Annotated in this window: 59 protein-coding genes, 1 tRNA gene and 1 other RNA gene (1 of these 61 running past the window's edge); 26 read left to right on the top strand and 35 right to left on the bottom strand. The window is 72.1% G+C overall.

Annotated features, from left to right (window positions below):
- A protein-coding gene (locus tag ACIBQZ_RS35215; RefSeq protein WP_396093178.1) for a type I glyceraldehyde-3-phosphate dehydrogenase crosses the window boundary here: on the bottom strand, positions 1–440 show its start. It extends 658 nt beyond the left edge of the window; 440 of the gene's 1,098 nt are visible here — the first part of the coding sequence; it begins with the start codon at positions 438–440; its stop codon lies off the left edge, out of view.
- Between the two features lie 630 nt (positions 441–1,070).
- Here ACIBQZ_RS35215 and ACIBQZ_RS35210 point away from each other — a divergent pair.
- Positions 1,071–1,439: a hypothetical protein gene (locus ACIBQZ_RS35210; RefSeq protein ID WP_396093177.1), complete on the top strand. Its 369-nt coding sequence runs from the start codon at positions 1,071–1,073 to the stop codon at positions 1,437–1,439.
- Positions 1,436–1,786: a hypothetical protein gene (locus ACIBQZ_RS35205; protein WP_396093176.1), complete on the top strand. Its 351-nt coding sequence runs from the start codon at positions 1,436–1,438 to the stop codon at positions 1,784–1,786. Before ACIBQZ_RS35210 ends, ACIBQZ_RS35205 begins: the two co-directional genes overlap by 4 nt.
- A gap of 1 nt (position 1,787) precedes the next feature.
- Here the strand turns inward: ACIBQZ_RS35205 and ACIBQZ_RS35200 are convergent, their stop codons facing one another.
- The 6 genes from ACIBQZ_RS35200 to rnpB all read right to left on the bottom strand — a co-directional run bounded on the left by ACIBQZ_RS35200 (position 1,788) and on the right by rnpB (position 4,624).
- Entirely contained in the window at positions 1,788–1,988 is a 201-nt protein-coding gene (locus tag ACIBQZ_RS35200) for a hypothetical protein (protein ID WP_396093175.1), read from the bottom strand.
- A gap of 90 nt (positions 1,989–2,078) precedes the next feature.
- A complete protein-coding gene (locus tag ACIBQZ_RS35195) occupies positions 2,079–2,339 on the bottom strand; it encodes a hypothetical protein (protein ID WP_396093174.1) in 261 nt (86 codons plus the stop codon).
- Positions 2,336–2,797, bottom strand: a complete 462-nt coding sequence (locus ACIBQZ_RS35190; protein WP_396093173.1) for a MerR family transcriptional regulator — start codon at positions 2,795–2,797, stop codon at positions 2,336–2,338. Before ACIBQZ_RS35190 ends, ACIBQZ_RS35195 begins: the two co-directional genes overlap by 4 nt.
- Entirely contained in the window at positions 2,787–3,173 is a 387-nt protein-coding gene (locus ACIBQZ_RS35185; protein ID WP_396093172.1) for a hypothetical protein, read from the bottom strand. The genes ACIBQZ_RS35190 and ACIBQZ_RS35185 overlap by 11 nt, the downstream gene beginning before the upstream one ends.
- A gap of 91 nt (positions 3,174–3,264) precedes the next feature.
- On the bottom strand, positions 3,265–4,026 hold the full coding sequence (locus ACIBQZ_RS35180; protein WP_396093171.1) for a hypothetical protein: 762 nt from the start codon (positions 4,024–4,026) through the stop codon (positions 3,265–3,267).
- A gap of 196 nt (positions 4,027–4,222) precedes the next feature.
- Positions 4,223–4,624, bottom strand: an RNA gene (gene rnpB / locus ACIBQZ_RS35175) — RNase P RNA component class A.
- A 68-nt stretch (positions 4,625–4,692) separates the two neighbouring features.
- On the opposite strand from rnpB, the gene ACIBQZ_RS35170 reads away from it, so the two are divergent.
- Positions 4,693–5,445 (top strand): sulfite exporter TauE/SafE family protein, encoded by a 753-nt coding sequence (locus tag ACIBQZ_RS35170; protein WP_396093170.1) that lies wholly within the window; start codon positions 4,693–4,695, stop codon positions 5,443–5,445.
- 97 nt (positions 5,446–5,542) lie between these two features.
- Positions 5,543–6,004 (top strand): MarR family winged helix-turn-helix transcriptional regulator, encoded by a 462-nt coding sequence (locus ACIBQZ_RS35165; RefSeq protein WP_396093169.1) that lies wholly within the window; start codon positions 5,543–5,545, stop codon positions 6,002–6,004.
- 33 nt (positions 6,005–6,037) lie between these two features.
- Here ACIBQZ_RS35165 and mctP read toward each other — a convergent pair whose 3' ends face one another.
- From mctP to ACIBQZ_RS35125, 8 genes are all read right to left on the bottom strand, one after another.
- Positions 6,038–7,684 carry a monocarboxylate uptake permease MctP gene (gene mctP, locus ACIBQZ_RS35160; protein WP_396093168.1) on the bottom strand — a complete coding sequence of 549 codons (1,647 nt, stop codon included), beginning with the start codon at positions 7,682–7,684 and terminating at the stop codon, positions 6,038–6,040.
- Positions 7,677–7,913, bottom strand: coding sequence for a DUF3311 domain-containing protein (locus ACIBQZ_RS35155; RefSeq protein WP_396093235.1), 237 nt, complete (start codon positions 7,911–7,913; stop codon positions 7,677–7,679). Before ACIBQZ_RS35155 ends, mctP begins: the two co-directional genes overlap by 8 nt.
- A gap of 161 nt (positions 7,914–8,074) precedes the next feature.
- Complete coding sequence (locus ACIBQZ_RS35150) at positions 8,075–9,361, bottom strand: glycoside hydrolase family 18 protein (RefSeq protein ID WP_396093167.1); 1,287 nt, start codon at positions 9,359–9,361, stop codon at positions 8,075–8,077.
- A 90-nt stretch (positions 9,362–9,451) separates the two neighbouring features.
- Positions 9,452–10,555: a bifunctional RNase H/acid phosphatase gene (locus tag ACIBQZ_RS35145; protein ID WP_396093166.1), complete on the bottom strand. Its 1,104-nt coding sequence runs from the start codon at positions 10,553–10,555 to the stop codon at positions 9,452–9,454.
- A complete protein-coding gene (locus tag ACIBQZ_RS35140) occupies positions 10,552–11,286 on the bottom strand; it encodes a zinc ribbon domain-containing protein (RefSeq protein WP_396093165.1) in 735 nt (244 codons plus the stop codon). Before ACIBQZ_RS35140 ends, ACIBQZ_RS35145 begins: the two co-directional genes overlap by 4 nt.
- A 12-nt stretch (positions 11,287–11,298) precedes the next feature.
- On the bottom strand, positions 11,299–12,129 hold the full coding sequence (locus ACIBQZ_RS35135; protein ID WP_396093163.1) for a Nif3-like dinuclear metal center hexameric protein: 831 nt from the start codon (positions 12,127–12,129) through the stop codon (positions 11,299–11,301).
- A 21-nt stretch (positions 12,130–12,150) separates the two neighbouring features.
- Positions 12,151–12,735 (bottom strand): flavoprotein, encoded by a 585-nt coding sequence (locus tag ACIBQZ_RS35130; protein ID WP_396093162.1) that lies wholly within the window; start codon positions 12,733–12,735, stop codon positions 12,151–12,153.
- Positions 12,736–12,751: 16 nt separating this feature from the next.
- On the bottom strand, positions 12,752–13,981 hold the full coding sequence (locus ACIBQZ_RS35125; RefSeq protein ID WP_396093161.1) for a helix-turn-helix domain-containing protein: 1,230 nt from the start codon (positions 13,979–13,981) through the stop codon (positions 12,752–12,754).
- 245 nt (positions 13,982–14,226) lie between these two features.
- Between ACIBQZ_RS35125 and ACIBQZ_RS35120 the strand changes: the two genes are divergently transcribed.
- From ACIBQZ_RS35120 to ACIBQZ_RS35110, 3 genes are all read left to right on the top strand, one after another.
- Positions 14,227–14,922 (top strand): bifunctional DNA primase/polymerase, encoded by a 696-nt coding sequence (locus ACIBQZ_RS35120; protein ID WP_396093160.1) that lies wholly within the window; start codon positions 14,227–14,229, stop codon positions 14,920–14,922.
- Positions 14,923–15,278: 356 nt separating this feature from the next.
- Complete coding sequence (locus tag ACIBQZ_RS35115; RefSeq protein WP_396093158.1) at positions 15,279–16,331, top strand: GNAT family N-acetyltransferase; 1,053 nt, start codon at positions 15,279–15,281, stop codon at positions 16,329–16,331.
- Positions 16,332–16,399: 68 nt separating this feature from the next.
- Entirely contained in the window at positions 16,400–17,482 is a 1,083-nt protein-coding gene (locus tag ACIBQZ_RS35110; protein ID WP_396093157.1) for an SGNH/GDSL hydrolase family protein, read from the top strand.
- A 61-nt stretch (positions 17,483–17,543) separates the two neighbouring features.
- Here the strand turns inward: ACIBQZ_RS35110 and ACIBQZ_RS35105 are convergent, their stop codons facing one another.
- On the bottom strand, positions 17,544–18,125 hold the full coding sequence (locus tag ACIBQZ_RS35105) for a helix-turn-helix domain-containing protein (RefSeq protein WP_396093156.1): 582 nt from the start codon (positions 18,123–18,125) through the stop codon (positions 17,544–17,546).
- Between the two features lie 47 nt (positions 18,126–18,172).
- Here ACIBQZ_RS35105 and ACIBQZ_RS35100 point away from each other — a divergent pair, with 47 nt between their 5' ends.
- Complete coding sequence (locus ACIBQZ_RS35100; RefSeq protein WP_396093155.1) at positions 18,173–19,099, top strand: NAD(P)/FAD-dependent oxidoreductase; 927 nt, start codon at positions 18,173–18,175, stop codon at positions 19,097–19,099.
- Between the two features lie 28 nt (positions 19,100–19,127).
- Here ACIBQZ_RS35100 and ACIBQZ_RS35095 read toward each other — a convergent pair whose 3' ends face one another.
- The 3 genes from ACIBQZ_RS35095 to ACIBQZ_RS35085 form a co-directional block, all read right to left on the bottom strand.
- On the bottom strand, positions 19,128–19,991 hold the full coding sequence (locus tag ACIBQZ_RS35095; RefSeq protein WP_396093154.1) for a hypothetical protein: 864 nt from the start codon (positions 19,989–19,991) through the stop codon (positions 19,128–19,130).
- 474 nt (positions 19,992–20,465) lie between these two features.
- Positions 20,466–21,050 carry a hypothetical protein gene (locus ACIBQZ_RS35090; protein WP_396093153.1) on the bottom strand — a complete coding sequence of 195 codons (585 nt, stop codon included), beginning with the start codon at positions 21,048–21,050 and terminating at the stop codon, positions 20,466–20,468.
- Between the two features lie 343 nt (positions 21,051–21,393).
- Positions 21,394–22,023 (bottom strand): maleylpyruvate isomerase family mycothiol-dependent enzyme, encoded by a 630-nt coding sequence (locus ACIBQZ_RS35085; RefSeq protein ID WP_396093152.1) that lies wholly within the window; start codon positions 22,021–22,023, stop codon positions 21,394–21,396.
- A 52-nt stretch (positions 22,024–22,075) separates the two neighbouring features.
- On the opposite strand from ACIBQZ_RS35085, the gene ACIBQZ_RS35080 reads away from it, so the two are divergent.
- From ACIBQZ_RS35080 to ACIBQZ_RS35070, 3 genes are all read left to right on the top strand, one after another.
- The gene (locus ACIBQZ_RS35080) at positions 22,076–22,564 is read left to right on the top strand and encodes an NUDIX domain-containing protein (RefSeq protein ID WP_396093151.1); all 489 of its coding nucleotides are present in this window, start codon (positions 22,076–22,078) and stop codon (positions 22,562–22,564) included.
- Between the two features lie 33 nt (positions 22,565–22,597).
- Positions 22,598–23,818, top strand: coding sequence for an MFS transporter (locus tag ACIBQZ_RS35075; protein WP_396093150.1), 1,221 nt, complete (start codon positions 22,598–22,600; stop codon positions 23,816–23,818).
- Positions 23,819–23,916: 98 nt separating this feature from the next.
- The gene (locus ACIBQZ_RS35070) at positions 23,917–24,114 is read left to right on the top strand and encodes a hypothetical protein (protein WP_396093149.1); all 198 of its coding nucleotides are present in this window, start codon (positions 23,917–23,919) and stop codon (positions 24,112–24,114) included.
- Here ACIBQZ_RS35070 and ACIBQZ_RS35065 read toward each other — a convergent pair.
- The 3 genes from ACIBQZ_RS35065 to ACIBQZ_RS35055 form a co-directional block, all read right to left on the bottom strand.
- Positions 24,087–24,587: a DUF402 domain-containing protein gene (locus ACIBQZ_RS35065; RefSeq protein WP_396093148.1), complete on the bottom strand. Its 501-nt coding sequence runs from the start codon at positions 24,585–24,587 to the stop codon at positions 24,087–24,089. The genes ACIBQZ_RS35070 and ACIBQZ_RS35065 overlap by 28 nt on opposite strands.
- A gap of 76 nt (positions 24,588–24,663) precedes the next feature.
- The gene (locus ACIBQZ_RS35060) at positions 24,664–25,065 is read right to left on the bottom strand and encodes a cupin domain-containing protein (protein WP_396093147.1); all 402 of its coding nucleotides are present in this window, start codon (positions 25,063–25,065) and stop codon (positions 24,664–24,666) included.
- A gap of 9 nt (positions 25,066–25,074) precedes the next feature.
- Complete coding sequence (locus ACIBQZ_RS35055; RefSeq protein ID WP_396093146.1) at positions 25,075–26,118, bottom strand: NAD(P)-dependent alcohol dehydrogenase; 1,044 nt, start codon at positions 26,116–26,118, stop codon at positions 25,075–25,077.
- 130 nt (positions 26,119–26,248) lie between these two features.
- On the opposite strand from ACIBQZ_RS35055, the gene ACIBQZ_RS35050 reads away from it, so the two are divergent.
- Complete coding sequence (locus tag ACIBQZ_RS35050) at positions 26,249–27,118, top strand: helix-turn-helix transcriptional regulator (protein WP_396093145.1); 870 nt, start codon at positions 26,249–26,251, stop codon at positions 27,116–27,118.
- Here ACIBQZ_RS35050 and ACIBQZ_RS35045 read toward each other — a convergent pair.
- Positions 27,102–27,662, bottom strand: coding sequence for an isochorismatase family protein (locus ACIBQZ_RS35045; RefSeq protein WP_396093144.1), 561 nt, complete (start codon positions 27,660–27,662; stop codon positions 27,102–27,104). The genes ACIBQZ_RS35050 and ACIBQZ_RS35045 overlap by 17 nt on opposite strands.
- An 83-nt stretch (positions 27,663–27,745) precedes the next feature.
- Here ACIBQZ_RS35045 and ACIBQZ_RS35040 point away from each other — a divergent pair, with 83 nt between their 5' ends.
- Positions 27,746–28,132 carry a VOC family protein gene (locus ACIBQZ_RS35040; RefSeq protein ID WP_396093143.1) on the top strand — a complete coding sequence of 129 codons (387 nt, stop codon included), beginning with the start codon at positions 27,746–27,748 and terminating at the stop codon, positions 28,130–28,132.
- Positions 28,133–28,268: 136 nt separating this feature from the next.
- Here the strand turns inward: ACIBQZ_RS35040 and ACIBQZ_RS35035 are convergent, their stop codons facing one another.
- Positions 28,269–28,646: a nuclear transport factor 2 family protein gene (locus tag ACIBQZ_RS35035; protein ID WP_396093142.1), complete on the bottom strand. Its 378-nt coding sequence runs from the start codon at positions 28,644–28,646 to the stop codon at positions 28,269–28,271.
- Between ACIBQZ_RS35035 and ACIBQZ_RS35030 the strand changes: the two genes are divergently transcribed.
- Positions 28,606–29,073, top strand: a complete 468-nt coding sequence (locus ACIBQZ_RS35030) for a DUF6232 family protein (protein WP_396093141.1) — start codon at positions 28,606–28,608, stop codon at positions 29,071–29,073. The genes ACIBQZ_RS35035 and ACIBQZ_RS35030 overlap by 41 nt on opposite strands.
- Before the next feature lie 69 nt (positions 29,074–29,142).
- Here ACIBQZ_RS35030 and ACIBQZ_RS35025 read toward each other — a convergent pair.
- From ACIBQZ_RS35025 to ACIBQZ_RS35010, 4 genes are all read right to left on the bottom strand, one after another.
- Positions 29,143–29,217, bottom strand: a tRNA-Val gene (locus ACIBQZ_RS35025).
- Between the two features lie 27 nt (positions 29,218–29,244).
- Entirely contained in the window at positions 29,245–29,718 is a 474-nt protein-coding gene (locus ACIBQZ_RS35020) for a peroxiredoxin (protein ID WP_396093140.1), read from the bottom strand.
- Positions 29,719–29,793: 75 nt separating this feature from the next.
- Complete coding sequence (locus tag ACIBQZ_RS35015) at positions 29,794–30,225, bottom strand: DUF3052 domain-containing protein (protein ID WP_212991859.1); 432 nt, start codon at positions 30,223–30,225, stop codon at positions 29,794–29,796.
- Between the two features lie 107 nt (positions 30,226–30,332).
- The gene (locus tag ACIBQZ_RS35010; RefSeq protein WP_396093139.1) at positions 30,333–32,615 is read right to left on the bottom strand and encodes a thiamine pyrophosphate-dependent enzyme; all 2,283 of its coding nucleotides are present in this window, start codon (positions 32,613–32,615) and stop codon (positions 30,333–30,335) included.
- A gap of 255 nt (positions 32,616–32,870) precedes the next feature.
- Here ACIBQZ_RS35010 and ACIBQZ_RS35005 point away from each other — a divergent pair, with 255 nt between their 5' ends.
- The 3 genes from ACIBQZ_RS35005 (at position 32,871) to ACIBQZ_RS34995 (ending at position 38,379) form a co-directional block, all read left to right on the top strand.
- Positions 32,871–33,275 (top strand): YjbQ family protein, encoded by a 405-nt coding sequence (locus ACIBQZ_RS35005; RefSeq protein ID WP_396093138.1) that lies wholly within the window; start codon positions 32,871–32,873, stop codon positions 33,273–33,275.
- 149 nt (positions 33,276–33,424) lie between these two features.
- A complete protein-coding gene (gene aceE, locus ACIBQZ_RS35000; protein WP_396093137.1) occupies positions 33,425–36,163 on the top strand; it encodes a pyruvate dehydrogenase (acetyl-transferring), homodimeric type in 2,739 nt (912 codons plus the stop codon).
- Between the two features lie 95 nt (positions 36,164–36,258).
- Positions 36,259–38,379 (top strand): methyl-accepting chemotaxis protein, encoded by a 2,121-nt coding sequence (locus tag ACIBQZ_RS34995; protein ID WP_396093136.1) that lies wholly within the window; start codon positions 36,259–36,261, stop codon positions 38,377–38,379.
- Here ACIBQZ_RS34995 and ACIBQZ_RS34990 read toward each other — a convergent pair.
- Positions 38,369–38,683 carry an ArsR/SmtB family transcription factor gene (locus ACIBQZ_RS34990; protein WP_396093135.1) on the bottom strand — a complete coding sequence of 105 codons (315 nt, stop codon included), beginning with the start codon at positions 38,681–38,683 and terminating at the stop codon, positions 38,369–38,371. The genes ACIBQZ_RS34995 and ACIBQZ_RS34990 overlap by 11 nt on opposite strands.
- An 8-nt stretch (positions 38,684–38,691) precedes the next feature.
- Positions 38,692–39,225, bottom strand: a complete 534-nt coding sequence (locus tag ACIBQZ_RS34985) for a dihydrofolate reductase family protein (RefSeq protein WP_396093134.1) — start codon at positions 39,223–39,225, stop codon at positions 38,692–38,694.
- Between the two features lie 110 nt (positions 39,226–39,335).
- On the opposite strand from ACIBQZ_RS34985, the gene ACIBQZ_RS34980 reads away from it, so the two are divergent.
- Positions 39,336–39,932: a CGNR zinc finger domain-containing protein gene (locus tag ACIBQZ_RS34980; RefSeq protein ID WP_396093133.1), complete on the top strand. Its 597-nt coding sequence runs from the start codon at positions 39,336–39,338 to the stop codon at positions 39,930–39,932.
- 43 nt (positions 39,933–39,975) lie between these two features.
- On the opposite strand, the gene ACIBQZ_RS34975 is transcribed toward ACIBQZ_RS34980, so the two are convergent.
- Positions 39,976–41,343, bottom strand: a complete 1,368-nt coding sequence (locus ACIBQZ_RS34975; protein ID WP_396093132.1) for a glycosyl hydrolase family 18 protein — start codon at positions 41,341–41,343, stop codon at positions 39,976–39,978.
- Between the two features lie 123 nt (positions 41,344–41,466).
- Here ACIBQZ_RS34975 and gltX point away from each other — a divergent pair, with 123 nt between their 5' ends.
- Positions 41,467–42,876: a glutamate--tRNA ligase gene (gene gltX / locus ACIBQZ_RS34970; protein WP_396093131.1), complete on the top strand. Its 1,410-nt coding sequence runs from the start codon at positions 41,467–41,469 to the stop codon at positions 42,874–42,876.
- Positions 42,877–43,285: 409 nt separating this feature from the next.
- Positions 43,286–43,903 carry a hypothetical protein gene (locus tag ACIBQZ_RS34965; RefSeq protein WP_396093130.1) on the top strand — a complete coding sequence of 206 codons (618 nt, stop codon included), beginning with the start codon at positions 43,286–43,288 and terminating at the stop codon, positions 43,901–43,903.
- 28 nt (positions 43,904–43,931) lie between these two features.
- On the opposite strand, the gene ACIBQZ_RS34960 is transcribed toward ACIBQZ_RS34965, so the two are convergent.
- The 4 genes from ACIBQZ_RS34960 to ACIBQZ_RS34945 all read right to left on the bottom strand — a co-directional run bounded on the left by ACIBQZ_RS34960 (position 43,932) and on the right by ACIBQZ_RS34945 (position 46,142).
- Positions 43,932–44,696, bottom strand: coding sequence for a hypothetical protein (locus ACIBQZ_RS34960; protein WP_396093128.1), 765 nt, complete (start codon positions 44,694–44,696; stop codon positions 43,932–43,934).
- Complete coding sequence (locus tag ACIBQZ_RS34955) at positions 44,693–45,220, bottom strand: sigma factor-like helix-turn-helix DNA-binding protein (RefSeq protein WP_396093127.1); 528 nt, start codon at positions 45,218–45,220, stop codon at positions 44,693–44,695. Before ACIBQZ_RS34955 ends, ACIBQZ_RS34960 begins: the two co-directional genes overlap by 4 nt.
- Before the next feature lie 47 nt (positions 45,221–45,267).
- On the bottom strand, positions 45,268–45,831 hold the full coding sequence (locus ACIBQZ_RS34950; RefSeq protein ID WP_396093126.1) for a TetR/AcrR family transcriptional regulator: 564 nt from the start codon (positions 45,829–45,831) through the stop codon (positions 45,268–45,270).
- 92 nt (positions 45,832–45,923) lie between these two features.
- The gene (locus ACIBQZ_RS34945; protein WP_396093125.1) at positions 45,924–46,142 is read right to left on the bottom strand and encodes a hypothetical protein; all 219 of its coding nucleotides are present in this window, start codon (positions 46,140–46,142) and stop codon (positions 45,924–45,926) included.
- Positions 46,143–46,539: 397 nt separating this feature from the next.
- Here ACIBQZ_RS34945 and ACIBQZ_RS34940 point away from each other — a divergent pair, with 397 nt between their 5' ends.
- From ACIBQZ_RS34940 to ACIBQZ_RS34915, 6 genes are all read left to right on the top strand, one after another.
- The gene (locus tag ACIBQZ_RS34940; RefSeq protein ID WP_396093234.1) at positions 46,540–47,625 is read left to right on the top strand and encodes a PucR family transcriptional regulator; all 1,086 of its coding nucleotides are present in this window, start codon (positions 46,540–46,542) and stop codon (positions 47,623–47,625) included.
- A 175-nt stretch (positions 47,626–47,800) separates the two neighbouring features.
- Positions 47,801–48,973 (top strand): acyltransferase domain-containing protein, encoded by a 1,173-nt coding sequence (locus ACIBQZ_RS34935; RefSeq protein ID WP_396093124.1) that lies wholly within the window; start codon positions 47,801–47,803, stop codon positions 48,971–48,973.
- A 31-nt stretch (positions 48,974–49,004) separates the two neighbouring features.
- On the top strand, positions 49,005–49,955 hold the full coding sequence (locus ACIBQZ_RS34930) for a beta-ketoacyl-ACP synthase III (protein ID WP_396093123.1): 951 nt from the start codon (positions 49,005–49,007) through the stop codon (positions 49,953–49,955).
- A gap of 55 nt (positions 49,956–50,010) precedes the next feature.
- A complete protein-coding gene (locus ACIBQZ_RS34925; protein WP_203771246.1) occupies positions 50,011–50,253 on the top strand; it encodes an acyl carrier protein in 243 nt (80 codons plus the stop codon).
- A gap of 1 nt (position 50,254) precedes the next feature.
- Positions 50,255–51,481 (top strand): beta-ketoacyl-ACP synthase II, encoded by a 1,227-nt coding sequence (gene fabF / locus ACIBQZ_RS34920; RefSeq protein ID WP_396093122.1) that lies wholly within the window; start codon positions 50,255–50,257, stop codon positions 51,479–51,481.
- A gap of 23 nt (positions 51,482–51,504) precedes the next feature.
- Positions 51,505–52,917 carry an acyl-CoA carboxylase subunit beta gene (locus ACIBQZ_RS34915; protein WP_396093121.1) on the top strand — a complete coding sequence of 471 codons (1,413 nt, stop codon included), beginning with the start codon at positions 51,505–51,507 and terminating at the stop codon, positions 52,915–52,917.
- Positions 52,918–53,870 lie beyond the last annotated feature (953 nt).

The following is a 53,870-nucleotide window of genomic DNA, read 5'->3' as shown; positions in this document are numbered from 1 at the left end:
TAGACCAGCACCGCGTCGGGGTTGTCGGCCGAGGCGCTGATGACGACCTTGCGGGCGCCGCCGCCGATGATGTGCTCCCGGGCGCTCGCGCCGGTGCGGAACTGGCCGGTCGCCTCGATGACCACGTCGACGCCGGCCTCGGCCCAGGGTATGCGGCCCGGCTGCGGCTGCTGGAACGCCCAGATCGGCCGATTGTTGACGATGAGCTGACCCGGGGCGGCGGCCACCGTTCCGGGGAATCGGCCGCGCAGACTATCGCGCTTGAGTCCGTATGCCAATCGCTCGACCGGGGCTATGTCGTTAATGGCGGCGACGGTGATTCCCGTGTCCGCGGAGGCACCGACAATGCGCATCACGCTCCGGCCGATCCGACCGAAACCGTTGATGCCGATCGCGATACTCACCAAGAACTCCCTACGGCCGGTTTGGTCAACGGACATGCCGTGGCGCGACCGCGCTGGAAGCAGACCCAGCAAACACCCGCCGTCACACTCCAGACACTATGAGTGTGCAACTTGCACGTCAACCGGAGTGCGCCGAGGAGAAACTCACAAGTCGGACACCCCGTACGGTGCCCCGGGCGAGCAGTCTACTCACCGGCGAATCCCCTCTGGACAGTGGCGGTCACCAGCGATTACCCCGATATCGGACGGCACCCGGACTGCGCCGCCGAGCGGACCTGAGTAGTCCGGACCGACCGGAGCGGCCGTCGGCCGGCAGGGCAGCCACGGTCACCGGGCGCACACCTCACCTGGACGGTACAACCACGTCCGCGCTGGTGAGGGCATTGAATCGTTACGATGGCCGGGGCAAACCGGGCGCCGTATAACCGCGCATTCCCGGCCCGATTTCGATCATCGGCCCTTTCGATGGTCGACGGGCGCATCGACCATTCAAACACGGCCTCGGCGCGGGTTCCGGCAAACGATCCCGAGTACTCACATTCCACCCACGCCGGCACCGACCGCGGCCACTCCGGAAACGATTTCCCCCGATCCGGGGGGTGCCGCCCGGCCGCGTGCCATCGTCAGGTTGGCACGTTTCTTGCCCCGGTCGGACAGGATGGCATCGTGCTCAGCATCAACGACCTCAGCCCGGCCGAGCAGTACGTGCTCAAGGAGCTCGATCCGGAGGCGATGCTGGTGGAGCTGCCCGCGGGCTGGACCGGCAACGGCACCGAGGACGAGCGCAGGCGCGCGGTCCCGGAGCTGCGGGCGGCGGTCGCCGCGCTGGCCGGCCGCGGGCTGATCGACCTCTTCGACTTCCCGTACTGGCCGGCGCCCTGGCACGAGGCCGTTCCGATCCCGGCCGCGCAGGTGCTGTCCGCCACCGCCGACGACGAGGCGTGGCTGCGCCGCGGCGACCGGATGAGCCTGCTGACCCTGGCCGTGACCGACGCGGGACTGACGTTGTGGCTGATGCCCGGAGCAGCGCCATGACCTGGCCCATGGACAAGCTGAACACGCTGCGGCTGGGTCGGCCCTTGGTGGCCGAGGTGCCGACCGGCCCGGGCCGGCGGGCGTTCGTGACGATCCTGCCCGGCGGCACTCCGGCGGACGCCCGGGCAAGGCGGGAGGGCTGGACCCGACCGGACCCGGACCGCTCCTTCACCCTGCAGCACTGGGACTACGACGCCGAATGGCTCGACGGCTTCGACTACGACATCGGCGCGGTGCGGGGACGCGAGCAGACCGTGCACGGGGAGTCCGAGCTGGTCACGGCGATCGAGGAGTGGGGCCTGCGCACCGCGGACTTCCGCTGTCCCTGGGAGACCGACGCGCCCTGAGTCACAGGGCGTCGGCGCGTTTGTCGATCGCGAGGGCCTGCCTGGTCACCTCGTCGCCGAGCCGGTGCAGGCGCCGCCGGGTCTCCTCGTCCGGTGACTTCTCGGCGCTCTCGTGCAGGATCGCCTCGCTCCGCTCCAACGCCTCGGCGGTCTGGTGCATCGTCTCCGCGGTGCCCCGGCGCTCGTCCTGGTTCGTAGTCACGCAACGGTCATACCCGCCCCGCCGGTTCGGCAAGCCTGCCGCCGGACGGCGCCCGCAAGTCCGAGATCCGGTTGCGGCAGCGCCGGACGTTCAGCAGCCACCACAACCGCAGGCCGCGGCGGCGCGGCGGCGGTGCAGCCACCACATGCCCAGCGCGAGCACGGCCAGACCCGCGGCGACCACGAGCAGGGTCCGTTCCAGGACCGCGGCACCGGCCCCGGTGAGCACGCCGGCGGCGATCAGCAGCGGAATCGCACAGCACGCGGCGCAGGCCAGGGCGGCGAGACCACCGGCGACCTTGCTCCGGGCCGGCGGCGAGCCCGGGGTGACCGGACGGATGGGCAGGCTCATGCGGGATCTCCCCCGGGACGGTCGGCGGTGCCGATGGTGAGGAACGGGATGGGGCAGTCGGCACAGGTGCAATGGGTGAGGCTGTCGCAGCGTGCGTCGACGACCTCGGCCAGCGTGTTCCGGATGGCGGTGAGGTCGGCGATCTTCGCATCGACCTCCACGATCTTGTCGATCGCGCGCTGCCGGAGATCGGCGCCGGGGTGCCGCCGCCGGCCGGCGTCGAGCAGCTCGGCGACCTCGTCGAGGGTGAACCCGAGCCGCTGCGCCGCCTTGATCACGGAGAGCAGCGCGACCGTGTCGGGCGGATAGAGCCGGTGCCCGCCGTTCGACCGGACGGGCTCGCTGAGCAGCCCCCGGCGTTCGTAGTACCGCAGGGTCTGGATGTTCACGCCGGCCCGCTCGGCGACCTCACCGGTCCGCAGCCCGGCCCGATCGGCGGAGACCAGGTCACCGGGCATGCGCCGCACCGTGAACCTCCCGCACCTCGGTGGCCGGCGGGCCGGGCAGGCCGAGCACGGCGGCCCGCTGGGCGAGGGAGGCGAGCACGTCGGCGTGCCGGGCGGGCACCTCGACGTCGAGGATCAGGGACTCGTCGTCGGCCGGCTCGGGCGTGATCGTGAACGTGAAGAACGAGCAGCACTCGGTCTCCCGGGCGGTCAGGTCCCGTACCGTCGTGGTGAGCCCGGCCGGACCGCTCAGCCGCAGCCGGAGCCGGGTCGGCCCGGTCGTCTCGACCGAGCGAACCGCGGCGGCGAACAAGGCGTCGAACTCGGCGAGCCGCGGCGACCGCTCGGCGGTCGGCAACGTGCAGGCATCAGGGATGACGACGGACATCACGGGCTCCTCAGAACGGTGTGTCTCGACGGTAAGCCTGTACCTGGGTACCGGATGCAAGTCCGCGCACGCCGGCGACCCTCGACCACGGTCAGTCAGGATCCCGGAAGCCCGGCTGGAAACGCGGGTGCGGGTCGCCCGGCTCCGCCCAGACGCGGGCGTCCTCCGCGGTGACGCCGGGAATCCCGTCGAGCAGGCGGTCGGGCTCGACCAGGCCGGCCAGCGAGTTGAGCAGGTCGGCCCGCAGCTCCCCGGCCGCCGTCTCGAGATCGTCCTCCTCCGCCGACCAGTCGATGTCGGCGTCACGCAGCTGCCGGACGGCAAGATCGGTGACGGCCTCGGGGCGGTGCACGGTGACGGTGAGGCGGCAGTAGATCTGCACGGTCAGTGGCTGCGACGGCCTCAGCAGCTGCGCCAGCCGATCAAGGCCATCCTTGATCAGCTGGCCGTAGGCGTCGTCACCGAGCGCACCGATCCCGGCCTCCGCCAGCCTCAGGTGTTCCCGGGCGCGGTCGAGATCATCAAGCTTGCGGTAACAATCGGCCAGGTTGAGGTGCAACGACGGATACAACCCGGCCACGGACAACGGCACCCCGGCCGCCGCCACCCGGTCCTCGGTGAGCAGGGCGGCCGCGGCCAGGGCCCGCCGGTCCCAGAGCAGTTCCTGGTGGACGTCGTCCTGCACATCGGCCATGGAGTGCGCCAGCACGCAGACGTGCAGCGGGTCGCCTCGCTCGCCGCCGATCTCGTCCCAGAGCTGCGCGAACAGCTGGCGGGCGGCGGCAGGTCGGCCTTGGCTGTGGTGCAGCGCGACAGCATGGCCGATCCGCGCGAGCGTGGAATCAGTAGTCATCGACGGTTCCTCCACCGGCTCGATTGCCACGGTGGCATCAGATCACGAACCGCGCGGCCCACACGACACCCTCCGGGCCGTCAGCGAGCTGTGCGGGGCCGTGTTCGGGTCGTCGAACGCCCACCGGCGTTGACCGGCAGCGACCGGAGAAACGCCTGGCCAGAGCCCATCAGCAGGGCTCCGGCCAGGAAGGCGACGGACGAGCCGACCTGTACGCCGGATTTTGTCCGCGGCGGCCCTTGCGGGTGCCGGGGGCGGTCATCCATCTAGGCGTGCCGTTGCCGACATGCTCTTGCGGCCTACCCGCAGACTCGGGCGAGCAGCCCTCGAATGCCTGCGCCGGCCCCCACCTCGCGGTGGTGGCCTTGCTTGGCCTTGCTCCGGGTGGGGTTTACCGAGCCACCCCGGTCACCCGGGGTGCTGGTGGGCTCTTACCCCACCGTTTCACCCTTACCGGCACGAAGCCGGCGGTCTGTTTTCTGTGGCACTTTCCCGCGGGTCGCCCCGGGTTGCCGTTAGCAACCACCCTGCTCTGTGGAGTCCGGACGTTCCTCGGCGGTGTCCGTGAGGACACCGACGCGACCGCCCGGTCGACTCGTCCGTCGCGGTTCCATCCTACGGGCGGCGGCCCCGGTGGCCGCGGGGCCCCGTAGATTCGTCGGCATCATGGATCTTTCCCACGTGCTGTTGCTGGTCGCCGCCGGGTTGGCCGCCGGCGTGGTCAATGCGATCGCCGGGGGCGGTTCGCTGATCACGTTCCCGAGCCTGATCGCCGTCGGGTTGCCGTCGGTGGACGCCAACGTGACCAACTCCGTCGCGGTCTTTCCGGGTTATGTCTCCAGCGTCGCCGCGAGCCGGGCCGATCTGGCCGGGCAGGGGCGGCGGTTGCGGACCATCGTGCCGACCAGCCTGGCCGGGGCCGTGCTCGGGTGCCTGCTGCTGCTGGGCACGCCGGCCCGGGCGTTCGAGCTGGTCGTGCCGTTCCTGGTGCTCGGCGCCGCCGCGATTCTGTTCTTCCAGGACCGGTTGCGGGCGCTGGTCGGCCGGTCGCACGGGGAGAAGAAGGTCACGCTGCAGGTGGTGGTCTTCGTCGGGGCGATCTACGGCGGCTACTTCGGCGCCGCGCTCGGTGTCATGTACGTCGCCGCGCTCGCGCTGGTGCTGGACGAGACGCTGAACCGGATCAACGCGCTCAAGAACGTGCTCTCCGCCTGCGTCGGGCTGGTGACCGTGGTGGTCTTCGCCGTGCTCGCCCCGGTGCACTGGGGTGCGGTGCTCGTGGTCGCGCCGGCCACGATCGTCGGCGGCTACCTGGGCGCGCACCTCGCCCGGCGGCTCCCCGCCCGGGTGTTGAAGGTCCTGATCGTCAGCTTCGGAACTGTTGTCGGGCTCATCCTGCTATGGCGGGCGTTTCGCTGAGGCGTACCGGGCCGGAAGCTGCTGAGATGTGCTGTCAGGAAACCTTCAGCCACCGGCGGCAAGATGCAGCCGAACCACAGCGGACCGGGAAGGACAGATGGCGGACGACGACTCGGCACTCAGGGTCATCGAGACCCAGGTGGCCATGCTGATGCGGCTGGGTGAGGCGACCCGCCGTTCCTCGCCGCGCCCGCACCGCGCGCTCGACCGCGCCGCGTACCTGATCCTGCGTTTCCTGCAGGAGGCCGGCCCGCAGAACGTCTCCGCCGTCGCCGCCCGGCTCAACCTGGACGGCTCGACGGTGACCCGGCAGATCAGCGCCCTGCACCGCGACGGCCTGGTCGAGCGCAACCCCGACCCGCAGGACGGCCGGGGCAGCGTCGTGGCCGCCAGCGACCTCGGGCTGGCCCAGGTCGACGCCGTGAGCAAGGCCCGCCGCGACGTCTACGACGAGGTGCTGCGGGGCTGGAGCGCCGAGGAGCGGGTGCGGCTCGCCGGCGTGCTGGAGCGGCTGACCCGCGACATGGACACGTACCTCAAAGGCCGCGACCCCGGATAAGGACATCCGGGGTCGCGACACCATGGGGGCGGGTCAGGTTGAGGAGGCGAGGGTCTCCGGGGTGTGACGGGCCTTCTCCAGCCGCGGGTCGCCCTCGTCGGCGAAGTAGTCGTCCCGCTCGGTGCCGTCCGTGCCGTCGGGCGTCTTCGTCGCCCGCAGGATCAGCGTCACGAGCACCGCGACCAGCAGGTTGACCGCGACCGCCACGAAGCCGACGTAGATCGTCCTCGGGGTGTCGAAGCCGAACTTCTCCAGCGGGAACGCCGAGCCGCCGAAGTGCGCCCGCTTGGTCGCGACGTTCGGGATGCTGTAGAGCATCCACATGCCCAGGCCCATGCCGGCCGCCCAGCCGGCGATCAGCCCGCCTCGGTGCAGCCAGCGGGTGTAGAGGCCGAGCGCCACCGCGGGTGCGGTCTGCAGGATGATGACGCCGCCGATGAGCTGCAGGTCGATGGAGAACTGCGGGTCCAGGAAGATGATGAACGCGACCGCGCCGACCTTCACCACCAGCGAGGCGATCTTGGCGACGCCGGCCTCCTGCGCGTGGGTGGCGTCCTTGCGCAGGTACTCCTTGTAGATGTTGCGGGTGAACAGGTTCGCCGCCGCGATCGACATGATCGCCGCCGGGACCAGCGCGCCGATGCCGATCGCGGCGAACGCGATGCCCGCGAACCAGGACGGGAACTGCTGGTCGAACAGCAGCGGCACGACCGTGTTGTTGTCCAGGCTGCCCTCGCGGGCGCCCGGCAGGGGCTTCACCCCGGCCGAGATCGCCATGTAGCCGAGCAGGGCGATCAGGCCGAGCAGCAGACTGTACGCCGGCAGCGCCGACATGTTCCGCTTGATCACGTTGCGGTTCCGGCTGGCCAGCACGCCGGTGATGCTGTGCGGGTACAGGAAGAGCGCGAGCGCCGAGCCCAGCGCCAGCGTGACGTACTGCAGCTGGTTGTTGGCGTTGAGCGTGATCCCGTCGCCGGGTGACGGCGAGGCCGCGAACTTGGCGGCGGCGTCGTCGAAGATCGAACCCCACCCGCCCAGCTTGTACGGCAGGTACAGCACCGCCACGATGATCACGATGTAGATCAGCGTGTCCTTGACGAACGCGATCAGCGCCGGTGCCCGCAGCCCGGACTGGTACGTGTACGCGGCCAGGATCGCGAACGCCACGATGATCGGCGCGTGCCGGGCGAGCGCGCTCTCGCCGGTCACGCCCATCGTCTTGAGCACCGCCTCGATGCCGACCAGCTGCAGCGCGATGTACGGCATGGTCGCCACGATCCCGGTGATCGCGACCAGCAGCGCCAGCAGCGGCGAGTCGAACCGGGTCCGGACGAAGTCGGCGGGCGTCACGAAGCCGTGCCGGTGCGACACCGACCAGAGCCGGATCAGGATCAGGAAGAACAGCGGGTAGATGACCACTGTGTACGGCACGGCGAAGAACCCGGCCGCGCCGGCGCCGAAGATCAGCGCGGGCACCGCGACGAACGTGTACGCGGTGTAGAGGTCGCCGCCGACCAGGAACCAGGTGATCCAGGCGCCGAAGCTGCGCCCGCCGAGTCCCCACTCGTCCAGGTGCGCCATGTCGGTGGGCCGGCGCCACTTGGCCGCCACGAAGCCCATGACGCTGACCAGCAGGAACAGGAACGTGAAGACGACAATCTCGGTGATGTGCTCACTCATCGGTGGCCTCCTGCGACGCGGAGGGCACCGGCGGCTTGCGGGTCATCTGGTAGACGATCGAGGTGGTGACGACGCCGACGAGGATGAACGCGAGCTGCACCCAGTAGAAGGCCGGGAAGCCGAGCAGCCGCGGCGAGTCGAAGTTGTACAGCGGGGTGATCAGCGGGAGCACGATCGGGACGACCAGCAGCCAGTTCCACGGGCTGCGGTCGCTGCGCGGTGCGGACATGCAGGCCTCCTCATCGGAGCTCAACGAGGCGGTGACCGTGGTCACGGCCATCGCCGCAGGTTACCGAGAGGTTTCGGCGACAGCGCGACAGGCCGTGATCACGCTGCGCCGAACGGCCGGGGTGATGCGCCGAACGGCACCCCACCCCGGCCCGGGACCTGCTATCGCCAGGGGGTCCAGAGACCCGCCGAGATGGTACGGGTGAGCGAGGCCTGCTCGTCGTCGCCGTCGAGCGACCACATCATCGCCCCGCCGAGCCCCTCGGCCCGGATGTACGCCGTCTTCTGCAGGATCTGCGCGGGGTCGTCGTACGTCCAGAAGGTGGTGCCGTCGAAGAGCCACGAGTGGCCGGCGCGCCAGTCCCGGTGCACCGCGAAGCCCTGGGCCGGCAGGTTCTTCAGGGTCTTGTAGTCCTCGGTGCCGACCGCGAACTTGCCGGGCGCGCCGCCGGTCGCCGGGGCGAAGAGGCCGGTGGTGCCGGTCCAGCCCTGGCCGTAGTACGGGATGCCGAGCACCAGCTTGCCCCTCGGCGCCCCGCGGTCCCGCCAGGCGTTGATGGTGCCGTCGATGGAGAAGTCCGGGTTGTCCGGCGCGCCGGCCGGCACCCGCAGCGCCGACTGCTGGTTGGTCCGAGCCTCCCAGGAGCCGTGGAAGTCGTAACCCTGCACGGTGCCGAAGTCGAGGTACTTGAAGATCTTCTTCGCCTCGAAACCGGCGTCGATCTTGGCCGGGGCGGCCGGCAGGAACGCGGTGAGGTCGTAGTGCTTGCGGTTCTTGCGGCCCAGCGCGTCGAGCTGCTTGCGGAACTCGGCGGTCAGCAGGGTGAAGTTCTGCTTGTCCTCGGGCCGGATGACGTTGCCGGCGTTGCCGGCGGAGCCGGGCCACTCCCAGTCGAGGTCGATGCCGTCGAAGACACCGGCCGCGACGCCCGCGGCCAGGCCGGGCAGGTTGCCCTTGATCCACAGGTCCACGCAGGAGCTGACCAGCTTCTTGCGGGAGGCGTCGGTGAGCGCGGCGTCGGAGAAGGTCGCCGACCCGGTCCAGCCGCCCAGCGAGATCAGCACCCGCAGCTGCGGGTTCTTCCGCTTGAGCTCGGCGAGCTGGTTGAGGTTGCCGGCGTACGGCTGACCGGCCACGTCGGCGACGCCGTCCACGCTGAGCGCGTCGGAGAACGGGGTCTGCCAGTCGGCCCAGGGGTCGGCCGAGTCGCAGACGCCGGCCGCGGTGACCGGGCCGAAGGCGTAGTTGAGGTGGGTCAGCCGGGCGGCGGCGCCGGACTGCTGGACCTTGGCGAGCTGGAAGTCCCGGCCGTAGATGCCCCACTGGGTGAAGTATCCGACCTTGACGTACGACTTCTTCTGATGTGCCTGAGCGGCAGCGGGTGCGGCCGTGACGCCGACGAGCACGGCGGCGCCGACGGCCAGCAGACGGCGGGATATTCCGCGCATGAGCCCTCCAGGGGCGGACGGAGCTGATCAATAGAAAACAATGTTTCCTGATCGAGGAAGCTAAACGTCCGCACCCGGCGGGTCAATACCTCAGCGCAGGTGTGCTGTCTCGTTCACCGACCGGACCGCGATGCCGCCGTCGGGCCACATGTCCATGGTGGAGACCCCGGCCGCGTCCAGATAGAGCCGGTGCAGGAAGGCGTCGCCCGCGGCCAGCGCGTCACGCAGGATCAGCTTGATCGGCGAGACGTGCGAGACCACCACGACGGTGCCCGACGGGTACGCCGACTGCAGCGTGGCCAGGGCACCGCGGACCCGCTTGGCCACCGTCTGGAACGACTCCCCACCCGGCGGCGCGACGCTGGTCGAGTCGAGCCAGCGGTCCAGCTCGGCGGGCCAGCGGGTCCGGACCTCGGCGAAGGTCAGGCCCTCCCAGTCGCCGAAGTCGCACTCGATCAGCTCCGGCAGGACGGTGACCGTGACGTTGCCGAGGTCCGCGGCGATCAGCTCGGCGGTGCGCGTACACCGGCGCAGGGGTGAGGTGACGACCGCCGTGACGTCGCGGGAGATGCCCGCCACCCGCCCGGCCGCGGCCATCGCCTGGGCCTCACCCTGCTCGGAGAGCGGGACGTCGCCGCGGCCGGAGTAGCGGCCCTGCACGGTCATCGCGGTCTCGCCGTGCCGGACCAGGATGAGCCGGGTGGCGGTGTCCAGCGACGGCGGCGCCCAGTTCCGGGGCGCCTTGGGCTCGGTGGGGGAATCAAACGCCACCGGCTTGCCGGCGGCCTCGTCCATCGCCCGGTTGGCCAGCGCGTCGGCCAGCTTGTTGCGCTCCCGGGGGATCCAGTCGAAGGTCACCGCCGCGAAGCCGTCCACCAGCTTCGCCGCCTCGGCGGCCAGCGGGCGCAGGCCCGGGTTCTTGATCTGCCAGCGGCCGGACATCTGCTCGACCACCAGCTTGGAGTCCATCCGCACGTCGACCCGGGTGGCGCCCAGCTCGGCGGCGGCGCGCAGGCCGGCGATCAGGCCCGAATACTCGGCGACGTTGTTGGTCGTGGTGCCCAGCGAGGCGTAGCGCTCCAGCAGCACCTCGCCGGTGCCCTCCTGGAGCACCACGGCGCCGTACCCGGCCGGGCCGGGGTTGCCCCGCGACCCGCCGTCCGCCTCGACCACCACCCGGAGCTCCGTGGTCACAGGCCGGACTCCGCGGTGCGGACCATGATCCGGCGGCACTCCTCGCAGCGGACCACCTCGTCCGCGGGCGCCGCCTTCACCCGGTTCAGGTCGGCGCCGTACAGCTCGATGCGGCAGCCGCCGCAGCGGCCCGAGCGCACCAGCGCGGCGCCCAGCCCGGAGTCCGCGCGGATCTTGTCGTACAGGGTGATCAGGTCGGCCGGCAGGTCGGCGGCGAGCGGGCCGCGCGCCTGCGTCTTGAACTCCTGCTCCTTGGTGATCTCGGCGTTCGCGGCGTCCCGCCGGGCCTCGGCCGCGGCCCGCCGCTCGGCCGCCTCGGCCAGCTTCTTCTTGACGTCGTTGAGCGCCTGCTCGGCGCCCTCCCGCTGCTCCATCAGCTCGAGCTCGGCGTCCTCCAGCTCCGACTGGCGGCGGTTGAGCGTGGCCAGCTCGTGCTGCAGGCCCTCGATCTCGCGCAGCGCGCCGCCGGCGTCGAGCCGCGCCTCGTCCCGGCTCTTGCGGGTGCGGACCTGCTCGATGTCCTTCTCGAAGCGGGCGATGTCGCGGTCGAGGTCGTCGACGGCCACCTGGGCGCGGACCCGCTGGTCCTCCAGCGCGGACAGCTCGCGGGAGATCGTGCTGATCTCCGCCAGCTCCGGCAGGGACTTGCGGCGGTGGGCGAGCTGCGCCAGGGCGATGTCGATGGCCTGCAGATCGAGCAGACGGCGCTGGGCTTCCGGGGCGGCCTTCACGTCAGGAACTCCTTATTTTCCACTGACCGCATGCACGGTCCAGGGGTCGGTGTCGAGATCGGACACGAGAGCCGTGACCGGGAACTGGGCGTGCAGCCAGCCTGCCACCGCGTCGAGCCAGGGTCGCTCGGTCGCCCAGTGGGCCGCGTCGAGCAGCGCCGGGCCGCCGGCGGCGAGATGTTCGCTGGCGGGGTGATGGCGCAGGTCGGCACAGAGGTACGCGTCGGCGCCCGCCCCGCCGGCCGCGGCCAGGAACGAGTCGCCCGCGCCCCCGCAGACGGCGAGCGTACGGATCAGGCGCTCGGGGTCGCCGGCCGCCCGGACCCCGCCCGCGGTGGCCGGTAGGCGCCGGGCGACGAAGGTGGTCAGCTCGGCCAGCGGCATCGCGGCGGCGAGCTCACCGACCCGGCCGATGCCCCGGCCCCTGCCGGGCTCCGCGGGCACCAGCGGGCGCAGGTTCACCAGGTCGAGCCGGGCGGCGAGGGCGTCCGAGACGCCGGGGTCGGCGACGTCGGCGTTGGTGTGCGCGACGTAGAGCGCGATGTCGGCCTTGATCAAGCGGTGCACGATCCGGCCCTTGTACGTGTCCGGCGCGACCGACGAGACGCCCTTGAGCAGCAGCGGATGGTGCGCCACGATCAGGCTCGCGCCCGCGGCGACCGCCTCCTCGACGGTCTCGGGCACGCAGTCGACCACGCACAGCACCGTGCGGACCGGGGTGTCGAACTCACCCAGCACGAGGCCGACCCGGTCCCACTGCTCCGCCCACGCGCGCGGAAACCGGGCGTCGAGGGCGTCCACCAGAGCGCGGACGGTGGGTGGGGCAGCGGCGGTGTCGGTCACGGCCGCCAACTCTACCCAGCTCTACGAGCGGGCTCCGGGCTCGACTCGGTTGTCGGTCTGGAAACGGGTGTGCAGCGCCTGCAGCGCCCGCCGCCACGGGAACTGGCTCCGGAAACGATCGTTCTGCCCGGGACCGCCGAGCCGGACGACGTCGTCGCCGTAAAGCACCTGAACGCCCCAGTTGCGCAGTCTGTCCATGCTCTCGTGCAGCGTCGGGTGCAGCGCCATGACCTTGTTCGTGTACGGCACCACCACGGTCGGGATGCCGAAGCCGTACGCCTCGACCAGCAGGCCGAGCACCAGGGTGTCGGTGATGCCGGCGGACCACTTGTTGATCGTGTTGACCGTCGCCGGTGCCACGATCATCGCGTCCGCCTGGGGCAGCACGTCGTCATCGCCGGGGTTCTTGTAGTAGCTGCGTACGGCATGCCCGGTCTGGGCCTGCAGCGCGGCGGCATCGACGAACTTGCGCCCGTCCGGCGTGGTGATCACGCAGACCTCCCAGCCGTCCCGCTGCGCCAGGTCGACGAGCACGCCGACGTCGCGGGCGATGGGTGAGCCGCACACGAGGACGTACAGGACGCCGGGCGAGGACTTGATGCTCATCACCCGAGAACCCACCTCATACGCCGACTCCCATCTGCTCTGCCAGCTCCGCTATGGGCGCCGGCGGTGTGCCCCGCGTGCGTCGCAGCACGTCGGAGATGACCTCGTGGGCGAGCGGCCGGCAGCGGATCTCCGAGGGCGCCAGCCGGTCGCCCTCCAGCAGCATCTCGCTGGCCTTCTCGACGTCGCCGACCTGCGTGTAGCCCCGGGCGATGTCCAGGAAGTGGTGGGCCCGCCGCTCCGGCAGCATCGCCGCGAAATGCTCCGGATCGATCCGGTTGTGCGTCTCGATCGCCTTGCCGCCGTCGCCCAGCTCCACCGCCGCCGCGGCCCGGTGCAGTTCGACATTGGTCGGGCCGAACGACGTCCAGTAGTAGTTGTAGTCGCCGCCCAGCGCGCCGGCCGCCTGCTCGGCACCGCACACCAGGTCACGGACGGTGGCGCTGTCGCCGATCCGGGCCGCGGCCATGGCGCCGGTGAGCAGCAGCAGGCCGTAGACCGACAGCCGCTCCGGCGTGGCCGCGTCGGGCGTCATCGGGGCGAGCCGGTTGGCGATGTTGACGTTGACCTCGAGCGCCGAGCGGACCCGGCCGAGCGAGAGCAGCGCCATGCCGACCCGGTGGCTCGCCATCCCGGCGAGCAGCTGGTCGCCGGCGCGCTGCGAGACCGCGATCGAGCGGTCCGCGGCCAGCCAGGAGAGCTCGTGCTCGCCGACCTTGCGCAGCGCCGACGAGGCGATCTGGTACACCTGCCCGAGCAGGTGCGCCGCGTCGCGCGCCTCCTCGCCGCTGGCGTGCGCGCTGTCCGCCGCCTGGGCGTCGCGCAGCAGCTGCGGCAGCTTGCGGGCCAGCACGCCGTACTTGGCGTGCTGGTAGGTCAGCCAGGCGTGGCTCACCGCCTTGCGCATCTCCACCAGCGGCGGGGCCACCGGCACCGGATGGAAGAAGGCGCTCATCTGGTCGTACCGTTCCAGCGCCGCGCGGATCTCCTCGACCTCGACCTGGTCGATGCAGTTCTGCGTCTCCGGCCTGCGCTCGACGTCCTTGCCCAGCAGCAGCTGGACGTCGATCTGCAGAACGTCGGCGATCTCATAGACGACAGAGAACTTGTCGAGCCGGCGGACGCCTCGTTCCACCTTGTCGACCCAGCTCTTGGATTTGCCCAACCGGTCTGCGAAGACCTGCTGGGACATCTTGCGACGGCCGCGCCAGTAGGCGACTCGGCGGCCGATCGGCAGCTCGTCCACGGTGCCTCCCCCACTCATCCGGCGACCCCCGCCGGTGAGCATTCCGGTGTGTCAGCTGCAGTGTGGACCTCACTCCTCTGTGCGGGTCGCACAGGTTGTGTGATCGCCTGCCCACCGATGCTCGATAGTTTCTCATGCAAGTTGCAAAACGCGATCTGCCCGAACAAACGATGCGTGTCGAGCTTGGTAACGGCAGTCGCGCCTGCTATAGCGGCCACGAGTGCCGGATCGGGGGTATTCCGACCATGCGGTGGAACAACCGAGGGCCGATCGGCCCATGGGAGTACGTGGATCGACTGCGCCTGCGGCGAGCCGCGCTGCGGTACGCCACCCACGGGTGGGCCGTGACACCGGGCGCCTATCTGGCCGGTCACCGGTTCGCCTGTGGCCGGGCGGGCTGCCCGATCATGGGGTGCCATCCCGCCATCGAGTCCTGGGAGGACGATTCCAGCACCGATCCGGCGCGGGTGGCGCGCTGGTGGCGCCGGCGGCCGTACACGGTGCTGCTGGCCACCGGCTGGACCTTCGACGTGCTGGAGGTGCCCGCGGCCGTCGGCCTGCGGGCGCTCGGCGCGGTGCGCCTGCACACCGGCGTGCTCGGCGCGGCCAGCGGCGCCGCGCACGGCCCGGTCGCGGTGACGCCGGCGGGACGCTGGATGTTCCTGGTCAGCCCGGGTGTCGACCTGGGCCCGGAGCTCGGCTCCTGCCTGGACATCCTGCGGCACGGCCGCGGCTCGTGGATCCCGGCGGCGCCCAGCCGTACGCCCGAGGGGCCGGTGCGCTGGGCGGTCTCCCCGGAGCAGACCGGCTGGCGGCTGCCCGAGTCGGCGGCCGTGCAGGCGATGCTGCTGGACGCGCTGGACGCCCTCGGCCGCCGGCCGCGACCCACCGCCACGGTCAGCGTGCCCCGGCAGATGTCCACCGCCCGCCGAGCCGCGTGAGCGGGGCCTGCCGGACGCCGGGAACCCACCGTCGCCCGGATCGGTGATCCACGTGACGGACGGTATCCGGGCATGGCTGGGGGCACTCATGTCAGACGACAACCTATTTGCCTACCTTGGGGTAGTCGAGTCACCCGAACGGGTGAACACGTGGTCACGGTATGCAGGCACGCGCCCCACCGGCTCCCGGCCGGTCGGGTCCCGCCCGGGTGGATCGCGGCCGCCGGCCCATCAGCGGCCCAGATTCGGTCGCTGACCCGCGCCGCGGCTGGAGCATCCGGCCCGTGATGCTGTGGACGCTCCGGAAGCGGTAGCCCTCGTGCGGTCCTATGGTGGATCGCTACCACGGTCGGCCGATGCCCGCCTCCGCCGTGGACGAGGCTCTCGCCGACGCGTCCGCCGACGACCTCGCGGTGCTGCTGATCGCGTACCGGAAGGGGGTCGCGGTGGGTTGCGCCGGCCTGCGCCGGGCCGAGGCCCGGACCGGCGAGATCACCACGATGTACGTGTCCCCGCCGGCGCGCCGACTCGGTGCGGGCCGGCTTGACGCCCCGGGTCAGGATGACCGTATGGCGCACTCACACGACACCGTGGACTGGGCCGAGATGGGCCCCGACCTCATCGCCGACGCGGAGGTCAACGCGCCGATGGTGGACCAGGCGCTGGGCTGGCTGGCGGAGCGCGTACCGCAGGCGGGTCTGGTCCTGGATGTGGGCAGCGGGCCGGGGGTCGCCGCGGCCCGGTTCGCCCAGCTGCTGCCCGGCGCGACCGTGCTGGCCGCCGACGGCGCCGCGCCGCTGCTGGCACTGGCCCGCGAGCGGGCGCAGCGGCTCGGCCTCGACGACCGGATCGCCACCCGCGAGGTGAAGCTGCCGGCCGGCCTCGCCGACCTGCCGCGGGCCGACCTGATCTGGGTCAGCGGCGTTGCGCACCATCTGCCAGATCCGGCAGCCGGGGTACGCGCGTTCGCGGATCTGCTGCGGCCCGCCGGGGTGCTGGCGCTGCGCGAGGGCGGGCTGCCGCTGCAGTGCCTGCCGGCCGAGGCGGACGGCGGGCTGACCGCCCGGATCAACGCGGTGGACATCGCCCTGGCCCGCGACCACGCGCACCCGATGGGCGCCATCATCGCGCCGCGCTCCTGGCCGGAGCTGCTCGCCGAGGCCGGGCTGACCGGGATCGAGAGCCGCAGCTTCCTGCTGGACCTGCCCGCGCCGCTGCCCGAGGCGCCCCGCCGGCACCTGGCCCGCATGCTGCGCCACACCCGGGAGCTGCTCACCGGCCACCTGCCGGCCGACGACCTGGCCCGGCTCGACGTCCTGACCGACCCGGACCACCCGGAGAGCGTGCTGCACCGCGCGGACGTCTTCATGCTCCGCGCGGCCACGATCCACACGGCCGTCCGTGCTTGACACTTGACCGGTTCAGTGTTGACATCGATCGTCATGGATAGATAGCCCGGGCAACCCGAGGAGATCCGGTGCGACCGATTCGCACGGCCGCCGCCCTGCTGGCCGCCGCCCTGCTGCCCGCCCTCGTCCTGCCCGCCACCGCGGGTGCGGCCGCCACCCTGTCCCAGGTGCACACCGCCGGCCGGGTGGAGGTCAGCGGGGACGAGCGGCGGTTCAGCTGGCCGGGCGTCTACTTCGAGGGCCGCTTCCGCGGCACCGGCGTCGGCGTCGTCATCGACGACTCCGCCGCCGACTACGACGTCCAGATCGACGGGGGTACGGTCGCCACCCTGATCACCCCCGGCCGGACCACCTACTGGGTGCGCGACCTCGCCGCCGGCGTCCACCGCGTCCGGCTGGTCAAGCGGTCCGAGAGCCCGTGGGCGGTCAGCACCTTCGGCGGCTTCCTCCCGGCGGCCGGGGGCGCGATCCTGCCGGCGCCGGCACCGCGGCACCGGCAGATCGAGTTCATCGGCGACTCCTACACCGCCGGCTACGGCAACCTCTCCCCGACCCGCGACTGCACCGGCGACGAGGTCAACCGCACGACGAACGCGGACCTGAGCTTCGGCGCCCTGGTGGCCCGGCGCATGCGCGCCGACTATCAGCTGAACGCCTTCTCGGGCCGCGGGATGGTGCGCAACTACAACGGCGGCGAGCCGGGAACCAGCTACCGCACGTACTACGACCGGGCGCTGCTGAGCGTCGAGGGTGATGTCTGGCGGCCGGCCGGGTGGCGGCCGCAGGTGGTGGTGATCGGGCTGGGCATCAACGACTTCTCCACCGCGATCAATCCGGGGGAGCCGTGGACACCGGAGAGCTTGGCCGCGGCGTACCGGACGGCTTATCAGGGGTTCATCAACAAGCTGCGGGCCCGGTACGGGGCGCGGACGATGATCGTGGTCAGCGCCACGGATGTGGGGGGCAGTGCGGTGCTGGCCGAGGCTGCGCGGGAGGTGGTTGCGGCGCGCCAGGACCGGGTCGGCTACTGGTATTACGGGAGTGCGGGGTTGGACTATGGGGGCTGCCACTGGCACCCGTCGGCGCACGACCATGAGGTAATTGCCGATCGGCTGTATGCGTACCTCGATTCGCTCCGGCTGCGCTGGTAGTCCCGATCCCACCCGGGCGGCGCATCTTCGCCGCGCGGACGCGGGGCCTGAGCTGGATCTCCTAGGAGCGGGTCGAGCGGGCGCGGACGTGGATGCGCTCGCCCTGGCGGCCGAAGATGGTCAGGAACTCGACCGACTCGCCGTCCGCGCTGCCGAACCAGTGCGGCACCCGGGTGTCGAACTCGGCCGCCTCGCCCTCCGGCAGCACCAGGTCGTGCTCGCCCAGGACCAGGCGGAGGCGGCCGTGCAGGACGTACAGCCACTCGTACCCCTCGTGGGTCTTGGGGTCCGGCTCGGCCGGCTTGCCGGCGGCGATGATGTGCTTGAACGCCTGCAGGCCCTTGGCCTGCCGGCTCAGCGGCAGGATGGTCTGGTCGCTGCGGTGCCGCAGCGGCCGGGCGTAGATCCGCGGATCGCCGGTGGGCGGGGCGCCGACCAGCTCGTCCAGCGGCACCCGGTAGGCCCCGGCCAGCGGCAACAGCAGCTCCAGGGTGGCGCGCCGCTGCCCGGACTCGAGCCGGGACAGGGTGCTCACCGAGATGCCGGTGGTCTCCGACAGCGCGGCGAGCGTGGTGCCGTGCTCCTGGCGCAGCGCCCGCAACCGTGGCCCGACCGCGGCGAGCACGTCCTCGTTTGCCGTCATGGCAACAAAGCTTGCCACTTTTCGCCGCACCGAGCCACTGTCGTGCCATGACCTATGACGTGATCGTGATCGGCGGCGGCCCCGCCGGACTGAGCGGCGCGGTGGCCCTGGGCCGTGCGCTGCGGTCGGTACTGGTGATCGACGCGGGCGAGCCCCGCAACGCACCGGCGGCCGGCATCCACAACTACCTGACCCGCGACAACATCGCGCCGGCCGACTTCCGCACGGCCGCGCAGACCGAGGTACGCCGATACGGCGGCGAGATCGTCAACGGCCGGGTGACCGGCGCGGCCCGGGACGGCGACCTGCTGACCGTGACACTGGCCGACGGACACCCGTACGCGGCGAGGCGCCTGCTGGTCACCACCGGCCTGACCGACGAGCTGCCGGACATCCCCGGCCTGCGCGAACACTGGGGCCACGACCTGGTGCACTGCCCGTACTGCCACGGCTACGAGGTGCGCGGCCGGGCCATCGGCATCATCGGCTCGTCACCGATGTCCGTGCACCAGGCGCTGATGTGGCGGCAGTGGAGCGACAACATCACGCTGTTCCTGCACACCGCCCCGGAACCGGACCCGGAACAGTCCCGGCAACTCGCCGCCCGCGGCATCACGGTGCTGACCGAGAAAGTCGCCGAGGTGCTGGCCGCGGACGGCAAACTGACCGGGGTCCGGCTGACCGACGGCACGGTGGTGGCCCGCGACACCCTGGTGGTCGCCCCGCGCTTCATGGCGAACGCGGAACCGCTGCCCTCGCTGGGTCTGACCGCGACGGACAACGACTTCGGCAGCGCGGTGACGGCGGAACCGAACGGGCGGACGACGGTTCCGGGGGTGTGGGTGGCCGGCAACGTGAGCGACCAGATGGCCCAGGTGATCAGCGCAGCGGCGGCAGGGCTGGCGGTAGCGGCCCAGATCAACGCCGAGCTGATCACAGAGGACACGGAACGGGCGGTGGCCGCCGCGCGGTGACGATCCGGGCCTTGGGCAACAGCGCGGGTCAACGGCCGGAAGCCAGCTCGCGGTAGGCGGTGATCACCGCTGCCGTCCGTTCCGCCAGCTCCGGGCCGGCCTCGGTCCGGGGTGGGCCGGCCGCCGTCAGGCGGGAGATGGCCAGTTCCGCTTCCCGGGCGGTGTCGCCGATGCGCTGCTCGCGGATCAGGTTCTCGCCCGCCAGCGCGGCCGCGTTGATGCTCGCCAGGATGCGGTTGGCCGCCGCCGCGGTGGACCGCCACAGCGCCTCGACCCGCAACCGCTGCTCGGCCAGGGCCTGCACCGCCGGGCTGTCCGCGGGCAGGTCGTGCCGGGTGGCGTCGGCGAGTTCGGCACGCAGCCGCCGAACCTGCTGGCGCCGCGCCATGATCGCGGCGAGCTCCGCCAGGGCCGCGGTCAGCGCGTGGTCCGCGTCGCCCGGGTCGATCATGTGCCGCAGCGCGGGCCAGGTCCGCCGGACCCGCTTGGCCACGACGGTGGCCCGCTCGAACGCGGCCCGCTCCTCGACGGCGTGCAGCACGTGGGCATCCTCGCTCTTGGGCACGGCGAGGAGACCGGTACGAGCGGCCCGCGCCTGCTCGACCACAACAAACGCGACCAGCGCGATCGAACCACTCGCGGCCGCCCACCAGGCGATGCCGAGCGCGCTGAGCACCGCCGACAGCACAACCAGAACAAGCGCGAGCTGCGACGCGACCCGGACCCGCTCCGGACGGCTACGCCCACTGGGCGGAACCGGCACAACCTCGGTAACCGATCCCCAGCGCACCCGCCTGGCCCGCCCGGTACGCATCTTGAGCGGAACCGGCGACACGACGATCTTCTCCGCGTCGATGCCGACGTGCAGACCCTTGGGCCCCGGTGCGACCACGGCGCGCCTCTTCCATCTGCGGGTAGCTGAGCGGGCCCGGACGCCGAGGGGGGGTACGCCCGGGCCCACTCACCAGCGGAGCCGTCCGCCAGTGCCCAAGGAATCGGGTGAACGCCGCCCTACTTGAGCCCGCCTCGGGTGCAGCGCAGTTGCATCCCATCCGGCTGACCCGAGGTTGGATCAAAGGGCCTGCGGGCTGCGGCAGCGGGCTGCGGGCAGCGGGCTGCGGGCTGCGGGCAGCGGGCAGCACGTGCCGGGACGGGACGCGACGGGCGACGCGGCGCGACTGGTGCCTCGCCGCCGGAGAGGCTGCCACGCCATGTTCGGCCGCTCGGGCTGCGGACCGCGCCGACGCGACCCGCAGCCCGGGGTCTCCCTCCCCCTCTGCGACCACCCTCTCTTCCGCGCTGACGCACCCGCCACCCCACGCGGCCTCAGCGACCACCCCCTCATCCGCGCTGACGCACCCGCCGCCTACGCCGCCTCAGCGACCACCCCCTCATCCGCCGCGCCCAGGCTGCCGTCCCGCCCCGGGCCGGCCGCATCCCCCCGCCGGGCAGCCGGGACACCGTCCGGCGTGATCAGACCAAGATGTTCCAGCCGCGCCGTGATCCCGCCCCGGCTGCGGCCGAACTCCGTCATCAGTTCCCTCGGGCTCGCCCCTTCCCGATAGCGGACCATCAACCGATCGTCATCCTCGGCCGACCAGCGAACACCCTGATTCGGGTGCCGCCGCGCCGGCTGCGCCACGACCGTCGCCGGCGCCCCAGCCGCTGCCGCCGGCGTCAGGCGCTGGCGCTGGCGGCGCAACGTCGCCAAACCGGCCAGGGTCGAGGTCAGCGCATCCGCCACCGGCGCCAGGTCGTCCGGCGAGATCCCTCCGCTGATCTCGCTGACCACCTCGCCCGAGGCGGTCCAGCCGACCAGGGACAGGCCGATGCGTTCGTCGCCCGTGCCGGACGCGGTGAGCTGGTAGACGTGCGGGCCGACCATCAGGTGTCGCTCGAGGCTCAGGTGCGGCCGGCGGTCGTTCTCGGGTGGGTACTCGTTGTCATCCATGCCGCGACGCTAGAACCGCCCACCGACATTTTTCGGCCCGGCGTGGCGCCCGGCGAGCCGGTCCGGGCGTGTCGCCGGCCCGGCCACCCCGCAACCACATCGGCGCCGCGCCGGCGGCAGCCGCCCCGCCGACCCCTGGCACACCGCGGTCCCCGCACATCGCCGGCACCGCTCGGCCAACCCGCGCAGGCATCGCGACACAAGCTCCTCGGCGGCCTCGACGTCGGCGACGGATCCGCGGCACAGCCTCAGGCCGCGGCCACCACCGGGCCAGCCGCGGCCACCACCGGGCCGGTCACGGCCACCACCGGGCCGGTCACGGCCGACCATCCACACAGGACGCTCATGCCCTCAGCCGGTTCCGCAGGATCGCCACGCCGGGGCCGTCCAGCTCGGTCAGCGCCACCACCCGCCCCGTCATCGCCAGCATCAGCGCCTCCGCCGGCCCGGTGACCAGCGGCCCCGCCCCCGTGGACCAGTCCAGGTCCGCAGCCTCGAAGCGCAGCCCCGCCACCCGCCGCCGCGGGGTGAAGCCGACCGCCCGGCCGCCCACCAGGAACTCCAGCGACACCCGCAACCGCTCCAGCCGCAACCCGTGCGGCAGGCCCAGGGGCCGCCGCATGTCCTGGCCGTGCACTTGCAGGTCGGTGAGCTGCCCGGGATAGCCCACGATCGGCGGCCGGAACGGGTTCTCCGCGTTGTCGCGCAGGCCCTGGGCCAGGTCGGCCGGCGACCGCTCGGCCACCAGCGCCGCGAGCCGCGAGTTGGCCTTGTGGATGTTGAAGCCGCTGCGGGCGATCAGCGGCAGCACCGGCGTCGGCGGCTTGCTGATCGCCGCGAGCAGGTGACCCGCGACCTGCTTGACCGTCCAATCGCCACACAGGCTCGGGGTTTCCAACTGTTCCGGGGTGAGCGACTCGACCAGATCGGCGACGCGGCGCCGTTCGTCGGCGATCGCGGGCTGGATATCCACAGGCTCAGGCTAACGTCGGCGACGGCACGTCCGCGGCCCGTACTCTTGCTCCGTGACGAGCGAATGGACCGCCACGTTGCCCCGGAAGCGGATGGGTGCCGCGCTGCTGTTCCGCGATCCCGCCGACCGGGTTCTGCTGGTCGAGCCCACCTACAAGCCCCACTGGGAGCTGCCCGGCGGGGTGGTCGAGGCCGACGAGTCACCGCGCGACGCCGCCGCCCGGGAGATCACCGAGGAGCTGGGGCTCGCCGTTGTGCCGGGCCGGCTGCTCGTGGTCGACTGGGTGCCGCCGCGCGACGGGCGCACCGACGGGCTGATGCTGGTCTTCGACGGCGGCCGGTTCACCGATCCGGTCCGCCTCGACACCTCCGAGCTGCGCAGCTGGGCCTGGTGCGATCCCGACGAGGCCACGCAGCGCCTGCTCCCCCTGCTCGCCCGCCGAGCCGCTGCCGCGCTGCAGGCAGCCCGCACCCGGACGACCGCATACCTCGAGGACGGCCGGGCGCCGCCCCCGGCCCCGCAGAGATCCGACGATCCTTGACCGGACGTCGCGGCCACCGCGACAGTCGTGAGCATGACCCTGGCGCCGGAGCAGTTGTGGCGCAACCGGGAATTCAACCTGCTCTGGATCAGCCAGTCGTGCTCCGACGTCGGCAACGCGATCTCCGCGCTCGCCGTACCCCTGTTGGTGCTGGCCCTGACCGCCGCGCCGGTGCAGGCCGGGCTGGTCGGCACGCTCGGTCTGATCACGACCGTGCTCTGCCGGCTGCCGGCCGGCGTGCTCGCCGACCGGGTCGACCGGCGCCGGATCATGCTGATCTGCGACGCGGTCCGGCTGGTCGCCTACCTCGGCCTCGGCGTCGCGGTGCTGCGCGGCCAGGCGACCCTCACCCTGATCGTCGGGGTCGTGCTGATCGGCGCGGCAGCCAACGCCTTCTTCGGTACGGCGGAGCACTCGTCCCTGCGCACCATCGTCCGGCCGGGGCAACTGCCGGACGCGGTCGCCCGCAACGAGGCCCGCTCGTACGCGACCTCGCTGGCCGGACCGCCCCTGGGCGGGCTGCTCTTCGGCATGGGCCGCGCGTTGCCGTTCCTCGGGGACGCGGTGACGTTCCTGGCCTCGTTCGCCGGGGTCTGGCTGATCCGCCGGCCGTTGCAGGAGCCGCGGGACACCGAGCGGGGCGGGCACGCGGCCGCCCTGGCGGAGGGCTTCCGGTTCGTGTTCGGCAACCCGTTCCTGCGGGCCGTGCTGCTCGTCGCGGCGCCGCTCAACCTGGCCATCCACGGCATCATCTTCACGATCATCGTGACGCTGCAACGCGACGAGGTACCGCCGGCCCTCATCGGCGGGGTCGAGACCGTGGTCGCGGTCGGCGGCCTGCTCGGCGCGCTGGCCGCGCCGGCCCTGCTGCGACGATGGCCGCTGCCGGCGCTGATCCGCGGCATCTGCTGGACGGCCGCCCTGCTGATGTCGGCCAGCGCCGTGCTGATCCACAGCGTGGCCGCGGCGATCCCGATGGCGATAACGGTGTTCCTGGGCCCGGCGACCAACGCGGCCCTCTTCGGCCACCAGGCAGCGATCACCCCGGACCGGCTGCAGGGCCGGGTGATCAGCGTGATCATCGTGGTCGCCACGTCGATCGCGGCAACGGCGCCGCTGCTGGCGGGCGTGCTGATCACGATGTGGGGCCCGCCGGTGTCGGTGCTGGTCTTCGCGACCACGATGGCAGGCGCCGCGATAACGGCGACCACCAGCCGCGGGATCCGCACCCTCCACCCGACCGACAGCAGATGAAGGTCCACCGGCACGTGACGCGCGTGTAGCAGCAGAGGACATGTGCGTGGTCCGGCTTGGATGGGTCATGGCTGAGGGAGAGACCACCTCCCGCCGCAGTGCTGGCCGCGTTCGGCACCGCCGGCGATCCGGTCCGGCTCGCCGGTGGCGAAGGTGGCACCTGGCGGGTCGGCGACCTCATGCTCAAGCTCGGCACCTGGGACGCTGCGGGCCGGCCGCAGGAGCCGTATCGGCCGGTGATGGCGGAGATCGCCGGTTTTGTGGCCGGTCAGAACCGGTTGAACCAGCTGACGTAGTGGGAGCCGAACGGCTCGGTGCGGTCCCGGCAGGCGGTGAGCACCTGCTGGGCCGTGTCGGTGGCCTGCCTGATCACCTCAGGCGGGTAGCCGTAGCTCAGCTGGTGCGCGGCGAACTCGTCCTCGTCCAGCAGGTCGACTTTGCCCCGGTGGGTGCGGATGACGTCCAGGTCGAGGTCGACCAGGGTGACCTGTGCCGCGCCGGTCCAGGTGGCCGGCGCGGTGATGTCGCAGTACATCTCCAGGTTGCGGGTCGGGGCGAAGAACATCGCGGTGTACCAGCCGTCGCGCGGGATCAGGCGGACGCCGCGGTGCTCGTCGACGCGGGTGATGCCGGCGGACACGTAGTCGACCTCGGTGCCGGCCGGGACCCCGAACCAGGTGCCCCATTCGTCCTCGCCGAGGCGCAGCTCGGTGGCCCGGCGGTGCAGCTTGCCGTCGAACTTCCGGAACACCACGTCAACTTCGCCCATGCGCCGCACCCTAGCCGCGTGACGCACGGCGGCCGGCCCATGGAGTGCGTACCGCCGGGCCGGCCGGGAGCCGCGGTCAGCGGGCGCCGTATTCCTCGTCGGTGACCAGGTCGCCCCACTCGCTCTCCGGGCCCTGGCCGTCGCCGGGGCCCTCCCACATCGCCAGGTGGACCATGAAATGGTTCGGCGCCGCGCCGTGCCAGTGCCACTCCCCCGGCGGGGTGTGGATGGTGTCGCCGGGGCGGATCTGCTGGACCGGGCCGCCCCGGGCCTGGACCAGTCCGCGCCCGTCGGTGACGTGCAGCGTCTGCCCGACGGCGTGCGAGTGCCAGGCCGTCCGGGCGCCGGGCGCGAACCGCACCGTGTTCACCCGCAGCCGCGACGGCTCCGCGCCCTTGGCGATGACGTCGAACCAGACGTCACCGGTGAACATCTCGGCCGGCCCCTTGGTGGACGGCGTCCTCGGCTGGATCTCCATGGCCCCCGCTCAGCTCAGCGTCGCGATGTCGATGACAAAGCGGTATCGCACGTCGGATGCGAGCACCCGCTCGTACGCGTCATTGATCTTGTCGGCCGGGATCACCTCGATCTCGGAGCCGATGCCCCGATCCGCGCAGAAGTCGAGCATCTCCTGGGTCTCCCGGATGCCGCCGATCGACGAGCCGGCGAACGAGCGCCGCCCGCTGAACAGCGAGAACACGTTGACCGGCAGCGGCTCGGCGGGCGCGCCGACGTTGACGAGCGAGCCGTTGAGCGCCAGCAGCGACAGGTACGCGTCCACGTCGATCCGGGCGCTCACCGTGTTGATGATGAGGTCGAAAGTGTTGGCGAGCTTCTTGAACGTCTCCTGGTCGCCGGTGGCGTAGTAGTGGTCGGCGCCCAGCCGCAGCCCGTCCTCCTGCTTGTTGAGCGTCTGGGACAGCACCGTGACCTCGGCGCCCATGGCGTGCGCGAGTTTGACCGCCATGTGCCCGAGCCCGCCGAGGCCGACCACGGCAACCTGCTTGCCCGGGCCGGCGCCCCAGTGGTGCAGCGGCGAATACGTGGTGATGCCGGCGCACAGCAGCGGCGCGGCGACCTCCAGCGCCAGGCCGTCGGGGATGCGGACGACGAAGTCCTCGGTGACCACGATGTGGGTCGAATACCCGCCCTGGGTGACCGTGCCGTCCCGGCCCACCGCGGCGTAGGTGCCGGTCATGCCGTTGAGGCAGTACTGCTCCTGGCCGGCAAGGCAGTTCACGCACTCACGGCAGGAGTCGACCATGCAGCCGACCCCGACCCGGTCGCCGACGGCATGCTTGGTGACCTCGGCGCCGACCCGGGTGACGACCCCGGCGATCTCGTGGCCGGGGGTGAGCGGGAACGGCGTCTCGCCCCACTCGCCGCGCACGGTGTGGATGTCCGAGTGGCAGATGCCGGCGTACTTGATCTCGATGAGCACGTCGTGCGGGCCGACCTCACGACGGTCGACGGTGGTCCGGACCAGGGGCTCGGTCGCGGACGGGGCAGCGTAGGCGGTGACGGTGAACACAGGTCTCCCAGGTATCGGCTCAGTGGTGCGGTGCCCAGCAAACCGGATCGGACCGGCGGCTGGGAGGGCCTGCGGTGGCAGGTACTGACAGAACCCCTGTACCCCGTGGCGGCGGCCGTACCGTGAACGGGTGGACAATCGCCGCGACATCCGCGAGTTCCTGGCCTCCCGGCGCGCCCGGATCACCCCCGACCAGGCCGGGCTGCCGCACTACGGCGGCCACCGGCGGGTGCCCGGCCTGCGGCGCGAGGAGGTGGCCCTGCTCGCCGGCGTGAGCCCGGATTACTACACGCGGCTGGAGCGCGGCAACCTCGGCGGGGTCTCCGAGGGCGTGCTGGACGCGATCGCCCGGGCGCTGCGGCTGGACGAGGCCGAGCGCGCGCACCTGGCGGACCTGGCCCGGGCCAGCAACGCCCCGGCCCGCGCCCGGCGCCGGCCGGGGCCGCAGCGGATCCGCCCGGGGGTGCAGCAGCTGCTGGACGCGATGACCGACGCGCCGGCCTTCGTCCGCAACGGCCGGCTGGACGTGCTCGCCGCGAACCGGCTGGGCTTCGCCCTCTACGCACCCGTCTTCGACGACCCGGCCCGGCCGGCGAACCTGGCCCGCTTCGCCTTCCTGGACGACCGGGCGACGGACTTCTACCCGGACTGGGAGGACGCGGCGAACACCACGGTCGCGCTGCTGCACACCGAGGCCGGCCGGGACCCGTACGACCGGGGGCTGACCGACCTGGTCGGCGAGCTCTCCACGCGCAGCGAGACCTTCCGCGAGCGATGGGCCGCCCACGACGTCAGGCTGCACCAGACCGGCACGAAGCACCTGCACCACCCGGTCGTCGGCGAGCTGAGGCTCGGCTTCGAGGCGCTGCCGATGCCGGCCGACCCGGGGCTGACGCTGACCGCCTACAGCGCGGAGCCGGGCACGCCGGCCCAGGACGCGCTGCGCCTGCTGGCCAGCTGGTCGGTGACCGCGGACCAAGGCGTCACGCCGGGCCGGTGAAGTCGACGGCGTCGGTCGTGACCGTGCCGGCCGTGCGGCCGGGCGCGGTGTGGTTCTCCCAGTAGAGATTGGTGTGGGCGATGACCAGGCCCGGCAGTGGGGCGCCCCACTCGGTCTGGTCCTCGGTGGTGTGGGCGTCGCTGACCAGCGTCGCGTCGTAGCCGCGGGCGACGGCGCCGTGCAGCGTCGAGCGGATGCACTCGTCGGTCTGCGCGCCGGCGACGATCAGGCGGCCCACCCGGTGCGCGGCGAGCACGGACTCCAGCTCGGTCTCCTCGAACGAGTCGGCCCACCGCTTGGGCACCAGCGGCTCCGACTCCTCCCGGGTGAGCTCGGGGACGAACTGCCAGCCCTCGCTGCCCGCCGGCATGGGGTCGCTGGAGTGCTGCACCCAGACCACGGGCACCCCGGCGGCTCTGGCCTTGCCCACGAGCACGGCGACGTTCGCGACGACGGCGTCCCGGTTGTGGGCGCCACCCACGACGTCGTTCTGCACGTCGATGACGATCAGCGCGGTGTGCGGACGGTCGGCCAGGGTCGTCATTGTTATGTCCTCCAGAGGTCGTCGGCTGTGGGTCACTCTAGAACCGGGGTCTGACAACTTCGGCGCGTTTCTACGATGGCGGCATGACGACGCACTGGACCATCACCTACGACGCCGCTGACCCCCGCCGGCTCGCCCGGTTCTGGGCCGGGGCGCTGGGCTACGTCGACGAGCCCGGCTACGACTTCGCCGACGGCGCGGCGCTGATCGACCCGGAGGGCCGGCTCCCGGCGGTCAGCTTCCTGAAGGTGCCCGAGGGCAAGACCGCGAAAAACCGCATCCACCTGGACATCCGCGTCGCCGCCGGGCAGCCGGTGGAGCAGCCGGTACGCGAGCAGCGGATCCGTACCAAGGTCGCCGAACTGGTGGCCGCCGGCGCCACCACCCTCGGCGAGGAACGCGAGCCCAACGGTGAGCTGAGCCACATCGTGCTGCGGGACCCGGAAGGCAACGAGTTCTGCGTGGCATGACCGAGCCGCTGTCCGACCCCGCGCTGATGAAACCAGACCGTGGACGTCCTGGCCGACCTCGCCGGCCCCCGCGACGGCCGCGCGCATCCGCGAACAGCGAGCCGTTCGCGAGCGAGAGCCGCAGCCACGTCTCGGCCTACGGAAGCTGGCCGGGTCGCGTCCCGGCCGGCGCCACCGCGTTGACGTCGGTCCAGACCTCCGTCATGTCCGCGATGAGCCCGTCCCGCAGGGTGATGAACGTCGCAACCTCAAAATGCCGAAGCTCCCCGCCGCTGTAACCGGTGACATGCGACCGTCCGGCCGCGCGCGTCGCGGTGGCGACGCAGTCCTCGATGACGAGGTGGTCAAACCCGGGATACTCGGCGTTGAGCCGGACCCAGGACGCACCGTCGAAGGTCTCGCCGGTATGCACATAGCGGCAGACGAAGTCGTCGTGCAGCAGCGCGGGAAGCTCGTCCCAGCCATGCGCGTCGATGACGTCGGCCAGCCGGCGCATCATCACGGAAGCATCCATGACGCCGATCGTCGCACGGACGGCAACGGGCCACTGCCACCCGAGCAGCGCCTCCAGCTCGGGCGGCCGGCGCGGCAGCGGAGGGCGTTCCACCTCGCCGGCCGCTGATCAGGTACGCGAACCAGCTCGGTCCCAGCGGAACGTCGCTGTTGTGGTCGCACTGGTCGAGCTCGCGCTGGCGGCGCCTCTTGCGTTGATAGTCGGCTCGGGGGTCCTGCTGGTGGCAGCCATCCTCGCCGCCAGCTCTCTTGCGATAGCGATACTCGTGGATGCTCGGCGCAATCCACGATGGATGTCCCTGACGACGATCATTCGTGGACGCGAATTGACAATCTTCAGCACGAGAGACCGAAGGGAGTTCGAACGGGTGCGGCGCGCGCTGGTGCGGGCAATCGAGAGCGCACGTGGCGGAAGATACGTGCTCTGACGCCGCCCAGCTGTCGAGGTGACCTGCGGCCAGAGTCCCTCGGCGAGCTCGCTTTGCCGCTGGTTCTGATGGTGGGCGCGGCAGGTTTCGAACCTGCGACCCCTCGCTTGTAAGGCGAGTGCTCTCCCACTGAGCTACGCGCCCGGTTCCGTGGCAACCGGAATGGTCATCCTACCCGGCCTGGAACACCGTCTCCTTCAGCAGGTCCCGCCAGGTCCTCTGGTCGCGGGGCTCGCCCGGGCCCTGCATGTGGGCGTACCGGACCACGCCCTCCTTGTCGATCAGGAAGGTGCCGCGGTTGGCGATGCCCGCCTGCTCGAAGAAGACCCCGTACGCCTGCGCCACCGCCCCGTGCGGCCAGAAGTCCGCCAGCAGCGGGAAGTTGAAGCCCTCCCGGTCCGCCCAGACCTTGTGGCTGTACGGCGAGTCCACGCTCACCGTCAGCACCTGCACGTGGTCGTTGGCGTATTCCGGCAGGTTGTCGCGGATCTCCGCCATCTCGCCCTGGCAGGTTCCGGTGAAGGCCAGCGGGTAGAACACCAGCAGCACCGCCTTGCGGCCGCGGAAGTCCGCCAGCGAGACCTCCTGGTTGTTCTGGTCCTTCAGGGTGAAGTCCGGCGCCTGCGCCCCAACGTTGATCGGCATGGGATCACGATAGCCGCACGCATGCCGAATGGCCGGTCGCCCGTCCAGGGGCGCCGGCCGGCAGAAGCGCCGCGGCTACTTCTTCTTCGCGCCGCGGGGTGAGACGAGCCGGGCGGCCGTCCAGTCCTTGCCCGCGTTCACCGTGGAGGTCTGCTGGAGGCCGGCGGTCTGCGCGGACTCGCTGACCTCACTCGGCTCGACGTGGCCGTCGCGGCCGGCCTTCGGGGTCAGCAGCCACACCACTCCGGTGTCGGCCAGCGGGCCCAAGGCATTGGTGAGCAGGTCGAAGAGGTCACCGTCGCCGTCTCGGTACCAGAGCAGTACCGCGTCGACCACCTCGTCGGTGTCCTCGTCCTCGAGCTCCCCACAACGTTCGGCCAGGGCGTCACGGAGGTCTTCGTCGACATCGTCGTCGTAGCCCATCTCCATGACCACCGAGTCCGGTTCGATCCCGAACCGGTCCGCCGGGCTCCGTACGCCGTCGGCCTGACCAGCGGTCGCGCTCACTGTCGAATGCCTCCTTGTTCCGTGGTCGGGACCGATGCCGGTCCCGGTCTGGGTAGTCCACACAGTTGTGGCGCTGCGCGCAAGTGGCGCACCGAGTGTGTGGCAATTTACCGCGCCAGCAGCGCGTGGGCACCCTGTGTGATGGCATCTTCCCCGATCAGGACGTGTTGTGCTGCCGGACCCAGCGGAACGAGCGAGTCCGCGGACGCGATCCGCCGGGCCGCGCCGACAAATCCGCCGTCCACCAGGGCCGCCAGCACGCCCTCGCCGACGCCTCCGGAGCGCCGGGTCTCGTCCACGATCAGCACCCGGCCGGTCGCCGACGCCTCCCTGACCAGGTCGGCTGCCGGCAGCGGGGACAGCCAGCGCAGGTCCACCACGCGGGAGCCGTAGCCCTGCTCGGCGAGCCGGGCCGCGACACGCAGGGACATGGGCACCCCGTTGCCGAACGTGATGATTGTCAAATTGTCGGCCGATCCGATCGGGTAGGTCCGGGCGCGCCCGATCGGGGTGTGCCCGCCGGCCCACTCCGCCGGGCCCGCGTACGGCGCCAGCCACTCGTTGTCGCCCGGCTCGTACAGGTCCCGGGTGTGGTAGAGCGCGATCGGCTCCAGATAGACGCAGACGCTGCCGTCCGCGGCGGCCGCGGCCAGGCAGGCCCGCAGCATCGGCGCCGCGTCCGCGGCCCGGGACGGCACGGCCAGGACCAGCCCGGGTACGTCGCGCAGCACGGCCACCGAGTTGTCGTTGTGGAAGTGGCCCCCGAAGCTCTGCTGGTAGGCCAGGCCGGCGACCCGGACGACCATCGGGTTGCGGAACGCGCCCTGGGAGAAGAACCCCATCGTGGCCGCCTCGCCGCGCAGCTGGTCCTCGGCGTTGTGCAGGTACGCCAGGTACTGGATCTCCGGGATCGGCAGCATCCCGGCCAGCCCGGTGCCCAGCCCGAGGCCCAGGATCGACGTCTCGTCGAGCAGGGTGTCGAAGACCCGGTCGGCGCCGAACCGGTCCCGCAGGTTCTTCGTGACGCCGTACACGCCGCCCTTGACCGCCACGTCCTGGCCGAACAGGATCGCGCCGGGGGTGGCGCAGAGCGCGTCGGTGAGCGTCGCGTTGATGGTCTGCGCCAGCGTGAGCGGGCCGCCCTGCTCCGGCAGCCGGCCGCCGAAGGCCTGCTGGCGGGCGGCGGCGCCGGGCCCACCGGCGCGGCCGGCGGCGTCGGCGATCACCCGGGCGGTGCGCAGCGGGCGGCGCACCGCCAGCGGCGCGACGACCTCGGCGGCGTTGGCCAGCTTGGGCTCGGCGAGCACCTCCTCGGCCACCTTGCGCACCTGCCAGCCGACCTCGTCGTAGCGGGTGACCAGCTCCTCCACGGTCGCGAACCCGCCCTCGACGAGCAGCCGGGCGGTGCCGACCAGCGGATCCCGCGCCAGGTCGCGGGCGATCTCCTCGGGCGACCGGTACGCGATCTCGGCGTCGGCGCCGGCGTGGCCCATCAGCCGGACCACGCCGAGGTGCAGCACGGCCGGGCGGCGCTGCTCCCGGACCCACTCCGCGGCCTCGCGGGCGGTGTCGTAGGTCTCGGCCAGGTCACAGCCGTCGGCGGTGAAGTAGCGGATGCCGGGGCGCGACCGCAGCGTCTCGGCGACCCAGCCGGCGGGCGACGGGACGCTGATGCCGTACCCGTTGTCCTCGCAGACCAGCAGCAGGGGCAGCCGCTGGCCGGCGTGGTCGAACCAGCCGGCGGTGTTGAAGGCCGCGGTAGCGGTCGCGTGGTTGACCGAGGCGTCGCCGAAGGACGCCACCGTGAGCGCGTCGGCCGGCCAGGGGGTCTGCTTGCCGCGGGCGATGCCGAAGGCGAGGCCGACCGCCCGGGGCAGGTGCGAGGCGATCGTCGAGGTGGTCGGGATGATCTGCAGGTCGGCGCGGCCGAACACCTTGTGCCGGCCGCCGGAGATGGGCTCGGTGGCCGCGGCCACCACCCCGCGCAGCACGTCCCGGGCGGCCTCGACCAGCGGGTCCTTGCGGGACTCGTCGGCATTGTCGACACCGGTCTGCAGGGCCCGTGCACAGTAGAACGCGCCGGACCGGTAGTGCAGCAGCGCCGGGTCGTCCGGGCGCAGGACGGCCGCCACCGCCGCGTTTCCCTCGTGGCCGGACGAGCCGATCGTGTAGAAGCCCTCGTTGAAGCTGCGCAGCCAGCGCGCGGCCAGGTCGAGGTGCCTGCTGGTGAGCTGGGCGTCGAACAGTTCCCGGGCCCGGGACCCGGTCAGGGCCGAGCCGTCCCGGACCGGTTCGTCGGGTGCCGGCCGCCGGCCGCTCGGCTGCAGGGCCGAGACGGCGTCGCGGAAGCGCTCGTCGAGGTTCTGCGGGGTGGTCACGCGACCCAGCATTACCGACCTTGGCTACCGCCGCCACCGCGAGTAAGTGCCGTCCGACACTCAGGCAACGAACCTTGCCTGAGTTTGTCGCCGGGTGACGATGCGCCGAACGCCTGCGGGCCCCGGCCGGCAGGTGCTGGGCTGGGGACATGGCGGTGGTGGGCCCGCTCGCGCGCTGCGGGTGCTGGTTTCTGACGGTGGGCGTGGTTTTCCTCCTGCTCGACCTCTACACGTAGGGCCCCGGCGCGAATGGCAGACTTGCCGGTCATGGACACCACGGTGATCACCGTCCGGACCGGCGACCGGCCGGTCGTCCGGGACATCACGGGCGAGGCCGAACGGTTCGTCAGCGGGCGCGGCGACGGCCTGCTGCACGTGTTCGTGCCGCACGCCACCGCCGGGGTGGCGATCATCGAGACCGGCGCCGGCTCGGACGAGGACCTGCTGACGGCCATCAACGAGCTGCTGCCGGCCGAGGACAAGTGGCGGCACCGGCACGGCTCGCGGGGCCACGGCCGGGACCACGTGCTGCCCGCCTGGATCCCGCCGTACGCGTCCCTGCCGGTGCTCGACGGGCGCATCCAGCTCGGCACGTGGCAGTCCATCTGCCTGGTCGACCCGAACGGCGACAACCCGTCCCGTCAGGTAAGGCTCAGCTTTCTCGCAGGTTAGCCAGAAGTTACTGCTCAGTACCTGTGTCGAGCGTCGCGTACCCGGGCGGTAGGCGTGACGACAGACACCGGCAGGGGGCAGGATGGAGTAATTCCCGTGCGGTTCACACAATGCGTCGCACGGCCCGACACCGACCTAGAGGAATGCCTGTGGCCACGGAACGCAAGCGCCCGGTGATCAGCGACGGCCTGCCGAGCCAGCTTCCGGACGTCGACCCCGAGGAAACCAGCGAGTGGGTCGAGTCGCTCGACGGAGTCATCGACACCGGCGGCGCCAAGCGCGCCCGCTACGTGATGCTGCGCCTGCTCGAACGGGCCCGGGAGCGACAGATCGGCGTTCCCCCGCTGACCTCGACGGACTACATCAACACCATCTCCACCGAGCAGGAGCCCTGGTTCCCCGGTGACGAGTCCGTCGAGCGCAAGATCCGCAGGGCCATCCGGTGGAACGCCGCGATGCTGGTGCACCGCGCGCAGCGGCCCGACATCGGCGTGGGCGGGCACATCTCCACCTACGCGTCCTCGGCCAGCCTCTACGAGGTCGGCATGAACCACTTCTTCCGCGGCAAGGACCACCCCGGCGGCGGCGACCACATCTTCTTCCAGGGGCACGCCTCGCCGGGCATGTACGCCCGCGCGTACCTGGAGGGCCGGCTCAGCGAGAACGACCTGGACGGCTTCCGCCAGGAGCTGAGCCACCCGGGCGGCGGCCTGCCGTCATATCCACACCCGCGGCTGATGAACAACTTCTGGGAGTTCCCGACGGTCAGCATGGGCCTCGGCCCGCTGAACGCGATCTACCAGGCCCGCTACAACCGCTACCTGCACAACCGTGGCATCAAGGACACCAGCCAGCAGCACGTCTGGGCGTTCCTCGGCGACGGCGAGATGGACGAGGTCGAGTCGCTCGGCGCGATCGGGGTGGCGGCCCGCGAGGAGCTCGACAACCTGACCTTCGTGATCAACTGCAACCTGCAGCGCCTCGACGGCCCGGTCCGCGGCAACGGCAAGATCATCCAGGAGCTGGAGGCGTTCTTCCGGGGCGCCGGCTGGAACGTCATCAAGGTCGTCTGGGGCCGCGAGTGGGACCCGCTGCTCGCCGCGGACAGCGACGGCGCGCTGGTCAACCTCATGAACGTCACGCCGGACGGCGACTACCAGACGTACAAGGGCGAGTCCGGCGCGTACGTCCGGGAGAACTTCTTCGGCCGCGACCCGCGCACCCGCAAGCTGGTCGAGGGCATGACCGACGACCAGATCTGGAACCTCAAGCGCGGCGGCCACGACTACAAGAAGCTGTACGCGGCGTACAAGGCGGCCACCGAGCACACCGGCCAGCCGACCGTGATCCTGGCCAAGACCATCAAGGGCTGGACGCTGGGCTCGCACTTCGAGGCCCGCAACGCCACGCACCAGATGAAGAAGCTGACCCTGGACGACCTCAAGCAGTTCCGGGACCGGCTCTACCTGGAGATCCCGGACAAGCAGCTGGAGGAGAACCCGTACCTCCCGCCGTACTTCCACCCCGGCGAGAAGTCCGACGAGCTGCAGTACATGCTCGAGCGCCGCAAGGAGCTCGGCGGTTTTGTGCCGACCCGGCGCACCAAGCACAAGTCGCTGGCGATCCCGGAGTCCAAGACCTTCGGCGACATCAAGCGCGGCTCGGGCAAGCAGAAGGTCGCCACCACGATGGCCTTCGTCCGGCTGCTCAAGGACCTGATGCGCGACAAGGACTTCGGGGCCCGCTGGGTGCCGATCATCCCGGACGAGGCGCGCACGTTCGGCATGGACTCACTCTTCCCGACCAAGAAGATCTACTCGCCGCACGGCCAGACCTACACGTCGGTCGACCGGGAGCTCTTCCTGTCGTACAAGGAGTCGACGAGCGGGCAGATCCTGCACGAGGGGATCAACGAGGCCGGTTCGACCGCCAGCTTCATCGCGGCCGGCACCTCGTACGCGACGCACGACGAGCCGATGATCCCGCTGTACATCTTCTACTCGATGTTCGGCTTCCAGCGCACCGCCGACGAGCTGTGGGCCGCGGCCGACCAGATGACCCGCGGCTTCCTGCTGGGCGCGACCGCCGGGCGGACCACGCTCAACGGCGAGGGCCTGCAGCACGAGGACGGGCACTCGCTGCTGATCGCGGCGACCAACCCGGCCGTGGTGGCGTACGACCCGGCGTTCGCGTTCGAGATCGCGCACATCGTCGAGAACGGCCTGCACCGGATGTACGGCGAGCACCAGGAGAACGTCTTCTACTACCTGACCATCTACAACGAGCCGATCCTGCAGCCGGCCGAGCCGGCCGAGGTCGACGTCGAGGGCCTGCTCAAGGGCATCTACCGGTATGCGGCGGCGCCCGAGACGACCGGGCCCAAGGCGCAGGTCCTCGCCTCCGGCACGGGCATGCAGTGGGCGCTCAAGGCCCAGCAGCTGCTCGCCCAGGACTGGGGCGTGGGCGCGGACGTGTGGTCGGTGACCTCCTGGACGGAGCTGCGCCGCGACGCCATCGAGGCCGAGGAGCACAGCCTGCTCAACCCCGGTGACGCGCCGCGCAAGCCGTACATCCACACCAAGCTGGAGGGCACCGAGGGCCCGGTGGTCGCGGTCAGCGACTGGATGCGGGCGGTGCCCGACCTGATCAGCCGCTGGGTGCCGAACGACTACACGTCGCTGGGCACCGACGGCTTCGGCATGAGCGACACCCGGCACGCGCTGCGCCGCCACTTCCACGTGGACGCGGAGTCGATCGCGGTGGCCACGCTGCGCCAGCTGGCGCTGAGCGGCCAGGTGCCGGCGCACGTGCCGGCCGAGGCCGCGAAGAAGTACGCGATCGACGACGTCACGGCCGCCCCGGTAGGAGAGACCGGCGGCGACAGCTGACGATCGGCACGAGGGACAAGGGGGGAGGCCCGACGGGCTTCCCCCCTTTCCGCGCAGAAGCTCAGATATCTCCGGATTGAGCCGATGGGCCGGGCATGGGGTTCCAGATCAGCCACAAACTGCTCGCGCTCGGTCTGGGAGGGGTGGTCAGCACGGCCGTCGTCCTGGTCGGCGTCGGCGCCTGGCAGAGTGACGCGTTCGCCGACCGGACCGGCGCGGCGGTCGCCAAGCTCAACGCCGAGGACCTGGACCTGACCACCGCGAACGTCGGCCGGCTGGTCAGCTCGGTCGGCGACGAGGTGCAGAGCGGGGTCGACAGTGACATGCGGGCGGCCAACGGGCTGCTCGCCCAGCGCGGCGGCCTGCGGCTGGACGACGACACCACCACCTGGACCGCCACCAACCAGCTGTCGCAGGCCAAGCGGGCGGTCACGCTGCCCCGGGTGACGGTCGACGGTCAATGGCTCGGCCAGAACCTGGACCTGAAGCGGACCACCCCGTTCGTCGACGACACGGTGTCACTGCTGGGCGGCACGGTGACGGTGTTCCAGCGGATGAACGAGGCCGGCGACCTGCTCCGGGTGGCGACCAACGTCAAGGCGAAGACGGGCAACCGCGCGATCGGCACCTATATCCCGGCGCTCACCGCGGACGGGACGCCGAACGCGGTGGCCGCCGCGATCAAGGCCGGCAAGCCGTACCGAGGGGTGGCCCTGGTGGTCGACTCCTGGTACGTCACCGCCTACGACCCGGTCAAGGACGCCTCGGGCCGGGTGATCGGCGCGCTGTACGTCGGCGTACCCCAGGCGTCCGCGCTGGAGAACCTCACGGCGGCGATCTCGGCGACCCAGGTCCGCGAGAACGGCTGGGTCACCGTCTACAGCACCGCGAAGGCGGACCTGGGACGGGTCATCGCCTCCAGCCTCGACGGTGCCGCCGGGAACACCGCGCTGGACGACACCGACGCGAACGGCACGGCGTACGTCAAGGAGATCACCGCCCAGGCGCCGCAGCTCAAGGACGGGGCCACCTGGCGGGCGGTGTATCAGCTGCCGGGTTCGGGCGGTGCTCCGGCCGGCGACTCGACCACGACGGTCGCGTACTACGCGCCGTACTCCTGGGCGATCGCCGTCGGTGGCTATGACGGCGACGCCGCGCTCGCGGTCGACGCCGTCCGCGAGGGGCGCTACGCCATGCTGACCGCGTTCGGCATCGCCGCGGTGCTCCTGGCCCTGGCCGGCGGCCTGGTCGCGGCCTGGCAGGCGCGCCGGATCTCGGGCCGGCTGAGCGGGCTGACCACCGCGCTGACCCGGCTCGCCCAGCGGGATCTGACGGTCTCCGTGCCGCCGAGCGGCCAGGACGAGATCGGCCGGGCCGGCACCGCACTGAACATCGCCGTCACGGAGCTGCGTGAGGTGATCGTCGAGGTCGCCGGCGCCTCGGACGACGTCTCGCGGTCGGCGGGGCAGGTCGCCGCCACCGGCGGCGAGCTGAGTTCCTCCGCCGAGGACGCCTCCGGCCGGGCGGGCGCGGCCAGCCGGGCCGCCGAGGGCATCACCCAGGTGGTGCAGACGGTCGCGGCCGGCGCCGAGGAGATGGGCGCGTCGATCGGCGAGATCTCCAGCAACGCCCAGGACGCGGCGCGGGCCGGCCAGGACGGCGTCGGGCTGGCCGAGACGGCGACCGGCGTGATCGGCGAGCTGCGGCTCTCCACCACCAAGATCGCCGACGTGGTGCGCCTGATCGCCGGCATCGCCGAGCAGACCAACCTGCTGGCGCTGAACGCCACCATCGAGGCGGCCCGCGCGGGCGACCTCGGCAAGGGTTTCGCGGTGGTGGCGGGCGAGGTCAAGGAGCTGGCCCAGGAGACGGCCCGGGCGACCGGCGACGTGACCGCCCGGGTGACCGCCATCGAGGAGGACACCGCCCGCGCGGTCGCGGCGATCACCGCGATCACCGCGACCATCGCCAAGGTCAACGACTACCAGACGGCGATCGCGGCAGCTGTCGAGGAGCAGGCGGCGACAACCGCGGAGATGGCCCGCAACATCAGCGAGGTGGCGACCGGCAGTCAGGACATCGCGCTCGGCATCACCGCGGTCAGCGGCGCGGTGGACAGCACCCGGTCGGCGGTGTCGGTGTCGCACCGGGCCGCCGACGAGCTCAGCACGACGGCCCACCGGCTGACCGGCCTGGTGGGCCGCTTCACGGTGTGAGGTGCCTGGCCGGCTTGTCGTAGCTGGACCTCCAGAACTGCCGGTAGCGGCCGACCCACTCGGAGACCTCGCGCAGCGAGTCGGCCTCGAGCCGGCAGGGCCGCCACTGCGCCTGCCGGCCCCGGGAGATCAGGCCGGCCCGTTCCAGCACCTTGAGGTGCTTGGAGATGGCCGGCAGGGTCATCGCGAAGGGCTCGGCCAGCTCGTTGACGGTGGCCTCGCCCTCGGCCAGCCGGGCCAGGATGGCGCGGCGGGTGGGGTCGGCGAGCGCGCCGAAGATCGCGCTCAGCTGGTCGGTGGCCATCGCGGCGGTCAGGCCGGCAGGTAGGTGAGGACCTCGACGCCGGTCTTGGTGGTGAAGGTGTCGGTCAGCTGGAGCGCGACCTTGGTGCCCTCGTCCCACAGCTTGCGGCCCTCGCCGACCACCACCGGGTAGACCATGAGCCGGTACTCGTCGATGAGGTTGTGCCGGGTCAGCAGGTTGACCAGCGAGGCGCTGCCGTTGATCAGCAGCGAGCCGGGCTCGGTCTTGAGCTTGCGGACCGCCTCGACGACGTCGCCCCGCAGGAACTGCGCGTTCCACTCCGGCACGCTCAGCGTGGTGGTGGCGACGTGCTTGGGCATGCCGTTCATCTTCATGCCGAAGTCGCCGGTCTCCGCCTCCATCTGCGGCCAGGCAGCCTTGAAGCCCTCGTACGTGCGCCGGCCCAGCAGCAGCGCGTCGGCCTCCCGCAGGTTGCGGTCCTGCCAGGCGCCCAGCTCGTCATTGAAGTAGGGGCCGCTCCAGGCCGGCTCCTCGAAGACGCCGTCCAGGGTCACGTACTCCACTGCGACGATCCTGCCCATCCCGATCAGCTCCTTGTTTTACCGTACGGTTAATTAGCTGATCGGTAAATTACCGCCCGCGACCCGCCCGGTCAAACACCGGCTTCCGGGTAACGGGTATAAACGGTTACATGCGCGTACGGCATCCGGACGGTCAGGTGTTCACGTTCGACGCGGGCGCGCTGTGCCTGGAGCTGTCCAGCGTCAGCGGCGGCGCCGGGATGCGGGCGCGCTTCGAGATGCTGCACGCCCCCGGTGACTTCGTGCGGTGGGCGTTCGCCAGCCGGCTCGACCCCGGCGCGGCCGGTGTCACGCCCACCGAGGTGGTGGTCACCGAGGAGGACCTGGCCCTGGTCAAGGAGCTGCGCGAGGCGATCTGGGCGGGCGCGTGGGCGCTGGCCACCGGATCGGCGCCGGGCCGGGCGGAGGCCACGGTGATCAATCGGGTGGCGGCCGGCCCGGTGCCCGTACCTCAGATCGGGCCGGGCCTGGCCCGGAGCTGGCGGCGGCCCGTCCTGGCCGGCCAGCTCACGGCGCTGATAGCCCGCGACGCGGTCGCGACGCTCACCCCGCCGACCAGCACCCGGGTACGGATGTGCGCCGCGGACAACTGCGCGCTGATCTACCTGGACACGTCCCGTCCGGGCAACCGGCGCTGGTGCTCGATGGACCGCTGCGGCAACCGGGCCAAGGTGCGCGCGCACCGCTCGGCGCCGGACCGGCCGTGATCCGCGCGGTCCCTGATCGGCGGGGACCGCGCGGACCGGTCGGTTACGCGGGCAGGGCCCAGCGCTGGTTCGCACCGGCGAAGCAGTCCCAGATCTGCAGGCGGGTGCCGTTGGCCGAGCTGTTGTTCGCCGCGTCCAGGCACCTGTTGCTGACCGGGTTGCGCAGCGTGCCGTTGCTCTGCGCCTGCCACTGCTGGGCGCCGGTGCCGTTGCAGTCGTAGATCTGCACCAGCGAGCCGTTGGCCGTGCCGGCGGCCGCGACGTCCAGGCACTTGCCCAGGCCACGGATGGTGCCGTCGGTGCCGACCGTCCAGTTCTGCGCGGCGGTGCCGTTGCAGTCGTACAGCTGCACGGCGGTGCCGTTGGCCGACGAGGCCGCGGCGATGTCCACGCACTTGCCGGCGATGCCGGTGATCCGCCCGGTGCGCCCGGCCGGCGGCGTGGTCGGCGGGGTGCCGCCCCCGGTGGCGACCGAGTAGATCGCGCTGACCAGCGAGTTCGCGCCGGTCGCGTCCTGGCTGAGCTCCCAGTTCATGATGCCGCCGGCGTTCGCCATGGCCCACTGGGTCTTGCGGCGGATCGTCGGCAGGCCGTTGTAGCACTCGCTGACGCCGCTGATCGTGGCGCAGTCCTGGTTGGCGAAGGCCGGGTTGGTGGCGACGATCTGCGCGTACGTCCGGTAGCCGGGCCGGCTGTAGAACGGCACGCCGAGCACCGCCTTGGCCGCCGGCAGGCCGCGGTTCTTCCAGAAGTTGACGCTGGCGATCGACCAGTCGTAGTTGGCGTGCGGGCTGCCGCCGTCGTACGCCATGATGTTCAGCCAGTCGACCATGCCGAAGACCGCGGGCTGCACGCCGTTGGCCGTGCCGCCCTCGGAGACGACCGCGGCGGTGAGCAGCTTGCCCTGGTTGTGCAGGGCGGTGCTGAGCTGCTGCATCAGGGCCGTGTAGTTGTTCCCGGAGGTGCCCGGGTCCGGGTACTCCCAGTCCACGTCGATGCCGTCCAGGTTGTACTGGTTGACCAGGCCCATGACCGCGTTGACGAACGTGGTGCGCGCGCCGGAGTTGCCGGCCAGCGCCTCGAACGCCGAGTCGTTGCCGTCGTTCCAGCCGCCGAGCGCGAGCCCGACCTTGACGTTGTTCTGGTGACCCAGCGAGACCAGCGACTGCAGCTTGGCCGGGTCCGGCACGCCCTGCAGGGTGCCGTTGGCGTTCGGCAGCACAAACGCGTAGTTGATGTGGGTCAGCTTGCTGTACTGGATCGCGTTGACGCTGCCGGCCCAGGACGGCAGGTAGCCGACGCTCTTGAAGTTGTTGGGCAGCACGGCGGCCTCGGACGTGCCCTGCATGACCACCGCGCCGGCGGCTGCCACGGCGACGGCGGCCGCGACGGCGAACAGTTTTCTTCTCATCGGGGACCTTCTCGACTCGGGGTGGGGGGCCTGAATCTTAAGAAGGTTTACTAATAGACGTCAATATACGTCGTGATAAAAGGTCGCCGACAACCCCCTCGACACTGGCCGTAGGCTGGTCGGGTGACAGTACGCGTACGCTTCGCCCCTTCTCCGACCGGAATGTTCCACGTCGGCGGTGCCCGTTCGGCGCTGCAGAACTGGATCTACGCACAGCAGACCGGGGGCGTCTTCGTCCTGCGCATCGAGGACACCGATGCCGCCCGCAACCGTCCCGAATGGACGGAGGGCATTCTCTCGGCACTCGACTGGATCGGTATCGAACGCGGCTCCTACGAGGGCCCCTACTTCCAGTCGTCGTACGCCGATGAGCACACCGCCGCCGCCACCCGCCTGTACGGCGAGGGCCGCGCCTACTACTGCGACTGCTCCCGCGACGACGTCATCGCCCGGACCGGCAACACCCACACCGGCTACGACGGCTTCTGCCGGGACCGGGCGCTGGGCCCCGGCGAGGGCAGGGCGCTGCGCTTCCGCACGCCCGACGAGGGCGAAACCGTGGTCGTCGACCTGGTCCGCGGCGAGCCGACCTTCGAGAACAAGCTCATCGAGGACTTCGTCATCGCCCGCAGCAACGGCTCGGCCGTCTTCCTGCTGGCCAACGTCGTGGACGACATGACCATGGGGATCACCCACGTCATCCGCGCCGAGGAGCACCTGCCCAACACCCCGAAGCAGCAGCTGCTCTGGGAGGCGCTCGGGGTCAAGCCGCCGGTCTGGGGCCACGTGCCGGTCATCGTCAACGAGAAGCGGCAGAAGCTCTCCAAGCGGCGCGACAAGGTGGCGCTGGAGTCGTACCGCGACGAGGGCTATCTGGCCGCCGCGATGCGCAACTACCTGATGCTGCTCGGCTGGGCACCCTCCGGCGACCGCGAGATCGTGCCGTGGTCGGTCGTCGAGCAGGAGTACCGGCTGGAGAACGTCAGCCACTCCCCCGCGTTCTTCGACGTCAAGAAGCTGCGGGCGTTCAACGGCGACTACATCCGCGCCCTGGACGCCGAGGAGTTCGCCGCGGTCTGCGCACCGTGGCTGGGCGGCACCGACACGATCCCGGCCCCGCCGTGGGAGCCGGCGGCCTTCGACTCCGCCGTGTTCGCCGCGGTGGCGCCGCTGGCACAGACCCGCATCGCGGTGCTCAGCGAGATCGTCGAGTACGTCGACTTCCTCTTCCTGGCCGAGCCGGTCCGGGACGAGCAGTCCTGGAACAAGGCGATGAAGGAAGGCGCCGCCGAGATCCTCGACGCCACCGGCATCGCGTTCGCCGCGCTGGAGACCTGGTCGGCCGAGCCGCTCAAGGCCACCCTCGAACGGGTCGGCGAGGAGCGCGGGCTCAAGCTGGGCAAGACCCAGGCGCCGGTCCGGGTGGCGACCACCGGCCGCACCGTGGGCCTGCCGCTGTTCGAGTCGCTGGAGATGCTGGGCCGCGAGCGCACCCTGGCCCGGCTGGCGAGCGCCCGGGCCCGCCTCGCCTGAGGTTTCGTGATCATTTCGGTACGCGCGCGCCGCGATGACGGCGCGCGCGTACCTCACCAGGCAACCTGAGGGCCGTCCCCGCCCGCCGAAGGGGTGGGAACGTCAGCAGCACGGGTGACGGGGACCGCTCCGGCTTGCTTGCCCTGGGTACTATTCGCGCGCTGATCAGCGGCCGTCGTGCACCGCCGCAGCCGATCCCAGATAGCTCCAATTCGTCCCGGTCCGAGATGCGGCCGAGACCATCTGCGGGAAGGCTGTGGGGACTGGCCCGTGCCGGCGGCGGGTCCGGTCCGGGCGCGTCGGCACGATCAGCGCACGCATGTCATCCACGGGGCGGGGAGGCCGGACGGTGGTTCAAGGGGTGATCGCCCGATTGCTGTCGGCGACTGGAATGCTAGCAGCGAGTGTCGTGCTGAGCGCGGGCCTCGCGCCACCGGGCGCCGCGCAGGCCGCCCCGGCGGCCGCGCCCAAGCCGGCGCCGAAGCCGACCGCCGTGCAGATCGCCGGAAAGTTCCCCGGCGAGACGTTGACGGTGCAGGCGGCCGAGCGTCCCGACCTGTTCAAGCGGCTGCTGAGCGAGGTCAGCTGGCTGGCCACCACGGCGCCGACCACCTCCAAGCCGAAGGCCGACAAGCTCGGCCCGAAGTTCACGGTCATCGTGCTGGTCAAGGACAAGGCGAGCCAGACCTACGAGCTCTACCCGAACGCCGCCGGCGGCCCGCGCGCCTTCCGCCCGGCCAAGCAGCCGGCCGGCAAGAAGACCCCGGGCTGGTTCTACGGGCGACTGACCATGTCGGAGTCGCTGCGGCTCAGCGGGGTGCCGCTGAAGGAGAAGCCGGACGTGGTCAGCGGCGGCATCGGCGGCGGCGTCGGCGAGGAGGTGCCCGACGACGAGCTCGACCCGCTGGCGGTGGGCACCGACGTGCTCGCCGACGTGCGCCGGCTGTTCCTGCTCAACGGCGCGGTCCTGCTCGTCATCCTGCTGGGCCTGGGCGGCATCGCGTACCTGATCCGCCGCCGGGTCTGAGCCACCCGCGCGCCCGTCCGGCGGTCCGTCAGCCGGCCGGGCGCACCGGGACCCGCAGGATCGGGCAGGCCGGCGCGGGCGGGTTGCACCGCTCGCCCACCCCGAAGGCGTCCGGCAGCCGCGGGTTCGTGGCGGCCTGCGCCACCTCCACCGTGGTCAGTGGCGGCTCGCCCTGCTCGGCGCTGCCGGTGCCCCGCTCGCCGGTGGCCATGACCGCCACCGTGCGGCCGTCGACCACCCGCCGGGCAATCACCTCGTGCACCTGCCAGTCGACGTCGCCGGTCTCGGCGTAGCGGGCATACTCGCTGCCCGCCCGGGTCCGGTCCGGCAGCGCGCAGGCGTCCGGCTCGGCCCGCACCGGCAGGCAGAGCCCGGCCGGCGCGTCGTAGATGGCGACCTCCACCAGCCCGCGCGGCTCCCCGTCCGGGCCGAGCACCGTGTACTGCCGCCAGCCGGCGCCGACGGCGGGCTCGCGCGGCACGATCCGGTAGCCCTTCGCGTCGACCGGCGGGGCCAGCACGCTCAGCACCAGGTCGAGCACCGCGGACGGGCGCGGCTGGGGCACGGGCACCGCGGCGGCCGAGCGGGGCTTCGGGCCGGGCAGCAGGACGGTGGTCAGCGCGTACCCGAGCAGCACGACCAGCGCCACCGCGACCAGCCCGGCCAGCACCACGCCGCGGGCGCGCTTGCGGCGCAGCCGGTCGGCGCGCCGGCTGATGTCGGGAACGGCGTCCTCGGGCGGCGGCTCGCTCTCGCAGGCGCGTTCCAGCACCTCGGTGAGCAGCGCGCTCATCGCACACCCACCAGCAGCCCCGCGAACGCGCCCAGGCCCTCCGCCTCGAACGCGAGCACCCGGCTGTCGTCGATGTCGAGGGCGTCCGCGGTCTCGTCGATGGCCAGCCCGCAGAAGTGCCGCAGCACCAGCACGGCACGGCAGCGCGGGGAGAGGCCGTGCAGCGCGTCCAGCACCAGCACGGTGTGCACGGAGGCGCCGACCGGCGGGGCCGCGGCCGCGGTGGGCGCGATGGCGAGCTGCTGCCGCCCACCGCCGGAGCTGTTCGCGGACGCGGCGCCGGCGCCGACCGGCACCGGCTGCTCCGGGGCCACGAACACGTGCTCCCGGCGGCCGCGGGGCTTCTTGAAGGCCGCCATCAGGTCGGCGTACGCCCACAGGTCCGGCTCGGTGATGTCCGGGTCGGCGAGCACCCGCGCCAGGGTGGTACGGGCGAGGTCGTCGGCCAGCGCCCAGTCGCCACACATCAGGAACGCGGCACGGCGCAGCTGGATGTACCGCTCCAGAACGTACGCGTCGGACATAAGCCTCTTTATAGGCCACAGTCCCCGGTCGCCGACGCGGAACGGCCTCACGTGCTGCTAACGGTGACCTCCACCAGCCGGACCAGGTCGTCCAGGTCGGCATCGAACTCCGCCGCCGCGTCGTCGTGGACGGCCTCCTCGTCGGCGGGCAGTCCCCCGGTCACCTCGCCGACGGTGTAGCCGAGCAGGAACGCGCAGATCATCCGGGTCAGCCGCGGCACCTGCTCCGCCGGCACGCCCGCGTCGTGCAGGCAGCTCCGCAGCGCGGCGGTCAGCCAGGACGCGGAGGCGCCGGCCGAGCGGCGGTTCAGCAGCAACGGGTACGCGCCGGGATGCGCGCGGGACAGCGCCCGGACCGCTCGGCCCAGGGCACACAGCCGCTGCCGCCAGTCGATGCCGGCCGGGTCCTCGCCGTACCCGGTGCCGAGCTCCAGATGCAGCAGATCGACCAGGCCGTCGAGCAGGGCGTCCTTGCCCCCGACGTACGGATAGAGGGCCATGGAGGTGAGTCCGACCCGTTCGGCGACGGCCCGCATCGACATGGCCGCCAGCCCTTGCTCGTCGACGAGCGCCAGGGCCTGGTCGAGAATGAGTCGTCTCTTGTCGTCCACGGAACCACCGTGTCGAGCGCGGCCGGCGGATGGGACGGAACGAGCCCGCCACACCGCCGCCAGTCACCCGCGCGGGTGAGCAGGGCCGTGGCTCAGCACCAGCGGCCGGGCGGACGGCCCCGGCTCACGGCTCGGCGCCGGGGGCGAACCGCGCCGTGCAGGTGGGCGCCGGCCCAGCCGCGCAGCTCGGTGCGGCAGCCGACCCGGTGCGGGACGTCGCCGACCGGCTCCTCGGTGGCCGGGGGGAACGGCTCCTCCGCGGCGGCCTGCTCCGCGTCGGCATACAGCTGGTTGTCCTCGCGTTCCGTCATCCCTGCCTCCTCTCCTGCCCGTCGTCCGAACTACCGGGTCTCATCGGCACCGCGGGGCTCCGCATTAATACGCGAGCGGTGTTACGACGACACCCTGCCAGGTCACCGACCGGAATCGCGGTGAAGGCTCACCGCTATTACGGACAAATAACCCAAAAGTTACATGCGAAAGACGCTCAGCAACCGCGCGGAACGGTACAACCCCCGGGGCCGTGACGGCTACGGAAAAGGCCGCACGCGACACTCCGGCGCCCGGCCGGCGGCGCGGTCGTGACAGGCTGGCCGGGTGGCAGCCGAGACAAAACCCGGGGGTACGCCCAAACGCCCCCCGCTGGCCGCCACCCTGCGCCGGGTCGAGCGCCGCGCCGGGGCCCTGGCCAGCGCCAGCGTGGCCCGGATGGACGAGACCCTGCCGTGGTTCCGGGCGCTCCCCGCCGACCAGCGCTCCTGGGTCATGCTGGTGGCCCAGGCCGGCGTCCGGTCACTGGTCGAGTGGCTGCGCTCCGGCGGCACCGCGGCCGGCACCCAGGAGATCTCCGACGAGGTCTTCGCCGCCGCCCCGCGCGCGCTGGCCCGCTCGATCACGCTGACCCAGACCGTCGCCCTCATCAAGGTCACCATCGACGTGGCCGAGGCCGAGGTCACCAGCCTGGCCGCGGCCGGCGAGGAGGAGGCCCTCGCGACGGCCATCCTCAAGTTCTCCCGGGAGATCGCCTTCTCGGCGGCCCGGGTGTACGCCCGCGCCGCCGAGTCCCGCGGCGCCTGGGACGCCCGGCTCCAGGCGCTGCTGGTCGACGCGCTGCTGCGCGGCGACTCCTCCGACGTGCTGGCCAGCCGCGCCGGCGCGCTGGGCTGGGCGGACGCCCCGCCGGTCGCGGTCGTGGTCGGCCGCTCCCCCGGCGGGGACATCACCGCGGTGCTGCACGCGGTCTACCGCGCCGCCCGCCGGGCCCGGGTCGAGGTCATCGGCGGCGTGCACGGCGACCGGCTGGTGGTCGTGCTCGGCGGGGCCACCGACCCGCTGGCCGCGGCCGGGCACCTGGCGGCGAGCTTCGGCGAGGGCCCGATCGTGGTGGGCCCGGCCGTGCCGTCGCTGGACCAGGCCACCGAGTCGGCCCGGGCGGCGCTGGCCGGCTTCCGGGCGGCCCGCGCCTGGCCCGGCGCACCGACCCCGGTGGGCGCCGACGACCTGCTGCCGGAACGCGCGCTGGCCGGTGACTCCGAGGCCCGGCGGGCCCTGCGGCACGACGTGTACGGCGCCCTGTCCCGGGCCGGCGGCGGGCTGCTCGAGACGCTGGACGCGTTCTTCGCCGCCGGCGGCGTGCTGGAGAGCGCCGCCCGGGAGCTGTTCGTGCACCCCAACACCGTGCGGTACCGGCTCAAGCGGGTGACCGAGGTGACCGGCCTGTCCCCGCTGGACGGGCGGGACGCGTTCGCGCTGCGGATGGCGCTGACCATCGGGCGGCTCGATCCTGCGAGCTAAATCACCGCCCGGGGCAGGGCCGGCGCCACGGTCATCTCGGCCGAGCAGAGCCCCGATATCATGCCCAATCTGGACGAAACGCGGGGGTGTTTGTAGGAAAGCTACAACACCGGTCGTAGGGTTTGGTCCCGTGCGGCAACCCCGGAACCCGTCCCCATCCGGGAGAGTCAACTCCGTGCTCGCCGTACTCTCGCCCGGCCAGGGCTCCCAGAAGCCCGGCTTCCTCTCCGGATGGCTCGACCTGCCCGGCGCCGAGGCCCGGCTGACGTGGTGGTCCGCCCTCGCCGGCGTGGACCTGATCCACCTCGGCACCGCCGCCGGCGCCGACGAGATCAAGGACACCGCGCGCACCCAGCCGCTGCTCGTCGCCGCCGCCCTGCTCGCCGCCGAGCACCTGCCGATGTACGACGTCGCCCTGGTCGCCGGGCACAGCGTCGGCGAGCTCGGCGCCGCCGCCCTCGCCGGGGTGCTGCCCGCCGAGGCCGCCATCATGCTCGCCGGGGTCCGCGGTCGCGAGATGGCCGCCGCCTGCGCGCTGGAGTCCACCGGCATGAGCGCCGTGCTGGGCGGCGACGCCGACGAGGTGATCGCCGCGATCGAGCGCCACGGGCTCTACCCGGCCAACCGCAACGGCGCCGGTCAGATCGTCGCGGCCGGCGCGCTGGACGGGCTGGCCAAGTTCGCCGCCGAGCCGCCGGCCCGGGCCCGGGTCATCGCGCTCCAGGTCGCCGGCGCGTTCCACACCCCGTACATGGCGCCGGCCGAGCAGGCCCTCGGCGCCGTCGCGGGCGGCGTCACCGTCGCCGACCCGGCGCGCATCCTGCTGTCGAATCTGGACGGCGCCGCGGTCGTCCACGGCCGCGAGCTGCTCCAGCGCCTGGTCCGCCAGGTCACCGCCCCGGTCCGCTGGGACCTGGTCATGCGCAACCTGCGCGACCTGGGCGTCACCGGCATCATCGAGCTGCCCCCGGCCGGCACCCTGGCCGGGCTGGTCAAGCGCGAGCTCAAGGGCGACAACGCCCCCGAGATCGTCACCCTCAACACCCCCGCCGACCTGCCCGCGGCCCGCGACCTGATCGCCCGGCACGGCACCGTGCCGACCCACGAGCCGAGCCCGTTGTTCCGGGTGGTGGTGGCGCCGAGCGCGGGCCTGTTCCAGCCCGCCGCGGGCCTCGCCGAGGGCGCCGACGTGCGCACCGGTCAGACCGTCGGCCAGGTGCTCACCCGGCAGGGCCCGGTCGCCGTCACCGCGCACGCGGCCGGTCTGCTGACCGAGTGGCTGGCCCATCACGACGACCCGGTGGCCCCCGGCCAGCCGGTGGCCCGCATCGGTGGGCAACAGCAGTGACCGTGTCCGTCGCGATCGAAGGAGCAACACGATGACCGCGGGTTCCCGCATCGTCGCGATGGGGCACTACCAGCCCTCGCGCATTGTCACCAACGACGATCTCGCCAAGATCGTCGACACCAACGACGCGTGGATCAGGGACCGGGTCGGCATCGCCGAGCGCCGCGTCGCGGACGCCGAGTCGGTCGCCGACATGGCCACCTTCGCCGCGGAGAAGGCCCTGGCCGGCTCCGGGCTCGGCGCCGCCGACATCGACATGGTCGTCGTGGCCACCTGCTCCTCCGTCGACCGCTGCCCGAACGTGGCCACCCGGGTCGCCGCCCGGCTGGGCATCCTCGCCCCGGCGGCGATGGACGTGAACTCCGCCTGCTCCGGCTTCTCCTACGCGCTGGGCACCGCCGACCATGCGATCCGGGCGGGTGCCAGCCGCAACGCCATCGTCATCGGCGCGGAGAAGCTCTCCGACGTCACCGACTGGACCGACCGCACCACCGCGGTGCTCTTCGGCGACGGGGCGGGCGCGGCGGTGGTCTCCGCGGTCCCCGACGGCGAGCAGGCCGGCGTCGGCCCGGTGCTCTGGGGCTCGGCCCCGGAGAAGGGCGACGTGCTGCGGATCGAGGGCTGGCAGCCGTACATCCAGCAGCAGGGCCAGGCCGTCTTCCGGTGGGCGACCACCGCGCTGGCACCGCTCGCGCTGCAGGCCTGCGAGCGGGCCGGGGTCCGCCCGGACGAGCTCGCCGCCTTCGTGCCGCACCAGGCCAACACCCGCATCATCGACGGCATCGTCAAGCGGCTGGGCCTGGGCCCGGATGTGGTCGTCGCCAAGGATCTGGTCGAATCCGGCAACACCTCAGCGGCCAGTGTGCCGTTGGCCCTGTCGAAGCTCATCGAGCGCCGGGAGGTGCCCTCGGGCGCCCCGGTCCTGCTCTTCGGCTTCGGCGGCGGCCTCACGTACGCGGGGCAGGTCATCCGCTGCCCGTAGGGCGGCGAAGGTCCGGTCCGCGAGTTTTCCCCACCATCGAGAGGAACCACCGAACATGGCAACCCGCGCTGAGATCACATCCGGCCTCGCCGAGATCCTCGAGGAGGTCGCCGGCGTGAACCCGGACGACGTCGCCGAGGAGAAGTCGTTCACCGACGACCTGGACGTCGACTCGCTGTCCATGGTCGAGGTCGTGGTGGCCGCCGAGGAGAAGTTCGGCGTCAAGATCCCCGACAACGAGGTCCAGAACCTCAAGACCGTCGGCGATGCCGTCACCTTCATCGAGGCGAACCACTGACATGAGCACTACAGACGTCGTCGTCACCGGGCTCGGCGCGACGACCCCGCTCGGCGGGGACGTCGCGTCCACCTGGGACGCCATGCTTGCCGGCCGCTCCGGGGTGAGTGCGCTCACCCAGGAGTGGGCCGCGCAGCTGCCCGTACGCATCGCCGCGTCGCTCGCCGTCGACCCCTCCGAGGTGCTCGACCGGATCAAGCTGCGCCGGCTCGACCGTTCCGAGGCGATCGCGCTGATCGCCGCCCACCAGGCCTGGGCCGACTCCGGCCTGAAGGACTCGGGCCTCGATCCGGAGCGCCTCGCGGTCAGCTTCGGCAGCGGGATAGGCGGCGCGCAGACCCTGCTCAACCAGGACGACATCCTGGAGGCCTCCGGGCCGCGCCGGGTCAGCCCGCACACCGTGCCGATGCTCATGCCCAACGGCCCCGCCGCCTGGGTCGGCCTCGAGCTCGGCGCCCAGGCCGGCGTCCACGCGATGGCCAGCGCCTGCGCGACCGGCGCCGAGGCACTCTCGCTCGGCCTGGACCTCATCCGGGCCGGCCGGGCCGACGTGGTCATGACCGGTGGCACCGAGGCGGTGATCCACCCGCTGCCGATCGCCGGGTTCGCCGCGATGCGGGCCATGTCGACCCGCAACGACGAGCCGGAGAAGGCGTCCCGGCCGTGGGACAAGGGCCGCGACGGCTTCGTGCTCGGCGAGGGCGCCGGCGCGCTGGTGCTCGAACGCGCCGACCACGCCATCGCCCGCGGCGCGACCATCTACGCCCGGCTGGCCGGCGCCGGCGTCACCTCGGACGGCTACGACATCGTCCAGCCGCACCCCCAGGGTGCCGGCGCGATCCGGGCCATCGCGAAGGCGCTGGCCGACGCGGGTGTCAGCAGGAGCGACATCAAACACGTCAACGCGCACGCCACGTCCACCCCGGTCGGCGACATGGCCGAGATCGCCGCCCTGCACGCGGCGATCGGCGACCACCCCGTCCTCACCTCGACCAAGTCGATGTCCGGGCACCTGCTCGGCGCGGCCGGGGCGCTGGAGTCGATCGCCACCATCCTGGCGATCCGGGACAGCGTGGTGCCGCCGACGATCAACCTGGACGACCCGGACGACGCCCTGTCGCTCGACGTCGCCGCGCACAAGGCCCGTCCGCTCGACATCCCGGCCGCGCTGAACAACTCGTTCGGCTTCGGAGGTCACAACGTCGCGCTGGTGTTCACCCGCGCGTGACCCGCACCGAGTAGGAGAACGCCGTGACCGCGACCTCCTCGCCGGCCGACCCGGCCGTCGCCGACAGCCGGGATCCGGAGGTGCGCCTGCGGGCGCTCTTCGACCGCGGCTCGCTGCGCCTGCTCGCGCCCGCCGACGACTCGGGCGTGCTGTGGGCGCGGGGGGAGGTCGACGGCACGCCGGCGGTCGCCTTCGCCACCGACGCCACCCGGATGGGCGGCGCGATGGGCGCCGAGGGCTGCCGGCACGTGGTCGACGCGATCGACACGGCGGTCCGCGAACGGGTGCCGGTGCTCGGGCTCTGGCACTCCGGCGGGGCCCGCCTCGCCGAGGGCGTGGTCGCCCTGGACGCGGTCGGCCAGGTGTTCGCGGCCATGGTGCGCGCGTCAGGCCGGGTGCCACAGATCTCCGTGGTGCTCGGCCCGGCAGCCGGCGGCGCGGCCTACGGCCCCGCGCTGACCGACATCGTGATCATGAGCAAGGCGGGCCGGATCTTCGTGACCGGCCCCGAGGTGGTCCGCAGCGTCACCGGCGAACAGGTCGACATGGAACGCCTCGGCGGCCCGGAACCACACGGCCGCCGCTCCGGCGTCGTGCACATCACCACCAAGGACGACGAGAGCGCGCTGGCCGAGGCCCGCAAGCTCACCGTGCTGCTGGGCCGCCAGGGCCGCCTCACCCCGGCGGACGTGGCGATGGACACCGACCTGTCACAGAGCATGCCGGCCCAGTTCAACCGGGCCTACGACGTGAAGCCGGTGGTCCGCGCGCTGCTGGACGAGCCCGGCGTGGAACTGCACGCCAAATGGGCGCCGAACGTGTCAACGACGCTGGGCCGGTTCGGTGGCCGTACCGTCGGGGTGATCGCCAACAACCCGCTGCGGCTGGGCGGCTGCCTGGACGCGACCAGCGCGGAGAAGGCGGCCCGCTTCGTGCGCATGTGCGACTCGCTGGGCGTACCGCTGATCGTGCTCGTGGACGTGCCGGGTTACCTGCCGGGCCTGGGCCAGGAGTGGGACGGCGTGGTCCGGCGAGGGGCGAAGCTGCTGCACGCGTTCGCGGAGGCGGTGGTGCCCCGGGTGACGCTGGTGACGAGGAAGGCTTACGGGGGCGCGTACATCGCGATGAACTCCCGGTCGCTGGGGGCCACGGCGGTCTTCGCGTGGCCCACGGCCGAGGTGGCGGTGATGGGCGCAAGCGCAGCGGTGAACATCCTGCACCGGAAAAGGCTGGCAGCAGCGCCACAGGAGGAACGCGAGGCGGTCCGCGAGCTGCTGATCCAGCAGCAGCTGCAGACGGCTGGCGGGGTGAACAGGGCGCTGGAGATCGGCGTGGTGGACGCGGTGATCACCCCGGAGCAGAGCCGGCGACGGATCGCTGAGGCGTTGGCGGGGGCGCCGGCGGCTCGGGGGGCGCACGGGAATATCCCGCTCTGAGGGCGGGTGGGGGCGCTTGGTGCTCTCCGCCATTCGGCTCTGACGCCGCAGCTGGGCTTCCTGGACGGCCGGGTGAGAGCAGGCCACCTTTCCCGTGCCGCAGCCAGCGCGGCCCACTCCCGCCATGCGCGGCCCACCTCACCACAGCCAGGACCCCTGCGGCCCGATACCGGTGAGCGCGGCCCACCTCACCACAGCCCCGACCCCCGCGGCCCGATACCGATGAGCGCGGCCCACCTCACCACAGCCCCGACCCCCGCGGCCCGATACCGATGAGCGCGGCCCACCTCACCACACCGCAGCCCAGCACGGCCCAGACCCGCGGCCCGATCCCGGCAAGCGGTGGAGCCGCACAATTCGCTGGCCCCGGCCCAGGTCAGCCCGTGCGGCCCACCTTCCCTGCCGCTGTCAGTCGCCCGAATCAGAGCGGGGGCGGCCCTCGGCCGGCCCGGCGCGCTCCCAGACCTGGGTGGGCCGGCCCGGTGCGCGCGGCCCCCAACAGCCCGACGCGCCCCCTGACTCGGGGTGTGCCGATCACGCTGACGCCGGCTGTCCGTCCTCACGCGTTGTCCTCCACACGAACCAGGGCGGGCGGGCCCGGACGGGGGCAGCCCCTCGGCGAGGCGTCACCACCGCCTCGGCCGTCATCTCCACCGGCAGGATGCCCTGCCCGGTGCGGCACGTAACGCGGCATTCCCTCTCTTCGCCACCTGCCGTCTGCCGCGGCGCCTGGCCCCCCACGTTCCCGGAACCAGCACAGAGCCCAGGCCCGGCCGAGCGCAAACCCCGGGCCAAGCGCGACCCGGCCGAGCGTCAACCCCGGCCAGGCGCGACCCAGGCCAAGCACGACCGCCGACCTAGGTCGTGTTTAGAAAGTGTCATAGCCACTCGTTGATTGCGGCGATCTGGACGGTGGCCTCGTACCGGACGGCGAGTTTGTCGTAGCGGGTGGC

The sequence above is a fragment of the Actinoplanes sp. NPDC049599 genome, from assembly GCF_044465625.1.
Classification (GTDB): domain Bacteria; phylum Actinomycetota; class Actinomycetes; order Mycobacteriales; family Micromonosporaceae; genus Actinoplanes.
Note: the sequence above shows the minus strand (reverse complement) of the source record. Positions and strands in the feature narration are given on the sequence as shown.

Bases quoted from the DNA above. Each gene is read 5' to 3' on its own strand.
- ACIBQZ_RS35065 (WP_396093148.1), bottom strand. From the start codon at position 24,587: ATGGGCGAAGTTGACGTGGTGTTCCGGAAGTTCGACGGCAAGCTGCAC.
- ACIBQZ_RS35170 (WP_396093170.1), top strand. From the start codon at position 4,693: ATGGATCTTTCCCACGTGCTGTTGCTGGTCGCCGCCGGGTTGGCCGCC.
- ACIBQZ_RS34930 (WP_396093123.1), top strand. From the start codon at position 49,005: ATGACCGCGGGTTCCCGCATCGTCGCGATGGGGCACTACCAGCCCTCG.
- ACIBQZ_RS34990 (WP_396093135.1), bottom strand. From the start codon at position 38,683: ATGGCCACCGACCAGCTGAGCGCGATCTTCGGCGCGCTCGCCGACCCC.
- ACIBQZ_RS35205 (WP_396093176.1), top strand. From the start codon at position 1,436: ATGACCTGGCCCATGGACAAGCTGAACACGCTGCGGCTGGGTCGGCCC.
- ACIBQZ_RS35165 (WP_396093169.1), top strand. From the start codon at position 5,543: ATGGCGGACGACGACTCGGCACTCAGGGTCATCGAGACCCAGGTGGCC.
- ACIBQZ_RS35020 (WP_396093140.1), bottom strand. From the start codon at position 29,718: ATGCCGATCAACGTTGGGGCGCAGGCGCCGGACTTCACCCTGAAGGAC.
- mctP (WP_396093168.1), bottom strand. From the start codon at position 7,684: ATGAGTGAGCACATCACCGAGATTGTCGTCTTCACGTTCCTGTTCCTG.
- ACIBQZ_RS34940 (WP_396093234.1), top strand. From the start codon at position 46,540: ATGGACGAGACCCTGCCGTGGTTCCGGGCGCTCCCCGCCGACCAGCGC.
- ACIBQZ_RS34955 (WP_396093127.1), bottom strand. From the start codon at position 45,220: ATGTCCGACGCGTACGTTCTGGAGCGGTACATCCAGCTGCGCCGTGCC.
- ACIBQZ_RS34925 (WP_203771246.1), top strand. From the start codon at position 50,011: ATGGCAACCCGCGCTGAGATCACATCCGGCCTCGCCGAGATCCTCGAG.
- ACIBQZ_RS35060 (WP_396093147.1), bottom strand. From the start codon at position 25,065: ATGGAGATCCAGCCGAGGACGCCGTCCACCAAGGGGCCGGCCGAGATG.
- ACIBQZ_RS35185 (WP_396093172.1), bottom strand. From the start codon at position 3,173: ATGTCCGTCGTCATCCCTGATGCCTGCACGTTGCCGACCGCCGAGCGG.
- ACIBQZ_RS35005 (WP_396093138.1), top strand. From the start codon at position 32,871: ATGGACACCACGGTGATCACCGTCCGGACCGGCGACCGGCCGGTCGTC.
- ACIBQZ_RS35045 (WP_396093144.1), bottom strand. From the start codon at position 27,662: ATGACGACCCTGGCCGACCGTCCGCACACCGCGCTGATCGTCATCGAC.
- ACIBQZ_RS35030 (WP_396093141.1), top strand. From the start codon at position 28,606: ATGACGTCGGCCAGCCGGCGCATCATCACGGAAGCATCCATGACGCCG.
- ACIBQZ_RS35155 (WP_396093235.1), bottom strand. From the start codon at position 7,913: ATGTCCGCACCGCGCAGCGACCGCAGCCCGTGGAACTGGCTGCTGGTC.
- ACIBQZ_RS34945 (WP_396093125.1), bottom strand. From the start codon at position 46,142: ATGACGGAACGCGAGGACAACCAGCTGTATGCCGACGCGGAGCAGGCC.
- ACIBQZ_RS34975 (WP_396093132.1), bottom strand. From the start codon at position 41,343: ATGAGAAGAAAACTGTTCGCCGTCGCGGCCGCCGTCGCCGTGGCAGCC.
- ACIBQZ_RS35180 (WP_396093171.1), bottom strand. From the start codon at position 4,026: ATGACTACTGATTCCACGCTCGCGCGGATCGGCCATGCTGTCGCGCTG.
- ACIBQZ_RS34960 (WP_396093128.1), bottom strand. From the start codon at position 44,696: ATGAGCGCGCTGCTCACCGAGGTGCTGGAACGCGCCTGCGAGAGCGAG.
- fabF (WP_396093122.1), top strand. From the start codon at position 50,255: ATGAGCACTACAGACGTCGTCGTCACCGGGCTCGGCGCGACGACCCCG.
- ACIBQZ_RS35105 (WP_396093156.1), bottom strand. From the start codon at position 18,125: ATGACGGCAAACGAGGACGTGCTCGCCGCGGTCGGGCCACGGTTGCGG.
- ACIBQZ_RS34985 (WP_396093134.1), bottom strand. From the start codon at position 39,225: ATGGGCAGGATCGTCGCAGTGGAGTACGTGACCCTGGACGGCGTCTTC.
- ACIBQZ_RS34980 (WP_396093133.1), top strand. From the start codon at position 39,336: ATGCGCGTACGGCATCCGGACGGTCAGGTGTTCACGTTCGACGCGGGC.
- ACIBQZ_RS35090 (WP_396093153.1), bottom strand. From the start codon at position 21,050: ATGGATGACAACGAGTACCCACCCGAGAACGACCGCCGGCCGCACCTG.
- ACIBQZ_RS35115 (WP_396093158.1), top strand. From the start codon at position 15,279: ATGCCCGCCTCCGCCGTGGACGAGGCTCTCGCCGACGCGTCCGCCGAC.
- ACIBQZ_RS35035 (WP_396093142.1), bottom strand. From the start codon at position 28,646: ATGGATGCTTCCGTGATGATGCGCCGGCTGGCCGACGTCATCGACGCG.
- ACIBQZ_RS35100 (WP_396093155.1), top strand. From the start codon at position 18,173: ATGACCTATGACGTGATCGTGATCGGCGGCGGCCCCGCCGGACTGAGC.
- ACIBQZ_RS35130 (WP_396093162.1), bottom strand. From the start codon at position 12,735: ATGAGCATCAAGTCCTCGCCCGGCGTCCTGTACGTCCTCGTGTGCGGC.
- ACIBQZ_RS34995 (WP_396093136.1), top strand. From the start codon at position 36,259: ATGGGGTTCCAGATCAGCCACAAACTGCTCGCGCTCGGTCTGGGAGGG.
- ACIBQZ_RS35150 (WP_396093167.1), bottom strand. From the start codon at position 9,361: ATGCGCGGAATATCCCGCCGTCTGCTGGCCGTCGGCGCCGCCGTGCTC.
- ACIBQZ_RS35190 (WP_396093173.1), bottom strand. From the start codon at position 2,797: ATGCCCGGTGACCTGGTCTCCGCCGATCGGGCCGGGCTGCGGACCGGT.
- ACIBQZ_RS35010 (WP_396093139.1), bottom strand. From the start codon at position 32,615: ATGCTGGGTCGCGTGACCACCCCGCAGAACCTCGACGAGCGCTTCCGC.
- ACIBQZ_RS35040 (WP_396093143.1), top strand. From the start codon at position 27,746: ATGACGACGCACTGGACCATCACCTACGACGCCGCTGACCCCCGCCGG.
- ACIBQZ_RS35195 (WP_396093174.1), bottom strand. From the start codon at position 2,339: ATGAGCCTGCCCATCCGTCCGGTCACCCCGGGCTCGCCGCCGGCCCGG.
- ACIBQZ_RS35120 (WP_396093160.1), top strand. From the start codon at position 14,227: ATGCGGTGGAACAACCGAGGGCCGATCGGCCCATGGGAGTACGTGGAT.
- ACIBQZ_RS35075 (WP_396093150.1), top strand. From the start codon at position 22,598: ATGACCCTGGCGCCGGAGCAGTTGTGGCGCAACCGGGAATTCAACCTG.